General features: G+C 39.0%; 43 protein-coding genes (1 of these 43 running past the window's edge). 21 read left to right on the top strand and 22 right to left on the bottom strand.

The features are described from left to right. On the top strand, positions 1-359 hold the 3' portion of the coding sequence (locus EWM59_RS19265) for a carbon-nitrogen hydrolase family protein (RefSeq protein ID WP_130022887.1). Its footprint begins 787 nt before the window's first position; 359 of the gene's 1,146 nt are visible here — the last part of the coding sequence; its start codon lies off the left edge, out of view; it ends in the stop codon at positions 357-359. 60 nt (positions 360-419) lie between these two features. On the opposite strand, the gene EWM59_RS19260 is transcribed toward EWM59_RS19265, so the two are convergent. Beyond that, a complete protein-coding gene (locus EWM59_RS19260; RefSeq protein ID WP_130022886.1) occupies positions 420-797 on the bottom strand; it encodes a DUF983 domain-containing protein in 378 nt (125 codons plus the stop codon). Positions 798-804: 7 nt separating this feature from the next. Then, a complete protein-coding gene (locus EWM59_RS19255) occupies positions 805-1,632 on the bottom strand; it encodes a sulfite exporter TauE/SafE family protein (RefSeq protein ID WP_310587881.1) in 828 nt (275 codons plus the stop codon). A 164-nt stretch (positions 1,633-1,796) separates the two neighbouring features. Here EWM59_RS19255 and EWM59_RS19250 point away from each other — a divergent pair, with 164 nt between their 5' ends. Continuing rightward, a complete protein-coding gene (locus EWM59_RS19250; RefSeq protein WP_130022885.1) occupies positions 1,797-3,413 on the top strand; it encodes an amidohydrolase family protein in 1,617 nt (538 codons plus the stop codon). Between the two features lie 43 nt (positions 3,414-3,456). Here EWM59_RS19250 and EWM59_RS19245 read toward each other — a convergent pair whose 3' ends face one another. Together EWM59_RS19245 and EWM59_RS19240 are read right to left on the bottom strand one after the other, a co-directional pair. Beyond that, entirely contained in the window at positions 3,457-4,191 is a 735-nt protein-coding gene (locus EWM59_RS19245; RefSeq protein ID WP_130022884.1) for a glycosyltransferase family 2 protein, read from the bottom strand. A gap of 205 nt (positions 4,192-4,396) precedes the next feature. After that, a complete protein-coding gene (locus EWM59_RS19240) occupies positions 4,397-5,083 on the bottom strand; it encodes a hypothetical protein (protein WP_130022883.1) in 687 nt (228 codons plus the stop codon). A 135-nt stretch (positions 5,084-5,218) separates the two neighbouring features. Here EWM59_RS19240 and dinB point away from each other — a divergent pair, with 135 nt between their 5' ends. After that, complete coding sequence (dinB, locus tag EWM59_RS19235; RefSeq protein ID WP_130022882.1) at positions 5,219-6,310, top strand: DNA polymerase IV; 1,092 nt, start codon at positions 5,219-5,221, stop codon at positions 6,308-6,310. A 68-nt stretch (positions 6,311-6,378) separates the two neighbouring features. Here the strand turns inward: dinB and pyk are convergent, their stop codons facing one another. After that, positions 6,379-7,830, bottom strand: a complete 1,452-nt coding sequence (gene pyk, locus EWM59_RS19230; protein WP_130022881.1) for a pyruvate kinase — start codon at positions 7,828-7,830, stop codon at positions 6,379-6,381. A gap of 564 nt (positions 7,831-8,394) precedes the next feature. On the opposite strand from pyk, the gene EWM59_RS19225 reads away from it, so the two are divergent. Together EWM59_RS19225 and EWM59_RS19220 are read left to right on the top strand one after the other, a co-directional pair. Further along, entirely contained in the window at positions 8,395-9,546 is a 1,152-nt protein-coding gene (locus tag EWM59_RS19225) for a 2-isopropylmalate synthase (protein WP_130022880.1), read from the top strand. Between the two features lie 98 nt (positions 9,547-9,644). Further along, on the top strand, positions 9,645-10,688 hold the full coding sequence (locus EWM59_RS19220; protein WP_130022879.1) for a S66 peptidase family protein: 1,044 nt from the start codon (positions 9,645-9,647) through the stop codon (positions 10,686-10,688). A 51-nt stretch (positions 10,689-10,739) separates the two neighbouring features. Here the strand turns inward: EWM59_RS19220 and EWM59_RS19215 are convergent, their stop codons facing one another. Together EWM59_RS19215 and EWM59_RS19210 are read right to left on the bottom strand one after the other, a co-directional pair. Beyond that, a complete protein-coding gene (locus EWM59_RS19215) occupies positions 10,740-13,271 on the bottom strand; it encodes a M14 family zinc carboxypeptidase (protein WP_130022878.1) in 2,532 nt (843 codons plus the stop codon). 186 nt (positions 13,272-13,457) lie between these two features. Continuing rightward, positions 13,458-13,847, bottom strand: coding sequence for a TraR/DksA family transcriptional regulator (locus EWM59_RS19210; RefSeq protein ID WP_101724850.1), 390 nt, complete (start codon positions 13,845-13,847; stop codon positions 13,458-13,460). A gap of 311 nt (positions 13,848-14,158) precedes the next feature. Between EWM59_RS19210 and EWM59_RS19205 the strand changes: the two genes are divergently transcribed. Continuing rightward, positions 14,159-15,436, top strand: a complete 1,278-nt coding sequence (locus EWM59_RS19205) for a Glu/Leu/Phe/Val family dehydrogenase (RefSeq protein WP_130022877.1) — start codon at positions 14,159-14,161, stop codon at positions 15,434-15,436. 164 nt (positions 15,437-15,600) lie between these two features. Next, positions 15,601-16,020, top strand: coding sequence for a nucleoside-diphosphate kinase (locus EWM59_RS19200; protein ID WP_130022876.1), 420 nt, complete (start codon positions 15,601-15,603; stop codon positions 16,018-16,020). A gap of 55 nt (positions 16,021-16,075) precedes the next feature. Here EWM59_RS19200 and EWM59_RS19195 read toward each other — a convergent pair whose 3' ends face one another. The 5 genes from EWM59_RS19195 to EWM59_RS19175 all read right to left on the bottom strand — a co-directional run bounded on the left by EWM59_RS19195 (position 16,076) and on the right by EWM59_RS19175 (position 24,283). Beyond that, on the bottom strand, positions 16,076-16,519 hold the full coding sequence (locus EWM59_RS19195; protein WP_229239393.1) for a YHS domain-containing (seleno)protein: 444 nt from the start codon (positions 16,517-16,519) through the stop codon (positions 16,076-16,078). 100 nt (positions 16,520-16,619) lie between these two features. Then, positions 16,620-17,606, bottom strand: coding sequence for a Gfo/Idh/MocA family protein (locus tag EWM59_RS19190; RefSeq protein WP_130022875.1), 987 nt, complete (start codon positions 17,604-17,606; stop codon positions 16,620-16,622). A 79-nt stretch (positions 17,607-17,685) separates the two neighbouring features. Next, the gene (locus tag EWM59_RS19185) at positions 17,686-19,530 is read right to left on the bottom strand and encodes a T9SS type A sorting domain-containing protein (RefSeq protein ID WP_207220026.1); all 1,845 of its coding nucleotides are present in this window, start codon (positions 19,528-19,530) and stop codon (positions 17,686-17,688) included. A 148-nt stretch (positions 19,531-19,678) separates the two neighbouring features. Further along, positions 19,679-20,908 carry an NADP-dependent isocitrate dehydrogenase gene (locus EWM59_RS19180; RefSeq protein WP_207220025.1) on the bottom strand — a complete coding sequence of 410 codons (1,230 nt, stop codon included), beginning with the start codon at positions 20,906-20,908 and terminating at the stop codon, positions 19,679-19,681. 162 nt (positions 20,909-21,070) lie between these two features. After that, positions 21,071-24,283 carry a carboxypeptidase-like regulatory domain-containing protein gene (locus EWM59_RS19175; RefSeq protein WP_130022872.1) on the bottom strand — a complete coding sequence of 1,071 codons (3,213 nt, stop codon included), beginning with the start codon at positions 24,281-24,283 and terminating at the stop codon, positions 21,071-21,073. A 132-nt stretch (positions 24,284-24,415) separates the two neighbouring features. Here EWM59_RS19175 and EWM59_RS19170 point away from each other — a divergent pair, with 132 nt between their 5' ends. The 3 genes from EWM59_RS19170 (at position 24,416) to EWM59_RS19160 (ending at position 27,419) form a co-directional block, all read left to right on the top strand. Next, the gene (locus EWM59_RS19170) at positions 24,416-25,459 is read left to right on the top strand and encodes a DUF3089 domain-containing protein (protein ID WP_130022871.1); all 1,044 of its coding nucleotides are present in this window, start codon (positions 24,416-24,418) and stop codon (positions 25,457-25,459) included. Positions 25,460-25,654: 195 nt separating this feature from the next. After that, positions 25,655-26,722, top strand: a complete 1,068-nt coding sequence (locus EWM59_RS19165; protein ID WP_130022870.1) for a mannose-1-phosphate guanylyltransferase — start codon at positions 25,655-25,657, stop codon at positions 26,720-26,722. Between the two features lie 124 nt (positions 26,723-26,846). After that, on the top strand, positions 26,847-27,419 hold the full coding sequence (locus EWM59_RS19160) for a hypothetical protein (protein ID WP_130022869.1): 573 nt from the start codon (positions 26,847-26,849) through the stop codon (positions 27,417-27,419). A 100-nt stretch (positions 27,420-27,519) separates the two neighbouring features. Here EWM59_RS19160 and EWM59_RS19155 read toward each other — a convergent pair whose 3' ends face one another. Further along, the gene (locus EWM59_RS19155; RefSeq protein ID WP_130022868.1) at positions 27,520-30,075 is read right to left on the bottom strand and encodes a TonB-dependent receptor; all 2,556 of its coding nucleotides are present in this window, start codon (positions 30,073-30,075) and stop codon (positions 27,520-27,522) included. Positions 30,076-30,426: 351 nt separating this feature from the next. Between EWM59_RS19155 and EWM59_RS19150 the strand changes: the two genes are divergently transcribed. The 6 genes from EWM59_RS19150 (at position 30,427) to secDF (ending at position 40,611) form a co-directional block, all read left to right on the top strand. Beyond that, positions 30,427-31,482, top strand: a complete 1,056-nt coding sequence (locus EWM59_RS19150; protein ID WP_130022867.1) for a sensor histidine kinase — start codon at positions 30,427-30,429, stop codon at positions 31,480-31,482. After that, positions 31,479-32,225, top strand: a complete 747-nt coding sequence (locus tag EWM59_RS19145) for a LytR/AlgR family response regulator transcription factor (RefSeq protein ID WP_130022866.1) — start codon at positions 31,479-31,481, stop codon at positions 32,223-32,225. Before EWM59_RS19150 ends, EWM59_RS19145 begins: the two co-directional genes overlap by 4 nt. A 21-nt stretch (positions 32,226-32,246) precedes the next feature. After that, the gene (locus EWM59_RS19140; protein ID WP_130022865.1) at positions 32,247-35,096 is read left to right on the top strand and encodes a PQQ-dependent sugar dehydrogenase; all 2,850 of its coding nucleotides are present in this window, start codon (positions 32,247-32,249) and stop codon (positions 35,094-35,096) included. Positions 35,097-35,123: 27 nt separating this feature from the next. Beyond that, entirely contained in the window at positions 35,124-36,809 is a 1,686-nt protein-coding gene (locus EWM59_RS19135) for a carboxylesterase family protein (protein ID WP_130022864.1), read from the top strand. A gap of 375 nt (positions 36,810-37,184) precedes the next feature. After that, entirely contained in the window at positions 37,185-37,511 is a 327-nt protein-coding gene (locus EWM59_RS19130; protein ID WP_130022863.1) for a hypothetical protein, read from the top strand. A gap of 100 nt (positions 37,512-37,611) precedes the next feature. Beyond that, positions 37,612-40,611 carry a protein translocase subunit SecDF gene (gene secDF / locus EWM59_RS19125; RefSeq protein ID WP_130022862.1) on the top strand — a complete coding sequence of 1,000 codons (3,000 nt, stop codon included), beginning with the start codon at positions 37,612-37,614 and terminating at the stop codon, positions 40,609-40,611. Positions 40,612-40,689: 78 nt separating this feature from the next. Here the strand turns inward: secDF and EWM59_RS19120 are convergent, their stop codons facing one another. Beyond that, the gene (locus EWM59_RS19120; protein ID WP_130022861.1) at positions 40,690-41,574 is read right to left on the bottom strand and encodes a MerR family transcriptional regulator; all 885 of its coding nucleotides are present in this window, start codon (positions 41,572-41,574) and stop codon (positions 40,690-40,692) included. Between the two features lie 435 nt (positions 41,575-42,009). Here EWM59_RS19120 and prfB point away from each other — a divergent pair. Next, positions 42,010-43,084, top strand: a protein-coding gene (gene prfB, locus EWM59_RS19115; protein WP_130022860.1) for a peptide chain release factor 2 whose coding sequence is annotated in 2 segments (ribosomal slippage) — positions 42,010-42,069 and positions 42,071-43,084 — 1,074 coding nt in all. Because the reading frame shifts where the segments join, the coding sequence is not laid out codon by codon here. 81 nt (positions 43,085-43,165) lie between these two features. Here prfB and lgt read toward each other — a convergent pair. Then, positions 43,166-44,062, bottom strand: coding sequence for a prolipoprotein diacylglyceryl transferase (gene lgt, locus EWM59_RS19110; RefSeq protein ID WP_207220024.1), 897 nt, complete (start codon positions 44,060-44,062; stop codon positions 43,166-43,168). Positions 44,063-44,362: 300 nt separating this feature from the next. On the opposite strand from lgt, the gene argC reads away from it, so the two are divergent. After that, on the top strand, positions 44,363-45,331 hold the full coding sequence (gene argC / locus EWM59_RS19105) for an N-acetyl-gamma-glutamyl-phosphate reductase (RefSeq protein ID WP_130022859.1): 969 nt from the start codon (positions 44,363-44,365) through the stop codon (positions 45,329-45,331). Between the two features lie 30 nt (positions 45,332-45,361). Here argC and EWM59_RS19100 read toward each other — a convergent pair whose 3' ends face one another. Genes EWM59_RS19100 through EWM59_RS19085 form a run of 4 tightly spaced genes read right to left on the bottom strand, consistent with a single transcriptional unit; the run spans position 45,362 to position 47,218 of the window. Further along, positions 45,362-45,691: a hypothetical protein gene (locus EWM59_RS19100; RefSeq protein WP_130022858.1), complete on the bottom strand. Its 330-nt coding sequence runs from the start codon at positions 45,689-45,691 to the stop codon at positions 45,362-45,364. A 9-nt stretch (positions 45,692-45,700) separates the two neighbouring features. Next, a complete protein-coding gene (locus EWM59_RS19095) occupies positions 45,701-46,222 on the bottom strand; it encodes a KdsC family phosphatase (protein ID WP_130022857.1) in 522 nt (173 codons plus the stop codon). An 18-nt stretch (positions 46,223-46,240) separates the two neighbouring features. Beyond that, a complete protein-coding gene (locus tag EWM59_RS19090; protein WP_130022856.1) occupies positions 46,241-46,744 on the bottom strand; it encodes an outer membrane beta-barrel protein in 504 nt (167 codons plus the stop codon). A 6-nt stretch (positions 46,745-46,750) separates the two neighbouring features. Continuing rightward, on the bottom strand, positions 46,751-47,218 hold the full coding sequence (locus EWM59_RS19085; protein WP_130022855.1) for a dCTP deaminase/dUTPase family protein: 468 nt from the start codon (positions 47,216-47,218) through the stop codon (positions 46,751-46,753). A 69-nt stretch (positions 47,219-47,287) separates the two neighbouring features. Between EWM59_RS19085 and pbpC the strand changes: the two genes are divergently transcribed. Further along, a complete protein-coding gene (gene pbpC / locus EWM59_RS19080; RefSeq protein ID WP_130022854.1) occupies positions 47,288-49,612 on the top strand; it encodes a penicillin-binding protein 1C in 2,325 nt (774 codons plus the stop codon). 57 nt (positions 49,613-49,669) lie between these two features. Here pbpC and ahcY read toward each other — a convergent pair whose 3' ends face one another. Both ahcY and EWM59_RS19070 read right to left on the bottom strand, forming a co-directional pair. After that, complete coding sequence (ahcY, locus tag EWM59_RS19075) at positions 49,670-50,986, bottom strand: adenosylhomocysteinase (RefSeq protein WP_130022853.1); 1,317 nt, start codon at positions 50,984-50,986, stop codon at positions 49,670-49,672. A 267-nt stretch (positions 50,987-51,253) separates the two neighbouring features. Beyond that, a complete protein-coding gene (locus EWM59_RS19070; RefSeq protein WP_130022852.1) occupies positions 51,254-51,913 on the bottom strand; it encodes a hypothetical protein in 660 nt (219 codons plus the stop codon). A gap of 319 nt (positions 51,914-52,232) precedes the next feature. Between EWM59_RS19070 and EWM59_RS19065 the strand changes: the two genes are divergently transcribed. Both EWM59_RS19065 and EWM59_RS19060 read left to right on the top strand, forming a co-directional pair. Continuing rightward, positions 52,233-53,990 (top strand): SMP-30/gluconolactonase/LRE family protein, encoded by a 1,758-nt coding sequence (locus tag EWM59_RS19065; RefSeq protein WP_130022851.1) that lies wholly within the window; start codon positions 52,233-52,235, stop codon positions 53,988-53,990. Between the two features lie 351 nt (positions 53,991-54,341). Further along, entirely contained in the window at positions 54,342-57,044 is a 2,703-nt protein-coding gene (locus EWM59_RS19060; protein WP_130022850.1) for a 3-coathanger stack domain-containing protein, read from the top strand. Between the two features lie 338 nt (positions 57,045-57,382). On the opposite strand, the gene EWM59_RS19055 is transcribed toward EWM59_RS19060, so the two are convergent. Further along, positions 57,383-57,671, bottom strand: a 289-nt coding sequence (locus EWM59_RS19055; protein ID WP_130020817.1) for a transposase, incomplete at its 5' end; no start/stop codon positions are given.

The raw sequence follows: 57,671 nt of genomic DNA, 5'->3' as shown, positions 1-57,671 counted from the left end.
ATGCGTGGTTTTCTGAGGCTTACCAGTCGCTGAAAACCAAAGCCGTTGACTTCGTGATAACTCCCTCTTATTCTAATGGCATTGGTTATTGGGCAAAGCCGTGGAGCGGTTATTCTGGCGCAGAAACACCTGATGAAGCGAAAGCTGATGTAGGCAAAATCTCGTTAGGCGAAGCATGGGTAAAATATGCGATGGGCACACGTGCAACAACAGAAGCAGGTGTCAACAAAGGTATGAACGTCTTCCTGCAAGGAAACCTATGGGATTTAGGTGCCGACGGCTCAACCATTGTTTTAAGCGATTCCGCACGAGCTACTCCTCATATCGGTAAATCGGCTTTGATAAATCTTTGGTTATGATACTGCTATCTTGCCACAAAGGAATTGTGTATATTGTGGCAATTCATGTTTCTTTAGTATTCAAGAGGTAGCCTTATCGGGGTCATAATCAATAAAAACCTGCAACCAGATAGAACGGGATAAGCGATAAAGAAGAGGAAACAACAAAAAAGTAAGCGCCACATATCCTAAAATATACCATAACCAGTACACCCGTTCTTCGAAGAATAAATAGTAAGCTACAGTGGCAATGACAAATAGACCAATATTAAATATATAACTTACATACATAGCACCATAGAAGAAACCGCTTTCTCGCTCATACCTTAATCCACACTTTGGGCAATGTTTATACATAGCAGTCATTTTGCCCAGGTTATAAGGGTTTTTGGTTTCAAAAATCTCTCCTTCGTGGCAACGAGGGCATTTCATCTGTACAGCAGCTTCTACTTTATTCATTTGAGTTTTACTTTAATACTGTTTCTTTAATAATAATCCAACAACCCATTACTAAGATAAACCAACCAAAAGCTGGTTTTAGTTTCTCGCCATCTACTCTTTTTGACAAATACCCTCCAAACAATACGCCACTGATAGTACAGAAAACAAATTTCAGCAGAAAAACCCAGTCTAACAGTACTCCCGCCGAAAAATCGCCGATAGCTCCGAATAGCGAATTAATAGTAATAATCATTAATGAGGTGCCCACAGCTTCTTTCATAGGCAGTTTGGCAAAAATAACCAGCGCCGGAATAATCATAAAGCCCCCACCTGCGCCTACAAATCCGGTTAATGTCCCTACTAAAATACCCTCTAAAAATATCAACCAATAACTCACATCAGCCTTGATTAATTCATTGGCTTCCTTGCGGGTTTTGATAACAGAGTAAGATGCCCCAATCATCAGCAAACCAAAAAGCAACATCACCAGCAGGTTTTTGGTAAAAGTAAAATTCTCGGCCTGATAGATAATATCCGGTATGCGCTGCATCACAAACTTTCGCATCACAAATACCATAATAAACGCAGGAAAAGAAAAATATAATCCCTTACGAATATCTATTAATCCCTTTCTAAAATAATCAACAGAGCCTACTAATGAACTGATGCCTACAATAAAAAGCGAGTAGGTAGTAGCCGTAGTAGGGGTGATTCCCATGATATAGACCAATACAGTTACGGTAAGAATAGAGCCTCCGGCACCAATCAACCCAAGCGTAATACCAATCAGAAAAGCCAAGCCAAAGCCTATAATTTCCATAGAATTTAACGGGAGAATCTTTGTCTTTTTCAAAGATTCAGTTGATGAAAAAATGGTGCAATTTAAGGAAATGGAATGAAATCGCAGAAATAAGATTGTATTTTTCAAATATCTACTACACTTAGACTGATTATTTTTCAGATTCCTGTAGAATTATGCTGAAACCTGATTATTTTTGTTAAAAACCTGAACTTACTATGTATAAGAAAATTACACTTCTTCTCAGCTTTGTTACCACCACTTTAGTAGCCCAGATTGAAAAAGCTCCACCAAGAGCCGAAGGCGAATATGCCAATCGTTTAATTATCAGAGGCGTTACCCTTATTAACAGCACAGGCGCACCTCCTGTGGGTCCTGTTGATATTGTGGTAGAAAAAAATAAAATTGCACAGATTCGTCAGGTAGGGTATCCGGGCGTGCCGATAGAGCCTAAAAGTCGCCCGAAGTTCAACGAGGGAGATAAAGAATTAGATTGTACAGGTATGTATCTGATGCCGGGTTTTGTAGATATGCACGGCCATATTGGTGGTAAATCACAGGGTACTCCGGCTGAATATGTGTTTAAACTATGGTTAGGGCATGGAATTACGACTATCCGTGACCCATCTGCCGGAAATGGTTTAGACTGGACACTCGACCAGAAAAAGAAAAGCGAAAAGAACGAAATAACAGCCCCCCGTATCAAAGCCTACACAGCTTTTGGTATGGGAGCAGATAAACCCATCACCACTCCCGAAGAGGCCCGACAATGGGTAAGAGACAATGCCGCTAAGGGAGCAGACGGGATTAAGTTCTTCGGTGCATCGCCTGATATATTCAGAGCAGCCTTGGAAGAAAACAAAAAAATAGGTTTGCGTTCGGCTTGTCATCATGCGCAGTTGGAAGTGGGTCGTATGAATGTACTGGCTACTGCCAAAGCAGGTTTAACTACGATGGAACACTGGTATGGCTTACCGGAAGCCTTGTTTGATGAAAGAACCTTGCAGAATTATCCGGCCGATTATAATTACAATAATGAGCAGAATCGTTTTGAGGAGGCCGGAAAACTATGGAAACAAGCCGCAGAACCGGGTTCGGCCAAATGGTATCAGGTAATGGACGAATTGTTGAAAATAGATTTTACTCTTGACCCCACCTTTAATATCTATGAAGCCAACCGTGAATTGATGCTGGCCCGTCGTGCCGAGTGGCACGATGAATACACTTTACCTTCGGTATGGCGTTTTTATGGCCCGAGCCGCATTTCACATGGCTCTTACTGGCTCAATTGGGGAACAGAACAAGAAGTAGCCTGGAAAGAAAATTATCGTATCTGGATGAGATTTGTAAATGAATACAAAAACAAAGGGGGAAGAGTAACCACAGGTTCAGATTCAGGGTTTATTTATCAACTCTATGGGTTTGCCTATATCAGAGAATTAGAATTACTACGTGAGGCCGGATTTCATCCATTAGAGGTAATCAGAGCCGCAACTTTGAAAGGTGCAGAAGCATTAGGAATGGCCGACCAGATTGGCTCGGTAGAAGTAGGGAAGTTTGCCGATTTCGTAATCACAGAGGAAAATCCGTTAGCGAATCTGAAAACCCTGTATGGTACTGGGGCTATCAGAGTAAACGATAAAAACGAGGTCATAAGAGTAGGTGGTGTAAAATATACGGTAAAAGATGGAGTAGTATATGATGCCAAAAAACTATTGGCCGATGTACGCAAAATTGTAGCAGATACCAAAGCCAAAGAAGGTTTTGAAATTACACAGCCGGGCATTCCGCAAAAAGGGGCTTCAAAAATTCAGGGGTCAGATAAAAACCAATAAAACTAAAGAGGGCTTTCAGCGAAATCTGAAAGCCCTCTTTAATTTATTTCTTCATATAATCTCCACGAGAGAAGTGTTTCTCAATCCAGCAATACATCAGGATAAAGAAATAACGACTGCCCATTTCTTTAATCTTCAATTTAGATTCTCCGTATTTACGGTTTGTCCAGCTATTAGGTACAACTGCGTAGGTATAACCTCTTACAATGGCTTTTAGCGGAAGCTCAACAGTTAAATTGAAGTGAGGAGACAAAAAAGGTTTAATGCCTTCAATGGTTTCTCTTTTATAGAGTTTAAAAGCATTGGTGGTATCGTTGTACTTGATACCCATCATGTTTTTAATAATGAAATTGGCAATACGGTTAATGAATTTCTTCAATGGCGGGTAGTCAATTACCTTACCTCCTTTTACCCAACGACTCCCATAAACAGCGTCCACATTTTCGCTGAGCATAGTTTTGTAATATTTCACTAAATCTTCTGGGTCGTCAGACATATCGGCCATAAAAACGGCTACACAATCACCGGAAAAGCGTTCCAAGCCATAGCGAACGGCATAGCCAAACCCATTAGGCCCTTTGTTGGTTTCAAAAACTAAGGTGGGTATTTCCCTTGAAAGCTCATACAAAACATTCAGCGTCTGGTCTTTGGAGTTATCGTTTGTAACCCAGATTTCGTGCGGAATATCGTATTTTTTGAGCGTAGCGTATAAAGTGCGAAGTGTTTCAGGAATACTTTCTTGTTCGTTATAAGCAGGAATAACAACGCTTAGTTTCATTATTTTCTCTTTGGATATAAAATGAGCCGGTATCTCTAACAGGTAAGCGACGTAGGATATGGTTCGTTTATTATTAAATAAAACGCAAATGTCTGAAAACTAAGGGTAAAATCAAAATGGGACAAGGTAACCATAAAGAATCTATATGAATATTAATGCTAAAGTATATTTTACCATTGCTAAGAATTTAAAGTAAAGAAAATAATTACCGACCTGCTGCGGCTATCAGCCAGCTATCAAGGATAATCTTTATCTGACGACTGATTACTTTCTCTTCAAGGGGTTCAACTTCTGCGGTTCTTTTCCTGTAAAAAGCAACGTTTTTATTTTTGGTATCTAATACGCAACAAATAATTGTGGAGTTAGATTTTACAGGTACAGGCACGAAAATTCCCAGGGTAAGAATCCCAATTCCAACGCCTTTAGCAATTTGCCCGCCATAGTTACCTTGCAGACGAGTGAATCCGGCATGGAAAGTAAGAATAACATATCTCATTTTATTAGCTTCCAGATAGCTGACAAGGCTATTATTCAGCGTTATTCCCTTAATTTTCCTTTTGTTCTCAACTGCGGTTAATACCTCAAAAAAACTTTTATTAATTTCCTGTTCTTCATATGAATCCGTAAAGTCAAAAGATATTGGTGTCATGTACACAGGAAGATGCTGATTAAAAATGCGGCTTCTGGTCTTTAAGGTAGAATCTGAATAAAGTTCGTTAAATTCCTGACGATTACCCTTTGCTATTGAGGTAATCTGACTTGGCAAATGATACACATAGGCTGTATCAATTTCATAAGGTTTACGATTTGATAATTGTGGAACAGTTGTACCACAACTAAATTGCAGGAGGGAAATAGTTATCACAGCAACAGCAAACAGCGTGTTTTTCATGAAAGGATTGTGTTTAAATTGTATAATATAAGGGCAAAATTTAGTATATTTATTTTTTGAACAAATATTCACAAACGATTCAAAGTATACAAAAAACATACCGAAAAAATTATTCTACGGTATATTTTTTTATAAATGTTTAACCTGCAATTTTCCAATTTGTCCCGCAAAATCATACATATTGATATGGATGCTTTCTATGCTTCGGTAGAGCAAAGAGATTTTGCCGATTTGCGAGGCAAACCTATTGCCGTAGGCGGAAGTAGTGAACGCGGCGTAGTAGCAGCCGCCAGTTACGAAGCCCGCAAGTTTGGAGTTCGTTCAGCTATGTCTTCCCGTATTGCCAAACAGAAATGTCCGCAATTGATTTTTGTGAAACCACGTTTTGAAGTCTATAAACAGGTATCTAATGAAATCAGAGAGATTTTTCTGGAATATACCCCTTTGGTGGAGCCGCTTTCTTTAGACGAAGCCTATCTGGACGTAACTGAAAACCTGAAAGGCATTGAAACAGCTACCGAGATTGCGCAGGAAATAAAAGCACGTATCAAAGAAAAAACAGGCTTAACAGCCTCGGCAGGAGTATCTGTCAATAAGTTTTTAGCCAAAATAGCTTCGGATTATAAGAAACCCGATGGACTATTTGTGATAAAACCCTCACAGGCTGAAAAATTTGTAGAAGAACTGGAAATCAACCAATTTCATGGCATTGGCAGAGTAACGGCAGAAAAAATGCACAAAATGGGGATTTTTACAGGACGCGACCTGAAAGCCAAAAGTATAGATTTTCTGACTAATCATTTTGGTAAAGTAGGCCGATACTATTTCGAGATTGCACAGGGATTAGATAACCGACAGGTAAGTCCTGATAGAATCAGGAAGTCCATAGGCGTAGAAAATACATTTGACAGAGATTTTACCGAACCTGATGATTTATACAGAGAAATAGATGATATTATAGAACAGCTCTGGCGACGGATGTCAAGAATAAAAGCCTATGGTAAAACAATTACCTTAAAAATAAAATTTGCCGATTTCGAGAGTATCACCCGTAGCCGCACGTCTCAATTACCTGTTCTTGAAGAAAAATTGCTGGCAAAAATCTCTTACGAAATGCTTCACGCTTTGTTACCTATGCCTAAAGGGGTACGTCTGCTGGGCATTTACCTGTCTAACCTTGAATTTGAAGATGAAATGTTAGGCAGACAACTTACGCTTAATTTCTAAAAACTCAGGCAATAAAAAAGCCCATCGGTTAAGATGAGCCCCCTTATATGAATTGATTCAGATTAGTACTATTCCACTTTACTTAGCTTTACAGTATTGGTACGATTGTTTTCCTGTAAAGGCATGCTTAAGGTATTAATAAACAAATCACCAGCTTTTAATTCCCCTTTTTCTACCAGAAAATCACGGATATTAGCTACTACTTCTTCCACCGTGCGGTCTTTCAGATGATTATATTTAAAAGCATTGATACCCGAATAAAGGCTTAATTGTGTTAAGAGTTTCTCGTTACCTGTAAAAATAAAGGTATTAGCTTTGGGTCTGTGGTGCGATAGACGAACAGCAGTATAACCTGAGGTGGTAATACCAATAATGGCTTTTACATGTAAGTCACGGGCTAATCTACACGCAGTCATTACTACATTATCATTTTCTTTTTCTTCTGATTCATAGTCTGGCTCTGTTACACGTGTATGGTGGCGATAATAGAGTTTTTTCGGGTCAGCCTCAGCCTCAACTTTCAGAATGGTGTTAACCATCGTTTGTACGGCTAATATAGGGTATTTACCCGAAGCGCTTTCTGCACTTAGCATCACGGCATCAGCACCATCTAATACGGCATTAGCTACGTCTCCTACCTCTGCACGTGTCGGGCGAGGGCTGTCTATCATGCTTTCAAGCATTTGTGTCGCAACAATCACAGGCTTTCCGGCTAAATTTGATTTTTCTACCAGCTGTTTCTGAATCATCGGTACATCTTCTGACGGAACCTCAACACCCAAATCGCCACGAGCTACCATTATACCATCAGTTGCCTCAATAATCGAATCCATATTGGTAACCGCTTCCGGTTTTTCCATTTTAGCAATTACCTTCGCTTCTCTGCCTTGCTCTTTAATATATTTTTGGATTTCCTGTATCTCTTCAGCCGTTCTTACAAACGATAAAGCTATCCAGTCCACATCGTTTGCTAAGCCGAACTTCAAATCTTCCCAATCTTTTTCAGTAACCGATGGTTGAGAAATATTGGTATTTGGTAGATTTACCCCTTTCTTTTGTTTCAACAAGCCGCCATATACTACTTCGGTAATCACATCCATGCCGTCAACACCAGTTACCTTTACTTCTAATTTACCGTCGTCCATCAAAATTCTTTCACCCAATTGTACATCTCTGTACATACCTTTATAAGGTGTGCTAACACGTTGGGCGTTTCCTACTATTTCTTCGTTGGTAAAAACCAATTTATCTCCTGCAAAAATCTCAACCCCTTCATTTCCTTTCTCCATCAAACCAATTCTGATTTTCGGCCCTTGTAAATCCTGTAAGATGGCACATTTAAAACCATGCTCGGCATTGAGTTTGCGAATGCGGTCGATGCGCATCTGATGGTCCTGGTGTGTGCCATGTGAAAAATTTAAACGGAAAACATTTACGCCGGCTTTAGCCAATGCCAACAGCATTTCTTCACTTTCAGAAGCAGGGCCTACGGTAGCTACAATTTTGGTTTTTCTATGCATATTTAAAATAAAATATTTCTTCGCCTTGAGAATCTCGCAAAAATAATAACTATTTATGAGAATTACCGAATAAACTATTTTGAAATCTCTGATTAATAGTTGAAAAAAATAAAAAACAGATGGTGTAAGTAATTTATAGTCAGTTATTTAGAGCTTTATTAAATTATAATAAAGAAAGGCTTGAATAGTGATTAAATCATAAAAATAGTCTTTCGTAACCCATTATTCGTAATAATACATGAGAAAAACCGACTAATGATTCTTTTTATGCTAATTGTATTTTATTAAGAAATTGCCATTGAAAAAAATGTACAGATTCTTTGCCAAAAAAAAATATTCTACTAAATTTGTGTCCTTGGAAAATTCAAAAACAATTGAAACAAACCGCATTCGCAATTTCACTTCTCCTTCTACTCAACTTTACAGTGTGAGAAACGGAGACTTTGTATAAATCAAAAGCCCTTTCTTGCACTCGGTGAGAAAGGGCTTTTTTTGCGAGAAAGAGCAGGTTTAAATATGCTCTAAACAAGAAGTAGTAAAAATAACTAAACACCTCATTCAGCGATGAGCCAAAAGATTTATGTTTTCGACACCACCTTGCGAGATGGAGAACAAGTCCCCGGTTGTCAGTTAACAACCGATGAAAAGGTAATGATTGCCAAACAACTCGAAAAACTGGGTGTCGATATTATTGAAGCAGGATTTCCTATTTCGAGCCCGGGTGATTTTAAATCAGTTATGGAAGTATCAAAAGCCGTAACAGAGCCAACTGTTTGTGCGCTATCAAGAGCCGTAAAAGGCGATATTGAAGCCGCTGCAGAAGCCCTGAAATTTGCCAAGCGTCCACGTATTCATACCGGAATCGGTGCATCAGACATCCACATTAAACATAAATTCAACAGTACTCGTGAACAGATTATCGAACAGGCCGTTAGCGCAGTAAAACACGCTAAAAAGTTTGTAGAAGATGTAGAGTTTTATGCAGAAGACTCTGGTCGTGCTAATCTGGAGTTTTTAGCAAAACTGACTGACGAGGTAATTAAAGCTGGTGCTACAGTAGTAAACTTGCCTGATACAACCGGTTATGTATTGCCTAACGAAATGTTTGAGCGTATTTCATACATTATGAACAACGTACCAAATATTGATAAGGCAATTATCTCGATGCATAATCACAACGATTTAGGTTTAGCTACGGCTAATACCATTGCTGGGATACAGGCAGGGGCAAGACAGGTAGAGGTAACTATCAATGGTATAGGTGAGCGTGCCGGAAATACTTCTCTTGAAGAAATTGCGATGATCCTGAAAGTGCATAAATTGGGGTATCATACCAATATCGAAAGTACATTGCTGTCTCCTTTAAGTCTTTTGGTTTCTCAGACTATGAGAATGCCTGTACAAGCTAATAAAGCCATTGTAGGGCGCAATGCTTTTGCACACTCTTCAGGTATCCATCAGGATGGATTCTTAAAGCATACCGAAAATTATGAAATTATGAGCCCGCAGGAAGTGGGTGTTGATAAATCATCTATTGTATTAACTGCAAGAAGTGGCCGCCATGCCTTGAAACATCGCCTTGAAATATTGGGCTTCAAACTGGAAAAACCCGAATTAGACTATATTTATAACCGATTCCTTGATTTGGCTGATAGAATTAAAGAAGTGAATGATAAAGATTTAGTAATCTTGATGAAAGAAGCGGTTTCTGTATAATTCCTATAACATACATGATGAAAGGGTTTGGTGAATCGCTCATCAAACCCTTTTTTTTTGTACTTTGCGCTTGTAAACTTCAAATCTACTTCCTCAATATGCCTGACCGTCGAAATTTTCTTCATTCTACTCTATTGGCAAGTATAGGCTTGGCTAATATAAATTTTACTTCTTTTGACACAAAAGCTAAAGTTTTAAAACCTGCGGCTTTGAAACAAGGCGACACGATTGGTCTGGTTTGTCCTGCCTACTCGGCTTTTATTAAAGAAGATGTACAGATAGCCATTGAGAGTATGGAAGTGCTGGGTTTTAAAGTAAAAAAGGGCGACCATATCTTTGATAGATACGGGTATCTGGCAGGGAGTGATGAAGACCGTGCGGCTGATATAAACAAAATGTTTGCCGATAAAAGCATTAACGGCATTATGGCTATGCACGGTGGTTGGGGCTGTGCCAGAATATTACCGCTGTTAGATTATAAAACCATTCAGCAGAACCCAAAGGTTTTTATGGGTTACAGCGATATTACAGCGCTTCTGTTAGGTATTTATGCCAAAACAGGCCTTGTTACTTTTCATGGCCCTGTTGGTTCATCTTCATGGAATAATTTTTCGGTTGAAAACTTTAAGCAGATGCTTATAGAGGGCAATGCCGTACAAATGATTAACCCAACGAAGAAGGGTGATAACCTGGTGCAAACCGAAGACAGAATCTACACCATTAATGCCGGAAAGGCTACGGGCAAATTAATTGGCGGAAACCTTACCGTATTAAGCCATATTGTTGGTTCGCCTTATATGCCCGATTTTAAAGGTAATATTTTGTTCTTAGAAGACGTAGGCGAAGACCTTTATCGCATCGACCGCATGATTACCCAGCTAAAACTGGCAGGTATCCTGAACCAGATTTCCGGCTTTGTATTTGGCAAATGTACCGACTGCCCACCATCGAAAGGTGGCTATGGTTCTTTAACAATGGAAGACATTTATGATGACCATATCAAACCTCTGAAAATTCCTGCCTTTTCAGGAGCCATGATTGGACATATCAAAGATAAATTCACTGTTCCGGTAGGCCTGGAAGCGACTATCGATGCCGGAAAGGGAAGTATTACTTTGAGTGAAGGAGCGGTTAGTAAGTAAAATAGAACCCCTTTAAAGCAATTTTTAAAGGGGTTCCAACTATTCAATCAATTACTCTTCTCCACCAAATCTTCCTCCGCCAATGATATGGCCAAAGAAAAGGCTATTCAGAAACAATTTATTAGTGCCATACCAAAATGCCCTGAAATTCGGATTTTCAGACATTAAAATCAACTTGCCTGCACCCAAATTCTGAGTGATAACAGCAGGTGAGTTTTTGATTAAGGCTTCGTTTTTAGGATGTACATATCCGGCAATCAACGGATTGTTTGTGAAAATAAGCGGGGTATTATAAGGGTTTTTTGTGTCCTCAAAGAAGATATTATTATCCTTAAATAAGGCCAGTTTATCTTGTGTATAGCCAAAACAGATCGGGTGAGTCGGGTCTATTTTTGCTTCAAAGATAGTACCTGCCGTTTCCATAGCTCCGCTGAATTTCTCTTGGAGTACATAAGGTCGTTTTTCGTTGCCATCATTATTCGGGCGGGTTTTCACCGAGATTGAAGCTATTTTTTTATTAGCTGCCCATTCTGCACCTTCTGTCATGGCAACTAATACACCTCCACCTTGCACAAAGCGTTTAATTTTTTCGTCTGAAAGGTTATTATAGCCACCGCCAGCCATCACTATATGCGTATATTTATCCAGATTGACACGGTTAACAGTCTCAATATCAGAGAAGGTAAGCGGAATATTAATTCTTTGGTCTAGTAAATGCCATATTTCCCCGGCATCGTTGGCATTTACTCCCGGGCCGGCTATCATCAACACTTTTGGTTGTTTTAAGCGACGGAATTTTTCACTGCCTAAGTCAATACCATTTGGTGTTAATCCTGTGGCGGTCGCATAAAAATCAACGCCATCTCTTTCTGCAAGGGTTTTTAGTAGTTCGCTTGGGTCGTTGCCATTACAAACAATCTGAATAGTGCCATAATCAAACTTCTGTTCTTTTCCGACAACAATGGCTGTTAAAGGCTCAACGGCCACCTTTAAAGTATAGCCTTTTTTGAGCAATTCATAAGCTGTTCTTGGCGCATAATAGCTATTCCATTCAAAGAAATAAGCATACGTACTATTACCCACTACTTTTCCTTTCGGAAATTCGTTTACACTTACTTTCTCTCCTAAAGAAACATTTCCTTTCGCTTCTGCCGTTGGGGTATTCATACAATATTGTAAAGACCAGGCAGAAATATCATAAAAAAGGCTATCCTCAAACTTCGTACGTTTCTCGAACATAGATTTGATTAATCTATGCTGCGGCTGATTCATCGGCACGGCATAAGAGGTATTTTTATCAAACGATTGTCCGTCAATAGTCTCGTCTTTGCCTAATTTATACACATCAATCTGATTTCGTTTCAGCATATTTACCATTTCCCAGGTTTTTACGGCATCTTTACTTCCACCAAAAACGTAGGTTTTTACGGCATCAGTTGAGTTTTCCTTGTAGAAATTTCGCATATGTTCCAATAACTCTACACGCATGGCTCTGGCAGCCTTCAAAGTTGACATGGTAGCTGATACCTGATTGCGGATAGTGAACGGAAAACTCAATAACCCGTTTGCCGTTTCTTGTAAATGCCCACGTGATGAAGCCTGCTCAAACAAAATACCGATTGAACCATTCACATCGGGCAGGGTAGAGCCTTTGCCATAGTAGAAATCGTCATAGTTTTCCTGGGTATAATAAGCCGAATTAATTTTATCTAAACCTGCTGCATGGAATTTGCCTATTTTGGCCGTCAATTCAATATTGCTTTTAGGTGTCAATGGGTGGGTACGAGCAGGGATACCGGGTTGGAAAAAGAAAGAAGACGCACTACCCATTTCGTGGTGGTCGGTTAAGATATTTGGTCGCCACTCATAAAATTTCACCAGACGCCCTTTACTTTCAGGCATTTGTTGGTAAAGCCAGTCGCGGTTCAAATCAAACCAATAGTGATTGGTGCGTCCGCCCGGCCAGGTTTCACTAAACTCACGGCTGTTTATATCACTTACCAGCGTTGTACTTCTGTTGATATCTACCCAGGTTGCAAAACGGTTGCCTCCATCGGCATTAATACAAGGGTCAATCAAGATAATAGCTTCGTTCAACAAAGAATCTATGCCTGCGCCTTGTGCAGCAGCAAGGTAGTAGGCCGACATCAGGTTAGAGTTGGTTCCACTTGCTTCATTCCCATGCACTGAATAACCCATCCACACTACAACAGGCATTTTCTTTACATCTAATCCTCCTGATTGTGAAGGGTTGACTAATTTCTGATGCTCTGCTTTTATCTGTTCAATCTGGGCATGGTTTTTAGGCGAGGTTACGGTCAGCAATAAAAGCTCGCGGTTTTCAAAGGTTTTACCATATACTTCTACTTTAAATCTGTCAGATAGCCGGGTCAGTTCTCTCATGTAAGCATATTGCTCATAAGGTGTTACGTGCTGTTCGCCTACCTGATAACCCAAAAACTGTTTGGGTGTCGGAATCTTAGGGTCGTAAGTTACATCCTGAGGTAAATAATACCTATCGGCTACTTGCCCATAGGTATAAACATTTGCAATGATGAAGAGTAAGAGTAGTGTTTTTTTCATGGGAGCAATGGGGTAGTTTTTTAGCAATTAAGCATTTTTCTGCTTAAAAATACAAAAAGCCTCTGACACAGAGGCTTTTTGTATAGACAAAGAATCTACAAACCTTAAAAATTGGGTCAAAAAAGACAATTTGTGCCTTTATCTGTATTTTCAAGGTATCTATATTAATAGGCTATATTAAAAACATCAATTAGAGGCTCTTAACTTCGCTTCAATGGTTTGCTGCGTATGAGGCACTGCTCTTAATCGCTCTTTTGGTATCAGTTTGCCAGTATCTTTACAAATACCGTAAGTGCCATTTTTAATCCTGATTAACGCGGCTTCTAATTGTTGGGCAAACTTTTGTAAACGCCCAGCCGATTGACTTAATTGCTCTTTTTCACTTACATCAGCACCATCTTCTAATAATTTTGTGCTGCTTGATGTATAATCAGTACCATTGTCATTTTTACGACTCAGCGTCTCTTTAATAAAGTTGAGCTCATTTCTGGTTGCTTCCAATTTGTTGGTAATGATTACCTCAAATTCCCTTAATTCTTCTTCTGAATATCGGGTTTTTTCTTCAACTACGGCCATAATCGTAATGCAATAAATTGTTAAATGGGGTACATATTCAAAAAAACACCGCAAATATAGTGTTTTTAGCCTGCTTAAACAACCGCTTAATGAAAATATTGGTCAACCCGCAAAAAAATTTATTTAAAGGCAAATAGTCAAAAACAGTAAATTATTTGGTGAAGTAGAAAATTGTCAGTTCAGGATATAAGTCTATCTGCAAAAATGAAGAGAATATTAAATTTTTGTAAAATTTGACAATTTTAAGAAATACTTTCTTTTTTCTAAGTTTGCACCCAAAAAATAATCATCAACAATAGCAAATTCTGTTTATGAATTACATAGAACCGGCTCCGATTAAGGATACAGAAAATCCTTTGGAGTCCATGATGTCGAGATTTGATGCAGCAGTGAAGATTTTAGGCATTAGTGAAGAAATGTACTATATTCTGAAAGTGCCTGCTCGTCAGGTAACCGTCGGGTTGCCTGTTACGATGGATAATGGCCAGATAAAGGTCTTTGAGGGCTACAGAGTGATTCACTCAACTATTTTAGGGCCAAGTAAAGGAGGAATACGTTTTGACCCGGCTGTGAATATTGATGAGGTGCGTGCCTTAGCTGCCTGGATGACCTGGAAATGTGCCGTGGTGGATATACCATATGGTGGTGCCAAAGGCGGAATAGCTTGTAACCCACGTGAAATGTCGGCAGGAGAGATGGAACGATTGATGCGTGCCTATACTTTGTCGATGTTGGATATATTTGGGCCTGATAAGGATATTCCGGCACCCGATATGGGCACAGGTCCCCGTGAAATGGCCTGGCTGATGGATGAATACTCAAAAGCCAAAGGAATGACAGTAAATGCGGTTGTAACCGGAAAACCATTGGTATTGGGTGGGTCTTTGGGACGTACAGAAGCCACAGGACGTGGTGTAATGGTATCAGCGCTTTCGGGTATGGAAAAACTACGCCTGAACCCATACAGAACAACAGCGGCTGTACAGGGTTTTGGCAATGTAGGATCTTATGCGGCACAGCTATTACAGGAAAAAGGCGTAACAATCTGTGGTATCAGTGATATTTCGGGGGCTTATTACAATGCAAAAGGAATTGATATTGAAAAAGCCATTGCTTACCGGAATGCCAATAAAGGTAGTTTAGAGGGATTCAAAGACGCAGAATTAATAAGCAACGAAGAGCTATTATCCCTGAATGTAGATGTATTGGTTCCGGCAGCGAAAGAAGATGTAATTACGCATGAGAATGCAGGTAATATACAGGCTAAACTGATTGTTGAAGGAGCCAATGGCCCAACTTCTGCCAGTGCCGATGATATTATTAATGAAAAGGGAATTATGGTAGTGCCTGATATTTTAGCGAATGCAGGTGGGGTAACAGTATCTTATTTTGAATGGGTACAAAATCGTATCGGATACAAATGGGCATTAGATAGAATCAACCGCCGTTGCGACCGTATGATGAAAGATGCTTTTGATAAAGTATTTGAAACATCGCAGAAACACAAAGTATCTATGCGTCTGGCAGCCTATATTGTAGCCATTGATAAAGTAGCCAGTACCTATAAATTCCGTGGTGGTTATGGTTGATAGAATCTGAAGCAAGAAAGTCAGCATACTAAACCCATTTGTAAATATTTTTACAGATGGGTTTTTGTTAATATACGGTCTTATTTTTTACATATTCTTAATAAAGCATATACGATTAAGGTAAAATGCCTATTTTTGCCGAAATTTCAAAAAAACTAAAAGATATGGCAAGTAACAGAACTTTCACAATGATTAAACCTCATGCGGTGGCTGATAATCATATTGGTGGAATAATAGCTATGATTGAGGCAGCAGGCTTTAGAATTGTAGCCATGAAAAAAACACAGCTTACGCCAGCCTTGGCAGGTAAGTTCTACGAAGTACACAAAGAAAGAGGATTTTATGGCGAATTGTGTGAAATGATGTCTTCAGGACCAATCGTTCCAATGATTTTAGAAAAAGAAAACGCAGTAACTGATTTCCGTACATTAATCGGAGCTACTAACCCGGCTAATGCAGAAGAAGGTACCATCCGTAAAATATATGCTAAGTCTGTAGGAGAGAACGCTATTCATGGTTCTGATTCAGATGAAAATGCTGCTATTGAAGGTTCATTCTTTTTTGGCGTAACAGAGCAATATTAATAAATGCTTCTATTAAAGATAAGCCCTGCTCAAACTCTGAGCAGGGCTTATCTGTTTATTCCTGGTCTTTCAACTCAACCCATTTATCGTTTGCTTTTCTGATTCGCTCCTCTTTATTCTCATTCCATCTTTCTTTTACTTTAGTATTATAATTCAGGTAGAGTTTATTATCTACAATAGTCCAGGCATCGGGTTGTGTAGGTGCTTTATGCCCTTCTGATAACCCGTAAGCACAATAACCGCCAAATTGTGGGGCATATTTTTCCGGAGCTGCCTTAAACGTATTCAGGTTTTCTGCATTAGAAAAATACCATGTTGCCTTGTTCCATTCATACGAGAACTCTGTTTTTCCTTTTACTGGTTTACTCTCTGTAAAATATGCTACTGCATCATAGCCTCTGATGGCTCCATCAGCATTACTGAAAACCTCTGCTTTCTGGGCAAGTACCTGCCATGATATAAATAGCATTGCCCATGAAATGAATAATCTCTTTGTCATAAACTTTTTTTTGACAAAGATGCAGGATATGAAAATGCTTTTTTGTCGGCTGGCTTACAGTTTCTGATAGTTTTAACTGAAACCAACACCCATGAGTAAATTAGCTATCAATACCTTCATAACGAATACCTGCTTTTTGGCGGATTTCGTCTAACAGGCTCATCAATTTTACACTCATCGATAAGGGCATTTTTACACTCTCTTTTTTATTGTTTCGCAAGCAATTATTCACTTCCTCTATTTCAAAATTATACCCCCGAGTTTCTCGTTCAAATGTAAAGGTTAGGGGGTCTTTATCGGTTTCATAGAGGGTTACTGTTTTGCTTTCATGAAAACGCTCGGGCAGATGAATATACCCCTTTTCACCATAGATAAGTGCTTCGGTACGTGTGCGAGAACCAAACGTTGCATTGAGCAAAGCAGTTGCTTGCGGATATTTGAAAACAATGCTGGTAGTTTCGTCAACTCCGGTTTTTCCGAATGTACTCATGGCATGAATATCTGTAGGATAACCTAATAATAAAAGACTTAAATAGGCCGGATATATACCGATGTCTAACAATGCCCCTCCCCCTAAAGCCGGATTTAAAGTTCTTCTTTCAGGTGTAAAAGGGGCTACAAACCCAAAATCTGCATGAATGGTCTTTATTTTTCCTATTCTGTCTTCTTCAATCAATTCCTGGGTTTTCTGAATCACAGGAAGAAACCTGGTCCACATCGCTTCCATTAGAAACGTATCGTTTTCACGGGCTGCTTCTACCATTTTTTCTACCTGTTTCAGATTCATGGCAAATGGTTTTTCGCAAAGCACAGGCATCTTGTTTTTCAGACAAAGAATCGAATATTCTGCGTGAGAACTATGTGGCGTGGCAATATATACTACATCTAATTCCGGTGTCTTAAAAATATCTTCGTATGAGTCATAATGATAAGGTGCACCAAACTTCTGTGCAAAGTCTTTGGCTCTTTCTATAGAAGAAGAGGCAACCGCATGTAATTGTGTGTGTGTTACTTTCACGAGGTCTGTTGCAAATTTATCTGCAATCTTCCCAAGCCCTATGATACCCCATTTGATTGGTTTCGCCATGTTTATAAGAATATATAACCAGACCTTCGGTATCTGATTGATATTTGAATAGAATCCTTAAATGTAGCGATAAAACCCTTTACAGAACAATAAGTTTCTTTACGATTTTATTCCCGGCACTATCCCATACAAGAAAATAAAGGCCCGGTTTAAGCGTGTGATTGACAGAAATAAGCCTGTGTGAAGCATCTGAAGAACTTATTTCAATAGGTAATGACTTACCGGAGGCATCAAGTAAATAGGGAACAGCATTTAATTTTTCTGATGATTTCACGTAGAAAGAAGAACCTGTAACAGGATTGGGATAAACGGTAAGCAATTCGGTAATTTCTGTTTCTGTAGAAAGTAAAGAAACAGTTGCCAGAACTGTTTTGTAAATAAACTCTTTATTGATGTTGTCATAAAACTTTAACCGATAATAGTTTTTGCCCAAAACAGGTTTTGTATCAGTTAATGTATAAGATTTTGCAGTGGTCGTAGTTCCGGTGGCATTTACCTGCCCGATAGCGGTAAATCGTATCAAATCAAAACTTCTTTCAATAACAAAGTTTTTGGCTTTTGCTTCATTCAGAGAAGTCCACGAAAGTTTTACGTATTGCTCATTGGTAAGAGCAGCAGAAAAACTACTTAAAGTAACGGGCAATGGAGCACCTGTTTTTATAAGCCAGAAATCAGTATTGCCATTATTATGTGTTAAGTCGCCATCAACAGAGTTAGCATTGGCCGCTACAATAAATTCGCCATCACTTGTTGCATAAGCCCCCCGGGCTATTTCAATATCAGCCCCACCTAATAAAAGGTTCTCTTTTAAATTGCCGTTTGTTTCGTCTATATGAGTAATCCAGACATCTCCTACCGAGCCTTTAGGTTTTATAGTACCGATAGTTGAATTACTCTGCCCGAAAGCGTATATTTTTCCATTAGCTGATTGTCGGATTACATAAAGTCCGTCGGCATAGGTACCGCCTACCTGTTTTTTCCACAGTAATGTGCCGTTAGTAGAAAGGTTTACAACAAAACCATCTTTTTCGCCCAGATTTTCTGCAAAATCACCGTTCGTAGAGTTACTTTCGCCCACTATCAGAAAAGAACCGCCAGCTAATTGTATGCCTGAAAACGCTTCATCTAAATTTGAACCCCCCAACCCCTTTTGCCATTCCGGAGTACCTGTGGCGTTTGTTTTTATAAGATAAACATCAATATAACCTTTGCCTGCTCCAGGTACTTCACTATTACTACCTTCTGTTCCGCCTACCATCAGATAGCCGCCATCCGCACAAACAATTACTTCATTTACCCAGTCATTCTGGCTCGTCCCATAGGTTTTTGCCCATAAAACTTCTGCATTTTCTGTAATTTTTGCTAACCACAAATCGGTTTTGATAAGCGGCAGAATATTAGCACTTATAATATAGTTGCCATCAGCAGTAGTTTTAATACTGGGCTTTGAATAGGCATCTGCTTTCGTAAAGGCTATGTCGCCAACATTATATCCTCCGGCAAATACTTTTCGCCAGAGTACAGTACCATCAGTTTTTAGCTTTAATAAGATTAAACCCCCACGAGTGCCATTTCCTAAGCCATCACCATCAGTAGAGGTAGTGGTAGCTAAAATCAGAATATTTTTATCTTTCGTTTCTAATACATCGGTAGCAATATCATCTTTTGTCCCCCCAAAAGTTTTCGACCATACCATTTCTCCCCAGGTATTTACCTTTACAACCCATATATCAGCCCCATTTAAACCATTAAATGCTTTAGAAGCAGGTACATCGCCATCATTATTGCTTTGGGTAGAACCTACAATAATATATCCGCCGTCTGAAGTAGGAGTAGAAGCGTAGGCATATTCATTGTTTCTACCCCCCATACTTTTCTGCCATTGCAGGGCAGTCTGAGCAATGGTTTGTTTAAAACAAAGCAAACAGCAAAAATAAAATAAGCCTGATACATATAATCTCATCTGATAATTCCGAACGTATGCCAAAATCTGAGCAAACATCATACCATACAAACAAAAAACGCCCTGACTACAAGAGCCAAGGCGCGAAGGGCACCGTAAGCAGAAAATCTTATTTACCTAATTTGATTTTCAGGTTTTGGTCTAATGCTTCCAAAAACTCTTCGGTATATAGGTAATGTTCGCCATGTTTTACTTTATTGCCATGAATACAAACTGCTAAATCTTTTGTCATTTTGCCAGATTCAACGGTTTCAACACAAACTTGCTCTAAAGCCTGACAGAAATCGATTAGCTCCTGATTACCATCTTTTTTACCACGGAATTCTAAGCCACGGGTCCAGGCAAAGATAGAGGCAATCGGGTTGGTAGAGGTTGGTTTACCTGCCTGATGGTCACGGTAGTGGCGTGTTACAGTTCCGTGTGCCGCTTCTGCTTCCATTGTTTCACCATCTGGTGTAACCAATACCGAAGTCATCAAGCCTAACGAACCGAAACCTTGTGCTACTGAGTCAGATTGTACGTCACCATCGTAGTTTTTACAAGCCCATACAAACGAGCCATTCCATTTCAAGGCAGAAGCTACCATGTCGTCAATCAGGCGGTGTTCGTAAACGATACCAGCTTCTTCAAACTTCGCTTTATAATCTGCCTGATAGATTTCTTCAAAAATATCTTTGAAACGACCATCGTATTTTTTCAGAATGGTGTTTTTGGTAGATAAATACAAAGGCCATTTTTTGTTCAGGGCAACGTTGAAACAAGAGTGTGCAAAACCACGGATTGATTCATCTGTGTTGTACATACCCATCGCTACTCCGCCTCCTTTGAAATTATATACATCAAATTCTTTTACAGTACCATCAGCACCTTCAAATTTCATGGTTAGTTTACCCGGGCCATCTACTACGAAATCTGTTGCACGGTATTGGTCACCAAAAGCATGACGACCTACAATGATAGGAGTTGTCCAGTTAGAAACTAAACGAGGCACATTCTGACAAACGATTGGCTCACGGAAAACAGTACCATCAAGGATATTACGGATAGTACCATTAGGTGATTTCCACATTTGTTTCAGGTTAAACTCTTTTACACGTGCTTCGTCAGGGGTAATAGTAGCACATTTGATACCCACGCCGTATTGTTTAATCGCATTGGCTGAATCAACAGTTACCTGGTCGTTTGTCTCATCACGGTATTCAATGCCAAGGTCATAATATTTAATATCTACATCAACGTATGGTAGAATCAATTTATCTTTAATAAAACGCCAGATGATGCGAGTCATCTCGTCTCCGTCTAATTCAACAACGGGGTTTGCTACTTTAATCTTATCCATAATTATTTGTTTAATTAATAAATGCAGTTGTAAAGTTATAAACAGAATATGAAAAAATAGTAATTTATCTCCATTTTTCTGTCAAAAACCATAAAAAAAGAGCCTCCAAATGGAAGCCCTTTTTAACTTAAACCAAAGAAAATTATGAAAATTAATAAAATCTTATTTGTTCAGAAGTTCGTCGAATGATAATGAAACATAGTACATTGAGCCTACAAATGCACTACCATACGCCTGCATATAAGGTTTTCCACCAATATTTGTACCTCCTAATTTAATGATTGATTTCATGCTTGGAATCTTCATACTCACCTGCGCATCAAGGTTATTGATGGCTGGTACAGTTGTATTAGAGAAGAATACTGTGCCGGTAGTAGTAGGCTGGTTGAAGCTGCCCTGCCATAAGAAAGCATTCTGATGTTTAAAATTGATATTGAAACCAAACTTCTCACCACTACCAATTCTTTTACCGAAGCCAAGATTGTAACGGTATTCAGGTGTATTGAAACCTGCATATTGTTGTTCGGCACTTGGCACAAATCTTTTCAGAACATTATTGGCAATATTACCATTGATAAAGAAACCTTTAACTAAAGACCAGTTCAGACCAATAGCCCAGCCATTTACTTTTATTTCTTCTGAAGTATTGGCAGGTCTTGAATACCCTAAACGAGTAGTTGCACTTGATACGCCTGATTCGATTGGTAAGCCCGGTGCCGCAGGTGCTGTTGGTACTACTACAGAAACACCACCAATGAAATTACGGTAAGTACTGGTATAATAATAAGCATCTACAAATAGCTTTTTAGCAATCAAACCTTTATAGCCAACTTCAATAGACTGGATACGCTCTGGTTGAAGTGTTTTTGCTGAATATTTAGGTAAGGTAGCCAAAGCAAATGCTGGAGCAACCTGTTGGGTTACACCCGGAACATTGGCCACTAATATTTTCTGTAATTCGGCATTGAACGCAGGTTGGAAATTGGCAGCAAGTGCACCCGGTAAGGCGGCATCAACACCCGGTTGCAGGTTTTGTGCCAATGCACCCGGTAAAGCCTGAGCAACACCTGCCTGAATAGCTGCTGGAGCCGCCGCTGCCGGAATCTGACCTGCCTGAACAGCTGCATTTACCTGTGCAGTAACAGCTGTCGTAACATTTTGGGTAATAACATTGGTAACAGCTGCTGTAACTTGTTGTGTAATAGCGGCTGTAATAGCAGCAGTAAGGGCTGGAGTAGCCTGTGCTGTTACGGCTTGTGTGGCATAAGCCTGTGCTTTAGCTATCACATCGGCAGTAATATATTTTAACGGATTTGCCTGAAAATCGTTGATAACAGCCAAGGAAATACCACTGGTTAAGTTATATCTTGAGTTAAACTCCGGTAAACCACCAATTAAAGTGCCCGCAGGTGTTCTCAGGTCAATGTATTGGTTTTGTGTAGTAGGAATTCTAAAGCCTGACTGATACGATAGACGAATGTTATGGTCGCCGAAAGTAGCTACACCTGAAACACGTGGTGTAAACTGCCCCTCAAAGTTCTGGTTTTTATCATATCTGATTGAAGCACTTAATTTGAAATGGTCTTTAAACAAACTCTTACTTGCCTGCACAAAAGCACCATATTCGTTAATATTAATCGTGCCATTTCTGCCATCTTTCTGGTCAGCAAAAAGGGTTCCTTCTGAGCGTAACTGATACACTCTGTAATTGGCTCCAGCTAAAAGGTCGATGAATTTAACCTGATTTTTAAAGTTGTAGACACCTTCGCCATGATAAAGGTTTGTTTTATCTAAGAAGGCACCACCACCCTCTACAATAGGTTTCTCTCTGTATTTATCAAGCAATGTTTCATAAGCCGCTGTGCCCGGTTGTGGCATGCCCTGATCGGCTGCGGAACGAGCTGCCAGATGCGCCTGGTCAACAGCCATTCCACCACTTCTGGCTTGAACAAATGCTCCTACATACTGGCCAAACCAGGTAGCATGAGGTTTAATCTCATTAAGCATATTCACCGCCGTTAATCCAGAGAAATACGATTGTCCTGAACGTTCCTGTGTAGTATAGGCTCTTAAAGTAAAATTATCTCCTTTTAATTCAAGTTTAGCTTGAGTCAAGTTGAAGTTTCTTAACGAATAACGACCTGTTCCTGTATAAACAGTAGTTCCATAACCATAGTTAACTTGTGCAATGGCTTCAACTTTCTCATTCAATCTATAGTGTAGGGCAACATTTGTTTTGAAACTCTTGGTATTATAGTCAACCATATCTTTCTCTAAATAACCTGTACGGCTGATATTCGTATTGGCAGGAATCAGTGCAGTAGCAGCAGAGGGTAATAAACCGGCAGAAACCAAGCCATTAGCTACAGTAGTCATATTGGCTTGAATTTCGTCGCCATAGATATTCATGCCATCGTAGTCGGTTTTTACTCCTGCACCACGAGTGCCGTTTTCTAAGCCACCTACGTTCAGGTTTGTATAATTGGTAGCTTCCCAGTCTTTGGCAGCTATATAGGCAAAGTTTACTTTAAAGGCAAATTTATCGTTAAAGGCTTTGGCATAGCGTAAAGATAAATCGTAGAAAGGCGTAGTAGCTGTAGCACGATTAGTAGCGTGCATGACGCCACCCTTAGCCGTAGCACTTAATCCTTGATATAAGAAGGGGCTTTTACTGTTCATTAATATCAAACCGTTGATGGCGTTAGGGCCATAAAGCGCAGACGCCGCACCCGGTAGTAACTCGACACTTTCAACGTCTAATTCAGGCATACCTACAATATTATCAACCGGGAAATTAAGACCCGGAGCCTGGTTATCCATCCCGTCAATCATCTGTACAGTACGAGGGTTACCGGTTGTTCCGAAACCACGCATATTGATAGATTTAAACAATAAACCCTGAGTTGTCATGTCAACGCCTTTCATGTTGGCAAGGGCGTCATAAAAGGAAGGAGAGGTTGATTCGCGAATGGCACGGATGTCCATTTTTTCAACAGCAACAGGCGATCTCATCACCGTTTCTTCCACACGAGAGGCGGCAACTACTACTTCTTGTCCTAAAATGGCCTGTTCTTTCAGAGAAATGTTAATCGCAGCATTGCTGCCCGAAACATTTACTTCCTGACTTTCATAACCCACCGAGGTAATAACTAATGTAAATGGAGGAGCAGTTGACGTGCTGAAAGAGAAATTTCCTTTAACATCGGTAATAGTTCCGATTACTTTTCCTTTCACTTGCACACTTACCCCAATCAAAGGTTCTTTGGTAACGGCATCTGTTATTGTACCGGAAACTTTGGTCTGCGCCAAGACCATATGCGTGATAAAAAAACAACAGATTCCGACCAACAAATTTTTTGCGGAAAGTTTGTACATGGGGGTATTGGTTAGTGGGTTAACAAAACGTAATTTTGTGTCAAACATAGAAAAGAAAACAGTAATATGCAAGCATACTATTGTTAGATTTTATAAAAATTTTACAATTTTACCAAAAAATAATCATATAAGATGAGAAAAGGTTTTTTTTCATATTTATTTTTGTTTTTCACTTTATTTCAAGTTCAGTTGTATGCGCAGAAGTACGTAATTCTTGGCTCTCATTTCGATTCTGCCAACGTACCGCTAAGCCCTGATTATAGTTTAAAAGACACTTGGGCGGCACTTCCGGACAAGGAAGATGCGGCCGATAAGTTACCTCTGAAATCGAATCTGAAAGATGGTCAGAAAGAGGCAAAGGTTGATGTTTTTTTCCTGCATCCAACTATCTACACCTATACGCCCAAAAATCAATACCTCTGGAATGCGGATGTGCATGATGAAGAACTGAATGGACTGGTTGATAACTCAACTATTCTGAATCAGGCTACTGCATTCAATGGTTCATGCAAGGTATATGCACCCCGATACCGACAGGCGCATTACTATAGTTTTCTGACAAAAAATGCCGACGATAAAAAACAGGCATTAGATTTAGCCTATACTGATGTAAAATCGGCATTTGAGTATTATCTTCAACACTGGAATCAGGGTCGTCCGATTATTATAGCGTCTCATAGTCAGGGAACTGTTTTAGCCAAGCGCCTGTTAAAAGAGTTTTTTGATGGAAAACCATTACAAAAGCAATTGGTAGAAGCCTATCTGATAGGTATTGCTACAGCACCCGATACCTTTGAGACTATTAAGCCCAGTCAGTCGGCTGAAGAAACCGGAGGTTTTGTTTCCTGGAATACCTTTGCCCGAGGTTTTGTTCCACCCTATTATAAAGATGGTCTGGATAAGGCCGTTTGTACCAATCCGCTTTCATGGAAACTAAACGAAGATTTTGTTTCAAAAAAAGAAAATAAAGGCGGTGTGGGTCTGAAATTTACCTTTATAAAAGAAGCCGCAGATGCACAGGTACACGAGGGGCTATTATGGATAAACAAACCCTATGTAAGAGGGCGGGCTTTTCTGAATACCAAGATATGGCACAGAGCTGATATAAACTTATTTTGGATGAATATCAGAGAAAATGTAGCTTTACGTACACAACAATACTTTAGTCAACCATAAAACCGATTTATTCACTTCATAAAACAAATATTAATTCAGTATTATTTCAGAAATTATCTGATAGCTTTTAAACATAGGACTAAAATTTGCTTATTTGGATAATTAGCATTAAACAAAATATTCGACTCATCGTATAGTACTAAAACGGCGGAGACTAATCCGTGATACGTACTTTTTAACATCAGAGCATTATTAATGAAAGATAATTATGTGATTATAATGGCAGGAGGCGTTGGAACACGATTCTGGCCTTTTAGCCGTAGTACCAACCCAAAACAATTTCATGATGTTTTAGGCGTAGGTAAAACTATGATTCAACAAACTGTCGAACGCTTTGAAGGCGTTTGTCCGAAAGAAAATATCTATATCGTTACGAGCGAAGAGTATTACGACTTGTGCAAGCAACAGATGCCGTATCTGTCAGACGACCAGATATTATTGGAGCCAAGCCGCCGGAATACAGCCCCCTGTATCGGATACGCCTGCTATAAAATTGCGACTAAAAACCCTCAGGCAAATATTGTTGTAGCACCTGCCGACCATATCATTCTGAAAGAACAGGAGTTTCGGGAGAAAATTAAAATAGCACTGCATTTTTCAGCAAAGAACGATGTACTGGTTACCTTAGGTATTAAACCTACCCGGCCTGATACCGGCTATGGCTATATTCAATTTACAGAGTCGGAAGGAGATATTAAGCGGGTAAGGACTTTTACCGAGAAACCTAATTTAGAATGGGCGGTGAAGTTTATTGAAAGTGGTGAATTTGTATGGAATGCCGGAATTTTTATCTGGAATGTACAAACCATTAAGAAAACGTTTGAAATGTTTTTGCCTGAAATGGCCGAAGCCTTTGAAGAAATCAAGAAAGACTTTTACTCAGACAGAGAGGCTGATGCACTGAAAAGGGCTTATCCGCAATGTAAAAATATTTCAATAGATAATGGCGTGATGGAAAAAGCCGAGAATGTATTTGTGGTGCTTTCTGATATTGGCTGGTCTGACTTAGGTACTTGGAAATCGTTGTATGATGTGTCTGATAAAGACGAAAATCAGAATGTAATTGATGCCCAGACTTTGTTGTATAATACAAAGAACTGCATCATTAAAACACCACAAGACAGACTGGTAGTTGTCAATGGTTTAGACGGCTATATTGTAGCCGAATATGACAATGTATTAATGATTTGCAAAAAAGAAGACGAGCAGAAGGTAAAAGAGTTTGTAGCTGCCGCCGGAAATAAAGGAAAGGAGTTTGTATAAAATTTACAAATTACTAATAGTTTTGCCACAATGTACACAAAATGCACAATGTTACACTATTGAGTTAATTGCGCACCCTTGTGTACATTGTGGCAAAATTGCATAATAACATAAGGATTGATATATGAAAAAAAATAAAATCTGGATAATAGGCTTATTCTTCACGCAGTTCGGCTGTTCAAATGTAGAGCGGCTGGATACGACCGAAGTAAAGGAAGAAATGGACGGCTATAAGATAAAGCGTGTTTCCCCTGCCCAGATTATAGAACAGGTAGAGGTACTGGGCAGTCAGATAGCCGTTACGCTAACTAAAGATTTTGAGAAACAGATGAAAGAGGCTTCGCAAGCCCGGACAGAAGAAATCTGCGCTTTGAAAAATATGCAGGTAATTGACTCTTTAGAAAAAAAATATAACCTGAAAATCCGCTTATTAGGGCAGCCGGATATTGGAAGTAATAACAGTTTATATGCCAAAGAAAAAGAGGTATTAGAGGCCTATGCCGATAATGCCATGCGAAAACTACCTTTGAGCAATAATATTCAGGAGATAGATCATTCAGTTTTTGTTTATACTGCTCCTATTGGTGCTGATAAAGGTGTAGGCAAATTGTGTTTTAGTGATGATTCGGGATTTGCTATCTGGAGTATCATTTTGAATAAGGCGGAAGTTATCAAGAGTATCAAACCTAAGAAATAAGATTAATTTAGAAACTGTTTCTAACAAGAAAGAGAGCTACCATTGATGGGTAGCTCCTTTACTAAAACAAAACTATAAAAAAACCTAATTTTGAAAATCCTTAGTTATTGTTGTTACTCTCTCCCGCTTTCACATCATCATTTCTCACCGATTTTGTTTTCTTCTGTTCAACCATTCTCATGTTGCCAATTTTGTAGCTGAAAGTCAGTTTTACGTTCTGGTTATAGATATTGTTGACACTTACTTGTTTGAACTGAGCAGACTCTAATGTTGATCTTCTTACCATTCCGCCAAAGAAGTTATCTGTAGCTAAACCGATACTTCCTTTTTTGTTTTTGAAATCTTTTCTGAAACCAACCGAATACATATAAAAGCCGCCTTCTGTTCCTTGTAGTTGTACCTGTCTGCCTCTGAAGAAACTGAATCCTTGAATACCCCATCCATTTTTCAATTGTATCTGCGTTTGCAAACGGCCACCAACTACCACACCTGTATTACTTGATAATGAAGAAGAGCCATCAACATTTCGGGTCTGACCCTCTAAATAGTTATAGAAAACATCGACTCCTGCGTTTACTGACCATTTTGGTGTAATATTCAGGTTTCCGTAAATATTTGAACCAAATACCTGCTGTGTACCTATATTCTGGAATGTAGTAATAACTGCACCAATCAGCGTATCAGATGGAGAACTTAAACGAAGGATTGAATTATTGGTCTGGCGGCCAAATACTGAGGCATTCAGATAAAGTTTTTTAATACTTGAACTCACACTTAATTCAAAATTATCTGTTATTTCAGGGCGAAGGCTTGGGTTACCAATGGTAATGTTCTGAGGGTTAGCCAGATTGAAGTTCGGATTCAATTGTTGTAAACCCGGGCGTTGAATACGTTTGTTGTAACCTGCTTTCAAAGTAGTATTACCAAAAGTCTTTGAAATATTTACACTTGGTACAAGGTTTCCATAAGCCGGAATATCAATATCTTTTATCTGGTCTCTTGCGTCAATAGTGGTATACTCGTAACGGGCACCAGCTTTGAAAGTATATTTATTCTTGGTTGAATAAGTATAAGACAGATAACCCGAAGCAATGTTCTGTGAGTAATCTAATAAACCTGCCGGGTTTCTGACATCAGAAGCAAAATCGCCTGTTGCACCTGCAACCTGATAGCTGAAATCACTGTTTACCTGACGGAAAATACCTTTCAGACCTACTTCAAACATCTGGTTTGTTTTAATTGGTGTCTGGAAATCTGTTTGTACAGTAACCTCCTGATTGATGTTATTATTGAGATTTTTCTGACGACTTGCTAACGTTCCTGATTCGTCCAGTAATTCGGCTAAGAAGTTGTTTTTCAAATTACTCTTGCTGTATTGTGTTGAAACTGACCATTCTTGCGAAGGTTTGAAAGTGCGTATATAATCTAAATTCACATCAACAGAGTTTGACAAGTCTTTGCTATCTACATTTCTGAACGAGGTCGAATTCAGCACATTGTTCGAATAAATATTCGTTGTAAAGTCCTGAGTTCTGATAAAATTACGGGTACCAAAATTGACACCTGCGGTTAACGACTGATTTTTAGAAATATCATAATCAAAACCTAAGTTGTAGCGGCCAAATATACCGTTATCAAAAGCATCAGCAGTTTGTTTAGTCAATATAGTATTGCCATTTACGAGCGTACTCTGGTCTAATGATACACCTGCTTTGTTGTAGAAAGCACGGCCACCGCCACCCATCGTTACACCTAATTTGCCTTTACGGATGCTACCGTTTAAACCTAAGTTAGACCCACGGATACCTGCGCCGGCATCAACGTTTAATGTTAAGCCCTGAATCGTACTTTTCTTGGTAATAATGTTAATAATACCACCAGAACCCTCTGCATCGTATTTAGCCGATGGTGAGGTAATCACCTCAACCGATTTAATTAATTCAGAAGGAATCATTTTAAGGGCATCTGCAATGCTGCTGGCAATAATAGTAGAAGGTTTGTTGTTGATTAAAACCCGGATGTTTGATGTTCCGCGTAATGATACGTTACCATCTAAGTCAACAGTCAATAAAGGTACTTTGCGCAGTACATCTGCCGCGTCGCCACCTTTTGATGTAATATCTTTCTCTGCATTATAAACCAAACGGTCAACTTTCTCTTCAATCATCGATTTTTCTGCCGAAACCGTTACTTCATCTAATTGTTTAGCACTTGTAGCTAATTTAATTACACCTAAATCGATGTCTTTACCTTTTTCAACTTTAATGTTATCAATAGTTTTATCTGCATAACCAATAAAAGTTACCACTAATTTATATTCGCCTGCCGCCACTCTTGATAAGGTAAACTTTCCTTTTTCATCGGCCATTGCGCCATCTACTACTTTATTTTCTTTATTGTAAAGGGCAACGTTGGCAAACTCAACTGCTGTAGTTACGGCCTCATCAATGATAAAACCTGTAATCTTCGAGTTACCTTTGGGTGCATTACCTTCAAGGTTTAGAGTTGGTGTTTGTTGTTGGCCGGGGCGCCCGTTTCCATCTCCTCTCTGACCTCCTCTACCGCCAGGACCACCCGGGCCTCCTCCCGGGAACTGGGCCATTGCAGAAGTGCCAACGAAGGCCAGCAAACTTAGAATAGTGATAAACTTTTTCATTGTTTTATTTTTATATGTTTTGTTTTTTTCTGTGCTAATGATTTAACGACACAAAATAAGCGTGCATTTTTTGTACATTTTCGCAGAATAGATGAAATACAGAAGATAGGAGATGAAAGGCAAAAAGAGGCTTATATAGGGAGTAAAACGCTTCAAAATAGCTAAAAAAGCCATTTTGATTGCGTGTTACGGATTTTTGTCGTCAAATTGAGAACTTTTGTCGGCTTCCTGATAATTGAATTATTTTAATAGTATAGATTTGTTTGCGTTTTTAATTTAGCGCATAACCTGACCGAACTAAACTGTGAACTTGGAAAAGTTCAAAAAATTATAAAAACAATTTAACAATTAATGACTATACTTAATAGAAAAATATCAGTTGAATACCTCTTTCGTCTGCTGTTTCATATATTATTCTGGGGGGTATGGGTTGTATGGCCAATCATCAATGCTTCCTTAAACGACACCGAAAGAGACAGATGGTATTTAGCACATATTGCCCCATTATCTGTTACACACGTTCCTCAGTTTTTTATTAACACATTGGTGCTGATGCCTTATTTTCTTCGTAAAAGAGGGGTCGGGTCTTATATATTTTCTGTAATTATACTAACTTTCGTTTTTATCATTATTCAATATCTGTTGAAACTTGGATTGTGGGAAAATGGGGTTGATATGAACGGGCATCAGGTTAAGTTATTTGAGTTTAAGACCATGTTCCCGATTATGTTTGTCAGTGCCATAAGCACTGTCTATGGGCTTATTCTCTTTATGGCCGACCAGGAAAAACTTAAGCAGGAGGAAAAACAGGAGAAACTGCAAGCCGAATTATCTTTTCTGCGCTCACAAATAAGTCCGCACTTTATTTTTAATGTTTTGAATAGCATTGTATATCTGATTCGTACCAAATCAAATGCGGCAGAACCTGTTACCATTCAGCTTTCAGAATTGATGCGCTATATGTTGTACGAAGCCGACGATGTACAGGTATCTTTAGACAAAGAAATCAATTACCTGAATAATTACATTGAACTGCAAAGAGTACGGTTTGAGGAAGATGTAGAAATAAACATGAAAGTAGAAGGTAATATCGGCTCACAGATTATAGAGCCTATGTTATTGATTCCGTTTGTAGAAAATGCTTTCAAGCATGGAGTAGGCATGATAGATACTCCCATAATAGATGTACTGGTAAGATGTGATGAGAATAAACTGTTTTATGAAGTAAGAAACAAAATAGCACCCGAACTGGCGGAAGACAAAGATAGTAGCTCGGGTATTGGTTTAAAGAACGTGAAACGTAGATTAGAACTATTGTATGCTGATAAGCACAAATTAGAGATTAAAAAAGAGGACAACTGGTTTATTGTTTCTCTATTTTTACAACTAAAAACGATTGGCTCATGATACTCAGATGTATTGCCGTTGATGACGAAAGTATGGGTCGTAAACTGCTCGAAGAGAATATCAGACAGATACCCTTCCTCGAATTGGTTCGTACCTGTAAAAATCCTTTTGAAGCCATGCAGGCTTTACAAGAAGAGAAAATCGACCTGATGTTTCTGGATATTCAGATGCCTGGTATGTTAGGAACCAAGTTTTTGCAGAGTTTAAGAGAAAAGCCGCTCGTTATCTTTGTAACGGCTTATGCCAACTATGCGGTAGAGAGCTACGATTTAGATGTGGTAGATTATCTGATGAAACCCGTCAGTTTAGAGCGTTTTACCAAGGCAACTTATAAAGCCTTAGAAATATATACCAAAAATAATACGGTTGCCTCGACTACTGCTAACGCATCTGCTGAACCTGCAACAAAAGCCGACGAGTTTCCCGAGTTTTTCTTTATCAATGTTGAATACTCGCTGGTAAAGATTATCATTAAAGATATTACGCATATTGAGGGGCTGAAAGATTATATCAAAATCTTTCTGACAACTCAGACCAAACCTATTCTGACCAAATCTACCATGAAGGCAATTGAAGAAAAATTGCCGCCTAAACAGTTTATGCGTATTCATAAATCTTTTATCGTAAATACTGATAAAATAGAATCAATCAGAGGGCAACGCATCAAAATAGGTACACACGATATTCCGGTAAGTGAATCAAGTATCGACGAATTATTGAAACTCTTAAATTATTCCAAATAAAACCTGTTTACCAATTTTACTATGATGAATAAAAGTTTTACAAAACTCTTTGTAGGGGGGCTTTTTGTTGCCCTGCAAAGTCTGGCGCAAGTACCCGAAGAAAATCGTTTTACAAAAGTAGTATTAGGTGAAAAATTAGACGAACCTATGGAAATGGCCTTGCTGAAAGACGGCCGTGTACTTTTTGTAGAGCGCAAGGGCGCACTGAAACAATACAGCCCTGTTACCAAAGAAATCAAAACGTTGGCAACCATTCCGGTTAATACCAAATATACCAATAAACAAGGGGTAAAGAGAGAAGCAGAAGAAGGGCTGATGGGTTTGATACAAGACCCGAATTTTGAGAAAAATCACTGGATTTATATGTATTATGCCGATACTGATGTAGCAAAACACGTATTGGCTCGCTGGGAACTGAAAGGTGAAGAATTAGTGGAGTCATCAAAGAAAATTTTACTGGAAGTGCCCACTCAAAGAGAAGAATGCTGCCACACTGGTGGAGGTATGGTTTTCGACAAGGCAGGTAATCTGTATCTGACGGTCGGCAATAATACCAGCAACAGTAATTCAGACGGGTATGCAACGATTGATGAACGCCCTGACCAAAGTACATGGGACGACCAACGCGGAGCTGCCAGTACCAATGATTTACGCGGAAAAATTTTGAGAATTAAACCGGAAGCAAATGGTACTTATTCTATCCCGAAAGGAAATCTATTTCCGGTCGGAACAGCCAAAACCCGCCCTGAAATCTATACAATGGGACACCGTAATCCGTGGAGACCAAGTATTGACAGCAAAACTGGTTATTTATACTGGGGAGAAGTAGGTCCCGATGCCTCAAAAGATTCAGAACGTGGGCCTCGTGGATACGATGAGTTTAATCAGGCTAAAGGTCCCGGCTTTTTTGGCTGGCCTTATTTTATTGGCGATAATAAAGCCTATACTGACTGGGATTTTGTCACCAACAAACCCAAATTAGATTCAAAATTTGACCCTGCCAAACCTGTCAACGATTCTCCGAACAATACGGGTTTAAAAGAATTACCTCCTGCACAAAAAGCATTTATCTGGTATCCGTATGCCATTTCAGAAGAATTTCCGTTAGTTGGTAGTTCAGGCCGTAGTGCCACAGGTGGCCCTGTTTATCACCGTTCTGATTTCCCAATAGCCAAACGTCCCTTTCCTGCCTATTATGAAGGCAAGTGGTTGATTGTTGAGTTTATGCGTGGCTGGATTATGAGCGTAACGATGGATGAAAACGGCGACTATAAATCGATGGAGCGTTTTATGCCTAATACCGACTTTGGTAGTGCCATTGATATAGATTTTGCTCCTGACGGAGATTTGTATGTATTGGAGTATGGTACGGCCTGGTTTAAAGGGAATGACAATGCCCGACTGGTAAAAGTAGAGTACAATGCAGGTAACCGCAAGCCAGAAGTGCAGATTGTCTCAGATAAAACAGGTGGGGCAATTCCGTTAAAAGTAAACTTTTCTTCAGAAGGTACTAAAGATGCTGATGGTGATGCCTTGACTTACGAATGGAAAGTGAGTAATAAAACTGCCGGAACAAGGGTATTTAAAACAGCCAATCCAACGGTAAGTTTCAATACAGCGGGTGTTTACAAAGCTACTTTGACTGTAACTGATGCCAAGGGGGCTAAAAATAGTCAGTCGTTAGATATAAAAGTAGGTAACGAACCGCCAATGGTGGCTTTTGATATTCTGAAAGGCAATAAAACATTCTACTTTCCGAATAAACCGATAGAGTATGATGTAAAAGTTGAGGACAAAGAAGATGGAAGTTTGAGCAGTGGTAAAATCAAGCCGGAGCAGGTAGCAGTGAATATAGACTATATGCCTATCGGTTATGATAAAATTGAGGTTTCTCAAAACCATAGAGGGGCTGATGCCGCCGCTTTTGCCTCAACAGGACAACGTCTGATAGCTGCCAGTGATTGTAAAGCCTGCCACGTGATTGACAAAAAATCGGTAGGTCCAAGCTATACTGATATTGCCAATAAATACAGAGGTAATGCAGCAATAGTAGAGACACTGGCCAATAAAGTTATCAATGGAGGTATGGGTGTTTGGGGCGAACATGCCATGAGCGCACACCCTCAACTATCAAAAAGCGATGCTACTTCAATGGTCGAATACATTTTAAGTATCGGCGAGAAAAAAGATATAAAAACCTATCCGACAAAAGGCAGCTATACAACCGCTATTCCTACGGGGCAAAAAGAAAACGGTTCGTTTGTACTAAGGGCTTCTTACAAAGACAGAGGTACTAAACTGATGCCTGCTTTGTCTTCTGAGCAAACCATCGTACTAAGACATCCATTCCTTGACCCTGAATTAGCCAATAAAGCCAAAGGAACGCAAAAAGTAATGACTCCTTCTAAATCGTTCTTTGTGGTAGGTAACGATGCTTATATTGGCTATGATAAAATAGATTTTACCAACATAGACCAGATAGACTTTTTAGTAATGGCTACTACCCGTGTGGGTGCTGCCGGAGGGGTAATAGAAGTTCATCTGGATTCCCCAACAGGGCCTTTGGTAGGGAAAACAGACATGGTTGAGGTAAAAGAACCTGCACCTTTCCGTCCGCCTGCGGCTACACCTGCTGCTCCGGCACAAGGTAATGCCCAAACCCAGCCACAACAAAGACCAGCTAATACTCCTGCTCCGGCTATGCCTGATATGAATGCAATGATGAGAAGAGGAGCAACTAAAGCCACTGTTAATGTATCAGCCAATGGGGTTCATGATGTATATTTTGTGTTTAAAAACGAAAAAGCACTCCCAACACAAATATTAATGCAGGTAATAGGCGCAGAATTTAAAAGTAACACTAACTTGTAATCCTAATTACTATTTAACCTTATTAAGATGATAAAAACCTTAACTTACAGAACAATCCTCCTCGGGGTTGTTCTTTTCTCATTCAATCTGGTATCTTTCGGGCAGAAGCTCTCTTCTGGCCCACAGGTATTGACTTTTCACTCGGATACTGACGATACCGAACAACCTTATGGCTTATATCTGCCAAAAAATTATAACCCAAAGAAAAAATACCCACTTGTAGTGATGCTGCATGGAGCAGGGTCAAACCATCGTCTGGCATTACGTCGGGTTTTTGGTAAGAGTAACGCCGAAGGAGAGTCAGATGTAGAAGCAAGTCGCTATTTTCCTGAATGGAAAGATGTTGACTATATTGTGGTAAGCTCTTTTGCCCGTGGAACAATGGGGTATCAGGGTGTAGTAGAGAAAGACGTAATGGATATGGTAGCTGATGCCAAGAAACGTTTCAATATTGATGAAAACCGTACTTACCTGACGGGCTTATCAATGGGTGGCGGCGGAACCATGTGGATTGGGTTAAGTTACCCTGATATGTGGGCAGCTATTGCACCTGTTTGTCCGGCCCCTCCGGGCGGAACACTTGAGAAAGTACCCAATGCCGCTAATTTTCCGGTTTATTTCTTTCAGGGAGATGCCGACCCGGCTGTAAAAGTAGATTCTACCCGCAAATGGGTACAACGTTTTAAAGATGCAGGAGCGCAGGTAGAATATACGGAATATCCCGGCGTAAAACATGACAGCTGGGTAAATGCCTATAAGGACGAATTTATTTTCGATTGGTTTGCCAAACATAAACGTAATCCTCATCCTGCGCGAGTGCGTTTTGCTACCAGTCAGTATAAACACAATAAGGCTTACTGGGTAACATTTGACGAATTTACACCAGGAAAAACTGCCTGGATTGATGCGAATTTCACAGCCAAAAACCATATTGAAATCAGCACAAAGGGCTTAAAGACCTTTACACTTAATCTGACAGACCACCCAAGTTTTAAAGCTAAATCTCCGTTAGAGTTAGTCATTAATGGTCAAACCATTCGGGCAGAGGCAGGAGTTTTATTAACCCTGACCCAAAGTGGCGATGTATGGGCAGTAAATGCACTTAATACGTTAGCATCAGCTAAAAAGGCAGGCGCAGAAGGCCCGATGTCTGAAGCCATAGCGAGCCGCCATATATATGTATATGGTACAGGTGGTAGCCCATCGGCAGATGAATTAGCCAGAAGACGTGCTGAAGCGCAAAAAGCGATGGAGTGGTCGGTATATAGAGGTGATTTTATAGGCAGAGTCATGGTTTTCCCTCGTTTACTGAGTGATAAAGAAGTTCGTCCAAGTGATATTGAAAGTTCTAACCTTATTTTATTTGGCACCAAAGAAACCAATAGCCTTATTGAAAAATATAGTGATAAACTTCCTGTCTCATTAAAAGCATCGGCTGAGGGCTATGGTTTGGCGTATGTGTTTCCGATAGGCAATCGTTATGTATTAGTTAATTCAGGCTTGCCCTGGTGGGCACTCTCGGATAATCCGAATGCGCCTACTCGTCAGAACACACCTGCTCCTATGAATGTATTAGGTAGATTTCAGGATTTTGTACTTTTTAAAGGGACTATCAATAACGTAGTTTCAGGCGGAAGATTCAATAATGACTGGACATTGCCAGGTGCAGAAGCAGATAAAATGAAAGCATCAGGCGCAGTAGTTTTTAAATGAAATGTTAATTGAATAAAATCATATACAAGGGTATCATATATGGTTTCTACTGGACTGAAAATTTTTTATTTGAATATCCCGTAGGGATGCTATATCGGCGGCCGCCGCGCGGTAGAAAAATTAAATACCTCAAGATGCCAGTATCCTGTAGAGATAGTATATTTTTTATTTCATTCAAAGGGTTAAAATACTGGGTTACTTATGCAATATACGTGCTTTGTTCTGGTTATAATTTTCCGGAACAAAGCACGTTTTAGTTTAAATAGCTGAAATTTTGGCATCAGATTTGACTTATTTCCGGAAATTCTTGTAGCTTTGCAACCCTAAATGAGAAAAAACGCTTACATATCACGTTCTTTCGGACTCCTCATGTTTATGATGGTGGTTCTGACGAGTGTGTTGGGTAAACAAATTTACCACGCACATTCAAACGAAGCTCCGGTTGCAACAGAGAAAGTAAAAGCTAAAAAGGCCGGGAAAGAAGAGCAGTCTAAAGAACAGACTGTGGTGAGTGAAGTGTCTCTGGAGGTAGTAGTGCCAAGTCATGCGTTCGATTTTGGTCATTGTGCTATTATTTTACCTCTTCCGCAAGTTATTTATGTAATGGTTGAAACATCTGTTAAAACCTTTACAAAACCGCTTTATAGGCTATCATATTTCGAAAAATTGTACGAGCATCATATTGCTCCCAACGCCCCGTAATTTTCTGACCCTGTAAAGGGTATCTCCTTCTTTTTATTCATGAGTCCTTCATGAAGTATTTACTCAATTCAATTTTATTTTTTTTAAAACATTCCCTATAATGAACAACAGAGGTGGAATTATAGCACTTTTAGTGGCCTTTTTGTCGCTTAGTGTTTACTTTTTATTACGTACCTGGAAAGCAAACGACATCAGAAAAGATGCTGAGGCATTTGCAACAGATGCTAAAACAGGTAAAATAGATTATGCCAAAAAACAAAGATATCTTGACTCTTTGTGGAAACAACCTGTATTTTTAGGTACAACAACCGAAGACCTTACCAAACAGGAATTAGGCTTGGGTCTTGACTTACAAGGTGGTATGAGTGTGATTCTTGAAGTATCTCCTGCCGAAATCGTTCGTTCTTTGGCCGGAAGCTCAAGAGACCCTAAAGTAGCTACTGCCATTGCCAATGCGCAAAAAAGAGCAGTTACAAGCAATTCAAATTTTGTTGATTTGTTTGCTGAAGAATTTAAGAAATTAGCTTCTGATGTAAAATTAGCCAGCGTTTTCTCTAATAGTTCTAACCGTGGTACTTTAAGTCTGGAGTCTTCAGACTCTCAGGTAGTAAGTTATATCAAAAAAGAGGTAGATGGTGCTTTCGACCGTGCTTTCAGAATTATTCAGACCCGTGTTGATAAATTCGGGGTAGCTAACCCTAACTTGCAAAGATTATCCGGTACTAACCGTATTCAGGTAGAGTTACCGGGCGTAGATAACCCTGACCGTGTAAGAAAACTATTATCAGGTGCAGCCAAATTGGAGTTCTGTGAAGTATACACGATGCAGGAAATTGCGCCATCATTCGATGGTTTAGCAGGTATCTTGTTACAAATGGATATTGATGCTAAAAGCAAAACAACCGCAGGGGTTAAAAAAGATACAACAGCTACGGCAGCGGCAAGCACAGATACCTCTAAAAACAGCCTGAGTGCGCAGTTGGCAGGTGGCGGTGCTAAAGGAGATTCTACTAAAAAAGATTCGGCTTCGCTGGCACAACGTCAGAACAATGCTTTCAGTAACCTTTTCATTCCAACAGGTTATGGTGTAGCAGTTCGTACAAAAGATATAACCCGTGTACAAGAAGTAATGAACCGTTCAGATGTTCGTGCTTTGTTCCCCGCTAATTCAAGCTATGTGTTCGACATTAAACCACGTCCGAACGGCACAAACGTGAACGAAGAAATCGTGGATATGTATTTTGTAAAAGATTTAGGTAAAGCTCCTCTGGAAGGTGATGTGGTAACGAACGCTAATCAGGATTATGACGAGCGTGGAAAACCAGCCGTAGAAATGCAGATGAATGCCGAAGGTGCAAGAAAATGGAAAGCCCTGACAGGTGCTAACATCGGCCGCCCGATTGCTATTATTCTTGATAACTACGTGTACTCGGCACCAAACGTAAATGGTGAGATTGCTGGTGGTCGCTCAAGTATTGCAGGTAACTTTACAATAGAAGAAGCACAGGATTTAGCCAACGTATTGAAGGCCGGTAAACTACCTGCCCCAACCAATATTATCTCTGAAGACGTAGTAGGGGCAACCGTAGGTTCAGAAGCTGCGCAGGCGGGTATTATTTCATCATTGGTAGGTTTGTTGATAGTATTAGGGTTTGTATTGATTTACTACAATAAAGCGGGTGTAATTGCCGACATTGCCCTTATTGTCAACCTATTCCTGTTATTAGGGGTTATGGCGTCTTTTGGTGCTACATTAACACTTCCGGGTATTGCAGGTATGGTATTATCGGTAGGGGTGTCTGTCGATGCTAACGTACTAATCTATGAGCGTATCAAAGAAGAGCTGGCATTGGGTAAACCTTTTAAAGAAGCTGTAAGAGATGGTTTCAAAAATGCGATGTCGTCTATTATTGACTCAAACGTAACTACCTTGATTACTGGGGTTGTCTTATTTGCTTTCGGTACTGGTCTGATTCTTGGTTTCGCAACTACGCTTTTGATTGGTATTTTTACCTCATTGTTCTCGGCTATTTTCGTTTCAAGATTATTGTTCGAATATTATATCAGCAAAGGCAAAACCGTTTCATTTGTTACCAAATGGTCAGAGAAACTATTTAAAGATTCAAAATTCGATTTCGTTTCGAAACGTAAACTTTACTATACTATTTCAAGTGCCATTATCATTGCAGGAGTTATATCTATTGCGATAAAAGGCTTTGGTTTAGGGGTTGACTTCTTAGGTGGACGTACTTACATTGCCAAGTTTGAGAAATCAGTTAATACAGAAGAAATTGAAAATGCTTTGAAGCCAACTTTCGAAGGTCAGGCAATAGAGGTAAAAACTTTTGGTGGTTTCGATCAGGTGAAAATCACTACTCCTTATAAAATCGAAAATACCAACACAGAGGTTGAGCAAGAATTACAAGCCAATGTAAACAAGGCACTGACTAATGTTAATGGTAATTCAGGTAAAGTGGTAAGTTCGTCTAAAGTAGGGCCAACTATTGCCAACGATGCCATCTGGGGTGCTGTAAAGGCGGTATTGCTATCAATTGTATTGGTATTTGCCTATATCTATATTCGGTTCCGTAAGCTCGCTTTTGGTTATGGGGCATTGGTAGCTTTGTCTCACGACGTATTGATTATCCTTGGAGTATTCTCTATCCTGCGTGGTTTCTTACCATTCTCTTTAGATGTTGATCAGGCTTTTGTAGGTGCGGTATTGACTATTATGGGCTATTCGATGAACGATACGGTCGTTGTATTTGACCGTGTGCGTGAGTACCTGGCTGAAAAACGTGGGGTAAAGGAAGATATTCCAACGGTTATTAACAATGCCTTGAACAGTACGCTGAGTAGAACAGCTGTAACAGGTTTCTCCACCCTATTGGTACTTTTGGTATTATTGATTTTTGGTGGTGAGACCATCCGTGGTTTCGTATTCGCTATGTTTATCGGGGTAATTGTAGGTACTTACTCATCGTTATTCGTAGCAACACCTATCGTAGTTGACGGTATGCAACGTGATATGAAGAAAGAAGAAGAAAAACTGGCAGCTGCTCCGGTAGTAGTTGAAACCAAAAAAACTAAAAAGTCTTAATAAAGCGTTTTTTATAAATATAAAGCCCTGACTTGCAAAGGTCGGGGCTTTGTATTTATAAGAGAGTTTATGAAAAACTCATCCATTATTTTCAGCAATCTCTATCAGTTGGTTAATCTGTGTGATAATCTTGGTATCCGGTCTGGTTTCTATCCCTTGCCCGATTACCTGATAGCCCGTCAAAAGAAGCTGAATATCAGGGAATCTTTTTTCCAGTTTACTAACGTACTTCTGTACTTCGTCCTGCGCAGGGGTAGAAGTAATAGCAGTAAAGATATAATCAGGTTTATGGAGGTCACATACAAAAGCTAATTCATCAAAAGGCAAAGTCTGACCCAAATAGAATACTTTATTGTGCCTTGCTCTTAAAATATAGTTGGCAAATAATAAAGAAAGTTCATGCAACTCGCCTTCCGGCAGGTACAAAACAAACTTCTTGGAGTTAGGATTCGGTCTTATAACTTGCCCGTCAATAGCTACAATTAATTTCTGACGAATCAGGTTCGATATAAAATGTTCCTGTGCAGGGCCAATAGAACCTGTTACCCATAAAATACCTATTCGGCTCAAAAACGGATAAATGATATTTATCATCATATTTTCGAACCCGAATTTCAGGATATTAGTAGCCACGATTTTCTCAAACTTCTCTTCGTCGAGGTCAATCATGGCAATACTCAACGCATGAATCTGGTCATGATAGGAATGTCTTTTTTCAGAAATACTGATTACTTCCTTTGATAATTTTTCGGCAGAGAGTTTGGCTATATCAGAAATTTTGTATTCGTGCTCTTTCAGCAAAGCAATATTCAATACCAGTTTTAAGTCCTGGTCGTCATAAATACGTATATTAGTATCTGTTCTCTTAGGCGTAATAATATTATAACGTTGCTCCCATATTCTGAGGGTGTGTGCCTTAATACCGGATAGATGCTCCAAATCTCGAATCGAGTAGTTGCTCATTATTTTATGCAGGGTTTTTCTATTGAAAGGAAGCGTATAAAAAAGGTAACGCTTTTATATACCTTGAATACACCATTTACTAAAGAGTCTGTTTAAAATTATGATTAAATAACCAAAATTCAGGGTTTTTGATTAAATCAGGAAAAAGTTCAGTGTCCAATTTAAATGGTTTAGTAGAACTATTTAAGAAATTTTCTCTGAAATATAATCGAATAGTACCAGATAACCTTCATCATTTTTCAGGCAAAAGAAAGAAGTTAAACAGGCCCAAAGTATTTATATAACAACTAAGAGCGAAAGTTGTTTAAAAAATCAGCATTTAGGTTTAATGTTTAAACGTTATCAAATAAAATGAATAAATTTAACTAATTTTGCACCCTGATTTTGAATGGGGCGATAGTCCCGTTGATTGATAAATAATTTTAAAACAATACTATGACTACCGAACAATTGAAGGAGTTAAAAGCCAGAGTAGCGGCTTTAAGGGGGTATCTTTGACTACGATAGCAAGAAAGAACAATTAGATGACCTCGAAAACCAGACGGCTCAACCGGAGTTCTGGACGAATGCCGAAAAGGCTGAAAGCGTAATGAAACAGGTACGTGCCCTGAAAGGCTGGACAACCGGTTACGAAAAGGCAGAAAGTGCGATAGGAGACCTAGAAACTTTGTTTGAGTTCTATACGGCAGGAGAGGCTACTGAAGAAGAAGTAGATGAAGAAGGCGTGAAATTTAACGAAATACTGGAAGAATTGGAATTGAAAAAAATGCTTTCAAACGAGGAAGACCAGTTTAGCGCAGTATTAGAGATAAATGCCGGAGCAGGTGGAACAGAAAGCCAGGACTGGACGAGTATGCTCATGCGTATGTATATGATGTGGGCCAATAAGAAAGGCTATAAAGTATCTGAATTAGATTATCAGGACGGCGATACCGCAGGGGTAAAATCGGTTTCTTTACAGATTGAAGGCCCGATGGCTTATGGTTTCTTAAAGTCTGAAAACGGTGTGCACCGTTTGGTGAGGGTCTCTCCTTTTGACTCCAACGCCCGTCGGCATACCTCATTTGCATCGGTGTATGCGTATCCTTTGGTTGATGATTCGATTGAGATAGAAATAAAAGATGCTGATATTGAAATCCAGACCTCACGTTCTGGTGGGGCAGGTGGACAGAATGTAAACAAGGTAGAAACCAAAGTACAGTTGACCCACAAGCCTACGGGTATTATGATTACCTGCCAGATTGAGCGTAGCCAGCACGCTAACCGTGAACATGCCATGCAGATGCTGAAATCGAAATTGTATCAGATAGAGGTTGAAAAACGCAATGCGGCCAAAGCAGAAACCGAAGCAGGCAAGATGAAAATTGAGTGGGGTTCACAGATTCGTAGTTATGTATTAGACGACCGTCGGGTAAAAGACCATCGCACCAATATTCAGACTTCAAATACCGAAGCCGTTTTAAATGGTGAAATTGATGATTTTATCAAAGGTTATTTAATGGCAAACTGATAGAGATATTTGTAATCAAAAAACCATCGGTGCCTGAGCGAAGCGGACGTCGCACGGTCGAAGGCCCGATGGTTTTTTATTTTATTTAGATTTAACTGCTTTGCCTGTGTCAAAAGTATGGGTTGAGTAATACTCAGCATCTTTTTTGCCTTTGGTAAAGGCATAATAAAGAATCCCGATTCCCAAAAGAACAGCCGGAATACTCAGGATTTGCCCCATGTTATAAGTCATACTGTTTTCAAATTCTTCCTGATTCTCTTTCAGAAATTCATAGAAGAAACGCAAGGTAAATACCCAGATAAGGAATATACCTAACAATAGCCCATGAGGCATTTTTTCTTTCATACGGTTCCACAGATAAAATAATAGCCCACAAAGAATCAGACACGAAAGGGCTTCATATAATTGGGCAGGGTGCCTTGTAAATGCTTCAGGAGTCATTTTTAAAGAGCCATCGGTATTCATGCTGAAAGTGTTGAAACGAAAAGCCCAGGGTACATTACTTTGTTTTCCTAAAATCTCGTGATTCATCAGGTTTCCTAAACGGATAAATGCACCACCTAAAGCTACTGTGATTACCACTCTATCGGTAACCCATAAAAACGGCTGGTCTTTATGCCTGCGGCCATATAAAAATAAAGCCGTAAGGATACCAATGGTAGCTCCATGACTGGCAAGCCCATTATAAGGCGGCACAATCATATCTATCAGAAATTTACCCGGATTTTGAAGGAAACTATCAAATTCGTAGAAGAAATAATGACCAAAACGAGCGCCGATAACGGTAGCGATAATCATCACAAAGAGCAGCGCATCAAGGTCTTTTTCAGGTTTATGTTCTTTCTTGAAAATGTGAGACATAATCTGGTAGCCAATCAGGAAGCCCGAAGCAAATAATAATCCGTACCAGCGCAGTTCAAATCCACCGAGTTTTGCAATAATGGGATTGACATTCCAGGGAATTTCTAAAAATATCATGTTGTAGGTGTTTGATTTTTTCTCAAAATTATAAGTTTTATCCGATACATAGATGAAGAAACTATTTAGTTAATCTTATTTTGTTCAAAATAATTCTTTTCCGCAAAAAATTTAACTTAAACGGTTTCTAAAATTCGTAAATTGCGGCAGAAACTTCTACAAACTATCTGTTGTTATACTACATAACCCATTAATCGGGCAAAATACTCTGGTACTAACAATATTTTAATAAAAACATTACTCTATTGGCAATCAGCTATCAGTCAAAAGACTGGTAAGGCTTTAAATTTTTACTCGTTTATGAAAATAAATATCGGCATCATCGGAGGGGCAGGCTATACAGGCGGAGAATTATTAAGAATTTTGTTAAATCATCCCAATGCAAACATCGTTTTTGTCAATTCTAAAAGCCAGGCAGGCAAACCAGTTTATGCTACGCACGGCGATTTATTGGGTGAAACAGATTTGAGATTTGCCGATGAACAGGATTTCAGCAAAGCAGATGTACTGTTTCTTTGTTCTGGACATAATGAATCGAAGAAATTTTTAGCCGAAAACGCTATTCCTGAAAGCATAAAAATTGTCGACCTCAGCACTGATTTCCGTGATGAAAGCCAGGGTTTCACTTATGGTTTACCGGAACTACAAAGAGAAAAAATCAAAATCGCATCTAAAATCGCTAACCCGGGTTGTTTTGCTACAAGTATTGAGCTAGCAGTATTACCTTTAGCCAAGGCTGGGTTTATAAAAGAAGATATACACGTAAGTGCCATTACTGGTAGCACAGGCGCAGGGCAATCATTATCAGCCACTACGCATTTTAGCTGGAGAAACAATAATATCTCCATCTACAAAGCATTTACTCATCAGCACCTGAAAGAAATTACCCAGAGTATCAAATCTCTACAGTCAGATTTCGGAAAAGCCATTAATTTTATTCCTTATCGTGGAAACTTTACGAGAGGAATTATGGCAAATCTTTATACAAAATTTGATGGCACCATAGAAGAGGCACAGGAATTATACAAAAACTATTATGCAACTCATCCTTTCACGCATATCAGCGATGAAGCAGAAATAGATTTAAAACAGGTAGTAAATACCAACAAGTGTATTCTTCACCTTGAAAAACACGGTGATAATCTATTAATAAGCAGTGTCATTGATAACCTCACCAAAGGTGCATCAGGACAGGCAGTACAGAATATGAATCTGATTTTTGGATTGGAAGAGACTGCGGGATTGAAATTGAAGCCGGGTGGGTTTTAAATAGATTCTTCTAGCTTTTCTTTCTATAAATTACTCTTTAGATGGATAATCATGTGAAAGCCATTCGATTGCTCCTTGAATAAAAGGAGCAATTTTTAAATGAGGGAAACGTTTATCCAATTCTTCTAATGTAACTATTAGTCTATCACTTTGAAGTTTTCCAGAAATCTCGGGAAATTGCCCACATAAATGACTGATGATATTCTCGTTACGAATCTCCTTAAAAAACCGGATAGTTTCTTCTTCATCACGACCTAATATTTCTATTAATTGGTCCCAATATTCATAGACTTTCAGGTCATTCAGGTGAAGGCTTTCAATTTTTGCTATAATTGGTTCTATTTCTTCTATAATTTTCACATTTAAATCTTAAAATATCTTCATCCATTTCCCTTGCTCTTTCATTACCATTTCTATCACCTCTCTTACTGCCCCCTTTCCTCCATCTTTTTCAGTACGGTATAAAGCTACTCCCTGAATTTCATCTACAGCATCAGCAGGGCATACCGAAAGCACATTTCTATGTTTCATTATCTCCCAATCGGGCAAATCGTCTCCCATATACACTGTTTGTTCGGCTGTTAGATTGTTGTCAATTAAATACTGGTCGAAAACAGATAGTTTCTGGTCGGTTTTTACGCCCAAGAAAATATCTTTTACCCCCAAAGGTGAAAGCCTTTCTCTCACACTCTCTTCTTTCCCTCCCGAAATAATAGCGATGTTATAGCCTGACCTTACGGCTTTTCCCATTGCATAACCGTCTTTTACATTAAATGTGCGGGCTAACTCTCCACCTCTCAAGGCAATTACGGTAGAATCGGTTAATACGCCATCTATATCAAAAATAAAAGTAGTGATTTTACGAAGTTTAGCTTTTAACTTTAGGTTCATGAATAGTATAAGTGTTAGTTATTTAGGAGTAAATGTTTTGGTGATGCCTAAACCAATGTTTAATTTATAAGAGCCTATCCGGTAGTTACCGATTTCAGAAAAGACCATCCAGTTTCGGGTAACTTTTACTCTGCATCCGGCATAATACCGGAGTTGCCACTCTCCGCCATGGCGTTTCCATGTATCCAGAATTTGTAAATAGCCGTATTGGATACCTGCGCCGATATAAGGCCTGAAATGCTCTTTTCTGGTTAAATACAAAGTGTTTCTGACACCCAAAGAAAACTCTTTCTGGTTATTGATTTTAATAGCATTATAGTTTAATCCGACTCCTACGCCGTACATTCTATTAAAAAATGCAGGTAAATACTCATAACTTAATGGAACAATAAGACTTCGGTCGTTATGATTGAATAAATACTTAGAATGGACACTTAAATTGATATAATGCTGCGCATACTTGTTATCGGTCTGTGAAAACGCTTGCAATGATACTAAAATAAAAAATAATATCTTTCTCATAACCGATTATTTAGCAGATTCAGCATCGTTTTCATCGAACCTGAATGTATGATTGTAGTAGGAAATTCTTCCCTTATCCTGAGTCCGAACATAAGATTGATTGTTGAAAAGCCCTCTTGTGCTGTAACAAGGCATAGGCCATCGGTTTGTATGGGGATAGCATACGTCAATCCATTTTTTACCGTTTTGTAGTATAATAACAATAGAGTCTGCCCGAAAAGAAGAAACACCAATGGGAACAGAAGTAAATTCTCCTGTTGTAACGAAACCATCAATAAAAACTCTTCTGTTAGGATTTACAATAAATTCATGCTTTAATTCTTTGTTCAGAAAAGCTTTAAACTGAAATCGTTCGTCGGTTATATTCTCAATAAAATATTGTTGATAGTAGAGTTCGTTACCTTTTAAGCAGGCATTACATACCAGAATAAGAAAAAGGAGAAAAACTTTGTTATTGCCACAGGCTTTTTTCATTATAAAAACTAATTTGCTGTAAAAATCGGACTTAAAATTATTTATTCGCATTACTCATCAAGATTATTTATGCTTAAGAAGCGTTTCATTAGGTTTATCAGAAGTCTTTGGGGGAAAACAGTAATAGTTTCTTTCGTGATTTTTATAAGTCTATTGATTATATTTCCGATTAACACTTCCGTAAAATACTCCACTCTCATTACCTCCTCTGACGGCACGTTGCTACACGCTTTTCTGAGTCCCGATGATAAATGGCGGATGTACGTAGAGTTAAAAGAAATTACACCCACGCTTCGTAAAGCTATTATTGCCAAAGAAGATAAGTACTTCTATTATCATTTTGGGGTAAATCCCGTTGCCATTGTCAGAGCCTTATATAATAATGTTACCAAAGGCAGACGTACCTCCGGTGCGAGTACTATTACCATGCAGGTAGTAAGATTGCTCTATCCCAATAAAAGAACCTACTGGAACAAGATTTCAGAGATTGGCAGAGCTGTACAATTAGAGATATTCTACTCGAAAGAGGAGATTCTGCAAATGTATTTGAATCTGGTGCCATACGGCTCTAATATTGAGGGTATCAAGTCGGCTTCTTATCTGTATTTTCAGAAATCGCCTGATAGACTGAGTCTGGCAGAAGTAACAACATTGGCAATTATTCCTAACCGTCCGACAAGCTTGCAATTAGGTACTAAAAACCCCCTGATTGTACGAGAGCGGAATAAATGGTTGGAGCGATTCAGAAATGAAAAAGCCTTTGAAAATCAGGCGATTAATGACGCAATCAAAGAGCCTCTAAGCGTAAGCCGACATGAAGCCCCTAAAATGGTACCACATCTGGCATTAAGGCTAAAAAAGCAATACCCCTACGAGCCTACTATCCGAACCTATATTAAGCAACCTGTGCAAGCTAAAGTAGAGCAGATTGTCGGGAATTATGCCAATCGGGTTCGGGCCATGAATATCCATAATGCCGCAGTGCTGATTATCAACAACGAAACCATGCAGGTAGAAAGCTACGTAGGTTCGGCAGATTTTAATAATAAGACTGATGGAGGACAAGTAGATGGGATACAAGCCATTCGTTCGCCGGGAAGCGCATTGAAGCCTGTATTGTATGCGACAGCTTTTGATAAAGGCATTATTACTCCCAAAAACATCATTAATGATGTGCCTACTAATTTCAGCGGTTTTGAGCCTGAAAACTTTGACAAGAAATTTAACGGTAAAGTAACTGTGGAATTTGCTCTGGCCAATTCGCTGAATGTTCCTGCTGTAAAAGTGGTAAAAGACTTAGGAAAGAAAGAACTAATAGAAGTATTGAAAAAAGCTAATTTTCAGACAGTAAAGAAACAGGAAAAGGATTTAGGTTTATCAATAGTGCTTGGTGGCTGTGGCGTAACTTTAGAAGAAATGACACAATTGTATGCAGTATTTGCCAATCAGGGAAAATGGGAGAGATTTAAACTCAAAAAGGAAGAGAAAGAAAATAGAAGTGCGTCGCTGCTCATATCACCGGAATCCTGTTTTCTGACTACGCAGATTTTATCCCAGATTAAACGACCTGATTTGCCTAATAATTTTGACTATACCTATCGGTTACCCAAAATTGCGTGGAAAACAGGAACATCTTTTGGTAAACGTGATGCGTGGAGCATTGGGTATAATAAAAAATATACGATTGGCGTTTGGGTAGGAAATTTTTCGGGCGAAGGTGTTCCCGAACTAAGTGGTGCTGAAATAGCTACACCACTATTGTTCCAGCTATTTAACAGCATTGACTATAATTCAAATAATGAATGGTTTCAGCAACCTAAAAATGTAGTCTCCCGTCAGGTCTGTGCCGAATCAGGCGATTTGCCGAACGATTATTGTAGCAATAAAATTCTTGATTATTCTATCCGCAATGTATCGCATACACATAAGTGTAGCCATATCAAGCAATTCTTCGTCAATTATGCCGAGAGTATCAGCTATTGTACACAGTGTTTACCTATTGATGGCAACTATAAGGAAAAAAGCTATATAAATTATGCACCGGAACTCATTAGCTTTTATGAGTTAAAGCATATTCTCTATGAGCGGATTCCGCCGCATAATCCTGCTTGTACAAGAGTTTTTGGTACTACTACTAATGCGCCTTTGATTACAAACCCTAATGACGGCAGTGAGTATTATATCAATGCCAAAGACCCGCAACAAATGCAACTGGCTTGTCAGGCGGCTAACGACGTAAAGGAGGTATATTGGTATTTGAACGATAGATTACTCAAAAAAGCAAAAGCCAATCAGCCTGTCTTTTTTGTGCCAACAGCAGGAAAGTTGAGGATTTCATGTACTGATGATAAAGGTAGAAGTAGTACGATTTCGGTGACTATTAAGCCTGAGTAAAACAAAAGAGAGGAACTCTTGCGAATTCCTCTCTCTGCGTTGAAAATCTCAACAATATTAATAACGATACATTTCTGATTTGAACGGGCCTTCTGTTGATACGCCAATGTAAGCGGCCTGGTCAGCATTCAAGGTATCTAATTTAGCACCTACGTGAGATAAATGGAAGGCAGCTACTTTCTCGTCTAATTGCTTAGGCAATACATATACTTTCTTCTCGTATTTATCACTATTCGTCCACAATTCGATTTGTGCCAATGTCTGGTTTGAGAACGAACATGACATGACGAAAGATGGGTGACCCATTGCACAACCCAAGTTTACTAAACGACCTTCGGCAAGAATAATGATTTCTTTGCCATCTATTTCGTACATATCTACCTGTGGTTTGATAGTAGTTTTAGCGTGTCCATAGTTGTTGTTTAACCAGGCCATGTCAATTTCGTTATCGAAGTGACCGATGTTACACACAACCGCTTTATCACGCATGGCTTTGAAGTGACGGTCACGGATAATGTCGATGTTTCCGGTAGCTGTTACAAAGATATTTGCACGGGTAGCGGCTTCGTCCATAGTTACTACTTCATAACCGTCCATTGCAGCCTGTAATGCACATATCGGATCGATTTCAGTTACCAATACTCTACAACCTGCGCCACGTAATGAATCTGCCGAACCTTTACCTACATCGCCATAGCCAGCAACTACCGCTACTTTACCTGCCAACATCAAATCAGTTGCACGACGGATTGCATCAACCAATGACTCACGACAACCATATTTATTATCGAATTTCGATTTTGTTACAGAGTCGTTTACGTTAATAGCCGGTAAGTGTAATGTACCGTTTCTCTGACGTTCGTACAGACGGTGAACACCTGTAGTTGTTTCTTCTGATAAGCCTTTAATATTACCAATTAACTCAGGATATTTGTCAAACACCATATTTGTTAAATCACCACCATCATCAAGAATCATGTTTAATGGTTGTTGTCCTTCACCAAAAAACAAAGTTTGCTCAATACACCAGTCAAACTCTTCTGCTGTTTGACCTTTCCAGGCATATACCTGAATACCGGCAGCAGCAATAGCAGCCGCAGCGTGGTCTTGTGTTGAGAAGATATTACATGACGACCAAGTAACTTCAGCACCTAACTCTACCAATGTTTCAATCAGAACCGCAGTCTGGATAGTCATGTGTAAACAACCTGCTACACGTGCACCTGCTAATGGTTTTGATGGACCATATTCTTTACGGATAGACATCAAACCCGGCATTTCTGCTTCAGCTAATTTGATTTCTTTACGACCCCAATCGGCAAGGGCTATGTCTTTTACTTTGTAAGGAATGTAATTTTTTGTTACTGTTGACATTATCTTTTAAGTTAATTTATCCTTAATAAATTATTAATTTAGTTGGTTTTTCTAAATTTTATACAAAATTAAGATAAATTGTTGTGAATATAAATTTTATTTGGATAATTTTATTTAGTGTATATAATAGCCGGAAGATTTTTATTGAAACGGGCAGGAAACGCTGTATCAAGGCTCTTAATGATAATACATTAAACCTGTTAGTCATGAGAATAGCAGGGTAGAATTGATTTCACTACCCTGCTATGAGTATTTTTTGAGTTTTAATTAATTGTTTTTCAGGCGCATCTTCCCGTCGGTCAGAATAATCTCGTCTTTTTTGTCTTGTTTCTTGTAGCCGTTTCCTTCAGGGTCAATGTTGGAATCAAATCCGGTAGCCTGGGTGATTACTTTACTTTCCATTTTATCTCTGATACGCCCTAAACCTCCGAATACCGTAGCTGATGTTTTTTCTTTCCAGTAAGTACCAGTCAGTTTGCTGCTAAAGGTAATATCAATAAATCCATCACCATTGTTTTTTACTTCAAGTGTTTCATCATTATTCTGCGACTCGCCCATATGGTATTCCATGCGAGGTTCTTTAATTTCTTCTACGTATCTGATAGCCGCAATACCTTTATATTTACCTAAATCCTGTGCCTTTTTAATATTTTCTTTGGTATCAGGGTTGTCGGCATTCACAATCAGATAAGTGCCTGACTCAACTGCGGAGCGACCGTAAAAATCACCTAACCAGATTCTGAGCATTCTATCGGGTTTATTAGCATTACCTGTAAAGTACCCGTAGTTGCCAATTTTAATCTGACGAGGCTGTGTTTTATATTCAGTACCATTAACCATAACACTCATGGTATTCTCATTTGATGTCTGAGCAAAACTATTGGCAACAACAAAAAGCAGAATAATGCAGGCATAAGAGGTTTTCATGTCTTTATTGATTAAGTTTATTAGATAATAATGGGTAACTATACCCTGAAAAATCATACTAATAACGCTATCCTTTATAGAGTCTCTAAATTTTTACCGAACATTAGCCTCTAAAATTTACTGAAAGGTCGGAAGTATTTATTTTCGGTTAAAGCACATGTAATATTTATCATGTTTGGTTTAACCATGTGCAGGTTTGAATCAATAATTGGAAAAGCTTAAGAATAAAAATCAGCCCTTAAGATTAAAGAGCAAAGATTTATCTGTTGATTTCACTATATTTGGTTATCTATTTCACCTATTTGTCTAAGCCTTATCTATGAAAAAATTACGCTTTGCTCTACTTGCGCTCTGGCAGTTAAATGCTTTTGCCCAGACACCTGAAGAAAAATATACAGAAGACCCTGCTTCAATAGAACAGGCAGGCGTGCCTAAAGGAGAAGTATTAAAATTTGAATTTGCCGATTCAAAAATTTTTCCCGGCACTTGGCGTGAATATTGGGTGTATATTCCGGCACAATATACGCCTGATAAACCTGCTTGTGTGTATGTCAATCAGGATGGTATCCAATGGAAAGCACCAACGGTATTTGACAATCTGATTCATAAAAAAGAAATGCCTGTAACCATAGGCGTTTTTGTGATGCACGGACGAGTAAAAGCCGCTAATGGTGAAACGGCCCTTGACCGCTTTAACCGTAGCTATGAATATGACGGTTTGGGAGATAATTATGCAAGATTTATTTTAGATGAAATTCTGCCCGAAGTAGAAAAGAAGAAAACAAGTGATGGCCGTGCCATTCGTTTATCTAAAAGCGGAAACGACAGGGCTATTGGTGGGGCAAGTAGCGGAGCTGTTTGTGCTTTTACAGCCGCATGGGAGCGCCCTGATGCCTTTTCAAGAGTTTTTAGTGCCATTGGTACGTATGTCGGTTTAAGAGGAGCCAATGAGTATCCTACACTTATCCGTAAATATGAACCTAAACCTATTCGTGTGTATTTGCAGGATGGCACAAATGATTTGAATATCTATGCAGGGGATTGGTGGAAATCAAACGAGTTGATGGAAAGAGCCTTAATTTTTTCGGGGTATGAAGTTAACCATGTATGGGGAGAGGGAGGACACAACGGTAAACATGGAACAGCCGTTTTCCCCGACGCTATGCGATGGCTTTGGAAAGATTATCCGAAACCTGTAACAGCAGGCAAAACAAAGAACCCGTTTTTAAGTGATATTCTGCTTGATAACGAAAGGTGGGAGTTAGTAGGTGAAGGTTACACTTTTACAGAGGGTACGGCGGCTAATGCCGCAGGAGAAGTCTTTTATCAGGATATTCCAAACTCAAAAACCTATAAAGTAGATTTGGATGGCAAATTAACTACACTTGATATAGATGCCAAGAAATCAAGTGGTACGGCTTTCAGCCCGGATGGTAAACGCTATGTAGTAGCCGGAGGGGCAAAGCAAATAATCAGTTATGATTCAACAGGCAAAGAAACCGTAGTAGCCGATAATCAGACAGGTAATGATATTGTAGTAGCTAAAAACGGGAATATCTATTTTACAGCTCCGAACGGTGTAAGTAATCCAAGTAAATTGTATCTGATTAGACCAAATGGTGAAAAGGTAGAAATAGACGAAGGATTAAAGTTTGCCAATGGTTTAACGCTTTCGCCCGACCAGACGCAATTGTATGTAACCGAATCGGCCTCTCACTGGGTTTGGGTGTATCAGATTCAGGCAGATGGCAAATTATCACATAAACAAAAGTATGGCTGGCTACATGTAAGAGATACTGATGAAAACGCATGGTCAGACGGATTAAAATGCGATAGAGACGGACGGATATATGTTACTACTTTAAGTGGGATTCAGGTACTTGACCAGACCGGACGAGTAAATGCAATTATACCAGTACCTAAAACCAGAGGGCAGGTGTCAAACCTATGTTTTGGTGGACCCAATTTTGATGTAATGTATATTACCTGTGTAGATAAAGTGTATCGCCGGAAAGTGAAAGTAAAAGGAGCCAATACTTTTGATACACCGAATAAACCCGCAGCGCCTCGGCTTTAACCAAGTGTGCCATGCTTATACTCGTCCGAGAAAGAGCCTGACGAGTATAGGCGTGCCACACTGTTATGATCAAATAATAGTTAAATTAAAGCTTTGAAAACTATACTCTGCTCTGGATTACTATCATAGGCTGCATCAAACTTAATCCTAGATTCTGCAGGCAAATAATCAGCGGGCTTAGGTGGTATTTTTTTAATAAGAATGTCTTCTTCTATATCATTGTTATTATTGATTATTTTTATTAGCATTGCGTATAAAAAGTAAAGTATATTTCATATATCAGCCATTTAGAAGAAAGTCCATTTAATTATTTGTGGCTATTGTAAGGACGCTTATCAATCTATCTCTTGTATGCTCTCTCATCGTACTATCGCTCTTGCTTTAATACTCGTAATATGTTTTGACTGTTTTTCACAGAATATCCGAAACAATATCATTATAGATGCTAATACTAATCCGGCAAGTGCCAATATATTAGACATGATGGATTTTAATGGTAAAACCTATCTGCTTATTGCTGATGTTACAGAAGAGGTGCCAGTAGAATACAGAAGTTATAAAAAGCTACAACTGGCCACTATCGACCATACTACCAATCAGTTTACCATCATCAAAGAAGAAAGGATTACGCTTCCTGATCAGACTATAGAAGGGAAATTCTATCCGACTAATAGTAATTATTTTTATTTTACCACACGCAACTATTTCATCACTGACGTGTGGTATAGCGACGGCACAAATGCAAATACCCAGAAGAAAACAAGCTTTGAACCGGTGGCAGGGATAGTAGGTGTATTAAAAAACAATTGTTACTTTTTCAAAAGAGTTGATGACGAATTAAATTTTGAAATACGAAAGATAACAGCTAATAGCACACCCGTAGTAGTAGCGACGGAGCAATATATCAATGAGACATTTGCTTATGCAGGTAAAGATAAAATATACTTTGCTACTTATACCTTTGATGGCGATACGGATTTAACAATAAAATCACTGGACACCGACGGTAATATTGTGGCTTGTCATACGTTCCCCGAGAGCTCTATCTATGCAATTGGCGAAGTAAATAGTAAATTTATCTATGCAGGAAGGGGGATATTTGCAACTGATGGCACAGCTGTCGGTACAACCTCTCTTTATTCTTCTCCGGCTACTGTTTGTTGTCAGTTAACAGCCCATCTGGTAAAAAGCAAATTGTTTTTTACGGCTTATGGAAAATTTTTCGTAACAGATGGCACGGCGGCCAATACGCAAAATAGCGCCAATGGTGCTGAGGAGATACTAACATTAAGTTCTGGTGACGATGCCTTTTATACCAAAGGTAAATACAGCTCTTATCCCCAATTATGGAAAACCAATGGCACAACTCATATCAAACTGCATGATTCGTTGTCTGTAAAAAATTTTGCGGTTTCACCGGATAGCAATACCGTGTATTTTGCCAGTAACACAGAGAAAATATGGCAATACAATAAAAATACCTTGGCTTTTACTAAACTCAATGTAGATTTTTTTGCCATTAACCGACTGAAATTTATCGGGAATGATTTATTTGTGCATGGAGAATTAAAAAATTCGACTGAGGCTACGCAATTGTATATCTATAAAAACAATGCATTTTCGGTTTATAAATATCTCAATACTAATACACAGGGTGATAATATTGGCTTAATAAAAGTGGTGGATAAATACCTGTTTTATGGATTATCAAGACGTTTGGGCGGTGCAAGTCTTGCTGTAACGCAGGGTGTACCCGAAAATACCACTATTATACCCGTTAATCTGTCAGCCGGTGTTAGTGGCGATTATATCATGAAAAACGATAGCGTTTTCTATAATTTCAATAACCGGGAAATTGGAGAAATAAATATAAAAGCAAGAACCTATACTACTAAAACCCCATATATAAGTAACTTTTCTGCCTGGGAAACAGTCAAAATAAATCAGCATCTGGTGTCGATTTATCAGGATGAATTAGTTGAATATAAGCCGATTAGCAATTCCTTAACTGTCATAAAGAGCTTCCCTGAATATACTGATATTGATTATTATGCACACATAGTTTATCAAGATAGACTATATTTCTTTGCAGAGTCGCCCAATGCCTTTGAACTATGGATAAGTGATGGGACAAGTATTGGCACCAGATTAGTGAAAACTTTTACCAAAACTGAATATGGTTTCAATGACGTCTTAAAATTTTATATAGTAAATAATAAGCTTGTTTTTCATATAATACTTGACACAATATATTCACTATGGAAAACCGATGGAACCGATGCCGGTACTTTGCTGATTGCGGAGTTGCCCTCAGACCCTGATATGTATTATAAAAATTCTCCGATGGGAATGATTTCTGACGGGAAAAACCTATATTTTTCTATCTATAAGGTAATCAATGAGACATCAGATGTTGGCTTGTACCGAACTAACAATGCCCTGACCGGAATAGATTATCTGGCATCTGCTCCTAACATTAATCCGGCCGAGAATTTTTGTAGCTGTGCAAATAGTATTTATTTCTTTACTATCTATCCTACACAACTCTGGAAATATGATGTAGCTACTTCAACTTTAACAAAAGCAGCCGATTTTCCAGAACAGGGATATTATCAAAATCCTGTTTGTTTAGGAAATACACTCTGGATTCCAATGGTAGAATCAATGCCGGATGCCAGATACTTTATTCATGTATTAAATTTAGAGACCGGACACAGTAAACGTATCAGCCAACCTAAATTAATAGCGCATTCGCCTCCTCCACGTGCTCATGAAAATAGTATCATACCCTTTCATAATTCAGTAGTTTACCGAAGAGATGATTATAAATACGGCGAGGAAATGTTTATTGCTGGGCTATGTGAAGATACCAATATCCGCAACAATGTTTCACTGACAGGCTCTTATTATCATACTGATGCCGTAACAAGCAGAGAAAAAGTCGTAATACCTACAGCTATTAGTCTGTTTTCGGCAAAGAATATTACCTTACTCCCAGGCTTTGAAGCAAAAAACGGTTCCTCTTTTTATGCCAATATCAAGCAGTGTAAATGAGGTCTGGACTTCAAATATTAAATCCAATGAGGCTGTCTTCTATGTTGAAAAACAAGCTTCGAGTTGATTTTTTTTGGTTTATTTAAATAATAGGCAATAGTTGTTATTGTTCTGTTGGAATGTGGGTAAGCTGCAAGCTTATCCATATTTCAACAGAACTTTTTTTAACTATAAACCAATCTTCTATGAGTGAACATCTCCAATGGAGAGTCACAAGTTAGCTATTATGTTATATAGGTGTGGGACGCAAACTCAAAATAGTGAACACTCTTTATTAGAGGTCACAGACGGCCTCAAGCGTTACCCCACCTGATAATGGTTTAATAGATATATGTTCTCTACAGACCCTGATTGATTCGATAGGGTTCTTTATTCTTTAGTACAAATCGAATTCTGTTCAGTAATTTTCTGGCTACCTTGACGATAGCTTTATTAGGTTCCATCTTTTTGATGGCAGCCTTATAAGCCAATAACAAGGAGGCATCATATCTGATACACATCCAACTGACCTCCACAAGGATATATTTCAAATATACATTCCCTCTTTTAGTAATTCTTCCCACTCTTTTGGTTTCTCCACTGTCATGACTATTAGGAATCAGTCCTACATAAGCTGACAGTTCTTTT

This window comes from Emticicia agri (genome assembly GCF_004168285.1).
GTDB lineage: Bacteria > Bacteroidota > Bacteroidia > Cytophagales > Spirosomataceae > Emticicia > Emticicia agri.
This window is presented reverse-complemented; position numbering and strand designations above follow the sequence as displayed.

Coding starts and splice junctions, on each gene's coding strand:
- EWM59_RS19260 (WP_130022886.1), bottom strand. CDS start 797: ATGAATAAAGTAGAAGCTGCTGTACAGATGAAATGCCCTCGTTGCCAC.
- EWM59_RS19250 (WP_130022885.1), top strand. CDS start 1,797: ATGTATAAGAAAATTACACTTCTTCTCAGCTTTGTTACCACCACTTTA.
- EWM59_RS19245 (WP_130022884.1), bottom strand. CDS start 4,191: ATGAAACTAAGCGTTGTTATTCCTGCTTATAACGAACAAGAAAGTATT.
- EWM59_RS19240 (WP_130022883.1), bottom strand. CDS start 5,083: ATGAAAAACACGCTGTTTGCTGTTGCTGTGATAACTATTTCCCTCCTG.
- dinB (WP_130022882.1), top strand. CDS start 5,219: ATGTTTAACCTGCAATTTTCCAATTTGTCCCGCAAAATCATACATATT.
- pyk (WP_130022881.1), bottom strand. CDS start 7,830: ATGCATAGAAAAACCAAAATTGTAGCTACCGTAGGCCCTGCTTCTGAA.
- EWM59_RS19225 (WP_130022880.1), top strand. CDS start 8,395: ATGAGCCAAAAGATTTATGTTTTCGACACCACCTTGCGAGATGGAGAA.
- EWM59_RS19220 (WP_130022879.1), top strand. CDS start 9,645: ATGCCTGACCGTCGAAATTTTCTTCATTCTACTCTATTGGCAAGTATA.
- EWM59_RS19215 (WP_130022878.1), bottom strand. CDS start 13,271: ATGAAAAAAACACTACTCTTACTCTTCATCATTGCAAATGTTTATACC.
- EWM59_RS19210 (WP_101724850.1), bottom strand. CDS start 13,847: ATGGCCGTAGTTGAAGAAAAAACCCGATATTCAGAAGAAGAATTAAGG.
- EWM59_RS19205 (WP_130022877.1), top strand. CDS start 14,159: ATGAATTACATAGAACCGGCTCCGATTAAGGATACAGAAAATCCTTTG.
- EWM59_RS19200 (WP_130022876.1), top strand. CDS start 15,601: ATGGCAAGTAACAGAACTTTCACAATGATTAAACCTCATGCGGTGGCT.
- EWM59_RS19195 (WP_229239393.1), bottom strand. CDS start 16,519: ATGACAAAGAGATTATTCATTTCATGGGCAATGCTATTTATATCATGG.
- EWM59_RS19190 (WP_130022875.1), bottom strand. CDS start 17,606: ATGGCGAAACCAATCAAATGGGGTATCATAGGGCTTGGGAAGATTGCA.
- EWM59_RS19180 (WP_207220025.1), bottom strand. CDS start 20,908: ATGGATAAGATTAAAGTAGCAAACCCCGTTGTTGAATTAGACGGAGAC.
- EWM59_RS19175 (WP_130022872.1), bottom strand. CDS start 24,283: ATGTACAAACTTTCCGCAAAAAATTTGTTGGTCGGAATCTGTTGTTTT.
- EWM59_RS19170 (WP_130022871.1), top strand. CDS start 24,416: ATGAGAAAAGGTTTTTTTTCATATTTATTTTTGTTTTTCACTTTATTT.
- EWM59_RS19165 (WP_130022870.1), top strand. CDS start 25,655: ATGAAAGATAATTATGTGATTATAATGGCAGGAGGCGTTGGAACACGA.
- EWM59_RS19160 (WP_130022869.1), top strand. CDS start 26,847: ATGAAAAAAAATAAAATCTGGATAATAGGCTTATTCTTCACGCAGTTC.
- EWM59_RS19155 (WP_130022868.1), bottom strand. CDS start 30,075: ATGAAAAAGTTTATCACTATTCTAAGTTTGCTGGCCTTCGTTGGCACT.
- EWM59_RS19150 (WP_130022867.1), top strand. CDS start 30,427: ATGACTATACTTAATAGAAAAATATCAGTTGAATACCTCTTTCGTCTG.
- EWM59_RS19145 (WP_130022866.1), top strand. CDS start 31,479: ATGATACTCAGATGTATTGCCGTTGATGACGAAAGTATGGGTCGTAAA.
- EWM59_RS19140 (WP_130022865.1), top strand. CDS start 32,247: ATGATGAATAAAAGTTTTACAAAACTCTTTGTAGGGGGGCTTTTTGTT.
- EWM59_RS19135 (WP_130022864.1), top strand. CDS start 35,124: ATGATAAAAACCTTAACTTACAGAACAATCCTCCTCGGGGTTGTTCTT.
- EWM59_RS19130 (WP_130022863.1), top strand. CDS start 37,185: ATGATGGTGGTTCTGACGAGTGTGTTGGGTAAACAAATTTACCACGCA.
- secDF (WP_130022862.1), top strand. CDS start 37,612: ATGAACAACAGAGGTGGAATTATAGCACTTTTAGTGGCCTTTTTGTCG.
- EWM59_RS19120 (WP_130022861.1), bottom strand. CDS start 41,574: ATGAGCAACTACTCGATTCGAGATTTGGAGCATCTATCCGGTATTAAG.
- lgt (WP_207220024.1), bottom strand. CDS start 44,062: ATGATATTTTTAGAAATTCCCTGGAATGTCAATCCCATTATTGCAAAA.
- argC (WP_130022859.1), top strand. CDS start 44,363: ATGAAAATAAATATCGGCATCATCGGAGGGGCAGGCTATACAGGCGGA.
- EWM59_RS19095 (WP_130022857.1), bottom strand. CDS start 46,222: ATGAACCTAAAGTTAAAAGCTAAACTTCGTAAAATCACTACTTTTATT.
- EWM59_RS19090 (WP_130022856.1), bottom strand. CDS start 46,744: ATGAGAAAGATATTATTTTTTATTTTAGTATCATTGCAAGCGTTTTCA.
- EWM59_RS19085 (WP_130022855.1), bottom strand. CDS start 47,218: ATGAAAAAAGCCTGTGGCAATAACAAAGTTTTTCTCCTTTTTCTTATT.
- pbpC (WP_130022854.1), top strand. CDS start 47,288: ATGCTTAAGAAGCGTTTCATTAGGTTTATCAGAAGTCTTTGGGGGAAA.
- ahcY (WP_130022853.1), bottom strand. CDS start 50,986: ATGTCAACAGTAACAAAAAATTACATTCCTTACAAAGTAAAAGACATA.
- EWM59_RS19070 (WP_130022852.1), bottom strand. CDS start 51,913: ATGAAAACCTCTTATGCCTGCATTATTCTGCTTTTTGTTGTTGCCAAT.
- EWM59_RS19065 (WP_130022851.1), top strand. CDS start 52,233: ATGAAAAAATTACGCTTTGCTCTACTTGCGCTCTGGCAGTTAAATGCT.
- EWM59_RS19060 (WP_130022850.1), top strand. CDS start 54,342: ATGCTCTCTCATCGTACTATCGCTCTTGCTTTAATACTCGTAATATGT.